At 67.3% G+C, this 46,127-nt stretch carries 37 protein-coding genes (1 of these 37 cut by a window edge); 22 read left to right on the top strand and 15 right to left on the bottom strand.

Annotated features, from left to right (window positions below):
• Window positions 1-60: 60 nt before the first annotated feature.
• Both JIM94_RS10625 and JIM94_RS11430 read right to left on the bottom strand, forming a co-directional pair.
• Window positions 61-1,878 (bottom strand): BCCT family transporter, encoded by a 1,818-nt coding sequence (locus tag JIM94_RS10625; RefSeq protein WP_200250410.1) that lies wholly within the window; start codon window positions 1,876-1,878, stop codon window positions 61-63.
• 168 nt (window positions 1,879-2,046) lie between these two features.
• Window positions 2,047-2,970, bottom strand: a complete 924-nt coding sequence (locus tag JIM94_RS11430) for an AEC family transporter (RefSeq protein ID WP_200250412.1) — start codon at window positions 2,968-2,970, stop codon at window positions 2,047-2,049.
• Between the two features lie 96 nt (window positions 2,971-3,066).
• On the opposite strand from JIM94_RS11430, the gene JIM94_RS10615 reads away from it, so the two are divergent.
• The 5 genes from JIM94_RS10615 to JIM94_RS10595 all read left to right on the top strand — a co-directional run bounded on the left by JIM94_RS10615 (window position 3,067) and on the right by JIM94_RS10595 (window position 12,332).
• Window positions 3,067-4,623, top strand: a complete 1,557-nt coding sequence (locus JIM94_RS10615; protein WP_200250414.1) for an ABC transporter substrate-binding protein — start codon at window positions 3,067-3,069, stop codon at window positions 4,621-4,623.
• Entirely contained in the window at window positions 4,623-5,564 is a 942-nt protein-coding gene (locus tag JIM94_RS10610; RefSeq protein ID WP_200250416.1) for an ABC transporter permease, read from the top strand. The genes JIM94_RS10615 and JIM94_RS10610 overlap by 1 nt, the downstream gene beginning before the upstream one ends.
• Before the next feature lie 5 nt (window positions 5,565-5,569).
• Window positions 5,570-6,409 carry an ABC transporter permease subunit gene (locus JIM94_RS10605; protein ID WP_200250418.1) on the top strand — a complete coding sequence of 280 codons (840 nt, stop codon included), beginning with the start codon at window positions 5,570-5,572 and terminating at the stop codon, window positions 6,407-6,409.
• A complete protein-coding gene (locus tag JIM94_RS10600; protein ID WP_200250420.1) occupies window positions 6,406-8,025 on the top strand; it encodes a dipeptide ABC transporter ATP-binding protein in 1,620 nt (539 codons plus the stop codon). Before JIM94_RS10605 ends, JIM94_RS10600 begins: the two co-directional genes overlap by 4 nt.
• Before the next feature lie 1,139 nt (window positions 8,026-9,164).
• Window positions 9,165-12,332 (top strand): tetratricopeptide repeat protein, encoded by a 3,168-nt coding sequence (locus tag JIM94_RS10595; RefSeq protein WP_200250422.1) that lies wholly within the window; start codon window positions 9,165-9,167, stop codon window positions 12,330-12,332.
• 577 nt (window positions 12,333-12,909) lie between these two features.
• On the opposite strand, the gene JIM94_RS10590 is transcribed toward JIM94_RS10595, so the two are convergent.
• Entirely contained in the window at window positions 12,910-14,076 is a 1,167-nt protein-coding gene (locus JIM94_RS10590; protein WP_200250425.1) for a glycoside hydrolase family 16 protein, read from the bottom strand.
• A 312-nt stretch (window positions 14,077-14,388) separates the two neighbouring features.
• Between JIM94_RS10590 and JIM94_RS10585 the strand changes: the two genes are divergently transcribed.
• The 4 genes from JIM94_RS10585 to JIM94_RS10570 all read left to right on the top strand — a co-directional run bounded on the left by JIM94_RS10585 (window position 14,389) and on the right by JIM94_RS10570 (window position 18,363).
• Window positions 14,389-15,099, top strand: coding sequence for a 6-carboxyhexanoate--CoA ligase (locus tag JIM94_RS10585; RefSeq protein WP_200250427.1), 711 nt, complete (start codon window positions 14,389-14,391; stop codon window positions 15,097-15,099).
• Window positions 15,100-16,257 (top strand): aminotransferase class I/II-fold pyridoxal phosphate-dependent enzyme, encoded by a 1,158-nt coding sequence (locus tag JIM94_RS10580; protein ID WP_200250430.1) that lies wholly within the window; start codon window positions 15,100-15,102, stop codon window positions 16,255-16,257.
• A 119-nt stretch (window positions 16,258-16,376) separates the two neighbouring features.
• Window positions 16,377-17,354: a sugar-binding transcriptional regulator gene (locus tag JIM94_RS10575; protein WP_410170858.1), complete on the top strand. Its 978-nt coding sequence runs from the start codon at window positions 16,377-16,379 to the stop codon at window positions 17,352-17,354.
• Between the two features lie 88 nt (window positions 17,355-17,442).
• A complete protein-coding gene (locus tag JIM94_RS10570) occupies window positions 17,443-18,363 on the top strand; it encodes a Rib/alpha-like domain-containing protein (RefSeq protein ID WP_200250452.1) in 921 nt (306 codons plus the stop codon).
• 60 nt (window positions 18,364-18,423) lie between these two features.
• On the opposite strand, the gene JIM94_RS10565 is transcribed toward JIM94_RS10570, so the two are convergent.
• The 3 genes from JIM94_RS10565 to JIM94_RS10555 form a co-directional block, all read right to left on the bottom strand.
• A complete protein-coding gene (locus JIM94_RS10565; protein ID WP_200250456.1) occupies window positions 18,424-20,205 on the bottom strand; it encodes an NAD(P)/FAD-dependent oxidoreductase in 1,782 nt (593 codons plus the stop codon).
• A gap of 225 nt (window positions 20,206-20,430) precedes the next feature.
• A complete protein-coding gene (locus JIM94_RS10560; protein WP_200250458.1) occupies window positions 20,431-21,633 on the bottom strand; it encodes a NupC/NupG family nucleoside CNT transporter in 1,203 nt (400 codons plus the stop codon).
• 54 nt (window positions 21,634-21,687) lie between these two features.
• A complete protein-coding gene (locus JIM94_RS10555) occupies window positions 21,688-22,104 on the bottom strand; it encodes a cytidine deaminase (RefSeq protein WP_200250460.1) in 417 nt (138 codons plus the stop codon).
• Window positions 22,105-22,280: 176 nt separating this feature from the next.
• Here JIM94_RS10555 and JIM94_RS10550 point away from each other — a divergent pair, with 176 nt between their 5' ends.
• The 10 genes from JIM94_RS10550 to JIM94_RS10505 all read left to right on the top strand — a co-directional run bounded on the left by JIM94_RS10550 (window position 22,281) and on the right by JIM94_RS10505 (window position 31,856).
• A complete protein-coding gene (locus JIM94_RS10550) occupies window positions 22,281-23,573 on the top strand; it encodes a thymidine phosphorylase (RefSeq protein WP_200250466.1) in 1,293 nt (430 codons plus the stop codon).
• 24 nt (window positions 23,574-23,597) lie between these two features.
• Window positions 23,598-24,260, top strand: a complete 663-nt coding sequence (gene deoC, locus JIM94_RS10545) for a deoxyribose-phosphate aldolase (protein WP_200250468.1) — start codon at window positions 23,598-23,600, stop codon at window positions 24,258-24,260.
• Between the two features lie 39 nt (window positions 24,261-24,299).
• Window positions 24,300-26,009 (top strand): phospho-sugar mutase, encoded by a 1,710-nt coding sequence (locus tag JIM94_RS10540; RefSeq protein ID WP_200250470.1) that lies wholly within the window; start codon window positions 24,300-24,302, stop codon window positions 26,007-26,009.
• A gap of 160 nt (window positions 26,010-26,169) precedes the next feature.
• On the top strand, window positions 26,170-26,880 hold the full coding sequence (locus tag JIM94_RS10535; RefSeq protein WP_200250472.1) for a hypothetical protein: 711 nt from the start codon (window positions 26,170-26,172) through the stop codon (window positions 26,878-26,880).
• Window positions 26,877-27,371, top strand: a complete 495-nt coding sequence (locus JIM94_RS10530; protein ID WP_200250474.1) for a hypothetical protein — start codon at window positions 26,877-26,879, stop codon at window positions 27,369-27,371. Before JIM94_RS10535 ends, JIM94_RS10530 begins: the two co-directional genes overlap by 4 nt.
• A gap of 710 nt (window positions 27,372-28,081) precedes the next feature.
• Window positions 28,082-28,933 carry a hypothetical protein gene (locus tag JIM94_RS10525; protein WP_200250486.1) on the top strand — a complete coding sequence of 284 codons (852 nt, stop codon included), beginning with the start codon at window positions 28,082-28,084 and terminating at the stop codon, window positions 28,931-28,933.
• A gap of 14 nt (window positions 28,934-28,947) precedes the next feature.
• The gene (locus tag JIM94_RS10520) at window positions 28,948-29,856 is read left to right on the top strand and encodes a fumarylacetoacetate hydrolase family protein (RefSeq protein WP_200250489.1); all 909 of its coding nucleotides are present in this window, start codon (window positions 28,948-28,950) and stop codon (window positions 29,854-29,856) included.
• 53 nt (window positions 29,857-29,909) lie between these two features.
• The gene (locus JIM94_RS10515; protein WP_200250492.1) at window positions 29,910-30,260 is read left to right on the top strand and encodes a DoxX family protein; all 351 of its coding nucleotides are present in this window, start codon (window positions 29,910-29,912) and stop codon (window positions 30,258-30,260) included.
• 25 nt (window positions 30,261-30,285) lie between these two features.
• Window positions 30,286-30,798 carry a hypothetical protein gene (locus tag JIM94_RS10510; RefSeq protein ID WP_200250495.1) on the top strand — a complete coding sequence of 171 codons (513 nt, stop codon included), beginning with the start codon at window positions 30,286-30,288 and terminating at the stop codon, window positions 30,796-30,798.
• Window positions 30,799-30,929: 131 nt separating this feature from the next.
• Entirely contained in the window at window positions 30,930-31,856 is a 927-nt protein-coding gene (locus JIM94_RS10505; RefSeq protein WP_200250505.1) for a ribokinase, read from the top strand.
• Here JIM94_RS10505 and JIM94_RS10500 read toward each other — a convergent pair.
• Together JIM94_RS10500 and JIM94_RS10495 are read right to left on the bottom strand one after the other, a co-directional pair.
• Window positions 31,847-32,002: a hypothetical protein gene (locus JIM94_RS10500; protein WP_200250507.1), complete on the bottom strand. Its 156-nt coding sequence runs from the start codon at window positions 32,000-32,002 to the stop codon at window positions 31,847-31,849. The genes JIM94_RS10505 and JIM94_RS10500 overlap by 10 nt on opposite strands.
• A 95-nt stretch (window positions 32,003-32,097) precedes the next feature.
• A complete protein-coding gene (locus JIM94_RS10495; protein WP_200250518.1) occupies window positions 32,098-33,390 on the bottom strand; it encodes an alpha/beta fold hydrolase in 1,293 nt (430 codons plus the stop codon).
• A 51-nt stretch (window positions 33,391-33,441) separates the two neighbouring features.
• On the opposite strand from JIM94_RS10495, the gene JIM94_RS10490 reads away from it, so the two are divergent.
• Together JIM94_RS10490 and JIM94_RS10485 are read left to right on the top strand one after the other, a co-directional pair.
• Window positions 33,442-34,227: an aldose epimerase family protein gene (locus JIM94_RS10490; protein WP_200250520.1), complete on the top strand. Its 786-nt coding sequence runs from the start codon at window positions 33,442-33,444 to the stop codon at window positions 34,225-34,227.
• Between the two features lie 73 nt (window positions 34,228-34,300).
• Entirely contained in the window at window positions 34,301-35,692 is a 1,392-nt protein-coding gene (locus tag JIM94_RS10485) for a DUF418 domain-containing protein (protein WP_200250522.1), read from the top strand.
• On the opposite strand, the gene JIM94_RS10480 is transcribed toward JIM94_RS10485, so the two are convergent.
• The 3 genes from JIM94_RS10480 to JIM94_RS10470 all read right to left on the bottom strand — a co-directional run bounded on the left by JIM94_RS10480 (window position 35,673) and on the right by JIM94_RS10470 (window position 41,389).
• The gene (locus JIM94_RS10480) at window positions 35,673-37,364 is read right to left on the bottom strand and encodes an ATP-binding cassette domain-containing protein (RefSeq protein WP_200250524.1); all 1,692 of its coding nucleotides are present in this window, start codon (window positions 37,362-37,364) and stop codon (window positions 35,673-35,675) included. The two genes, JIM94_RS10485 and JIM94_RS10480, sit on opposite strands and share 20 nt — an antisense overlap.
• A complete protein-coding gene (locus JIM94_RS10475) occupies window positions 37,361-39,853 on the bottom strand; it encodes an ABC transporter ATP-binding protein/permease (RefSeq protein ID WP_200250534.1) in 2,493 nt (830 codons plus the stop codon). Before JIM94_RS10475 ends, JIM94_RS10480 begins: the two co-directional genes overlap by 4 nt.
• Before the next feature lie 144 nt (window positions 39,854-39,997).
• Entirely contained in the window at window positions 39,998-41,389 is a 1,392-nt protein-coding gene (locus JIM94_RS10470; RefSeq protein ID WP_200250544.1) for a YeeE/YedE thiosulfate transporter family protein, read from the bottom strand.
• A gap of 226 nt (window positions 41,390-41,615) precedes the next feature.
• Between JIM94_RS10470 and JIM94_RS10465 the strand changes: the two genes are divergently transcribed.
• On the top strand, window positions 41,616-42,269 hold the full coding sequence (locus tag JIM94_RS10465; protein WP_200250548.1) for a neocarzinostatin apoprotein domain-containing protein: 654 nt from the start codon (window positions 41,616-41,618) through the stop codon (window positions 42,267-42,269).
• 74 nt (window positions 42,270-42,343) lie between these two features.
• Here the strand turns inward: JIM94_RS10465 and JIM94_RS10460 are convergent, their stop codons facing one another.
• The 4 genes in view from JIM94_RS10460 to hpaD are tightly spaced (at most 42 nt apart) and all read right to left on the bottom strand, a layout consistent with a single transcriptional unit that may run on beyond the window.
• Complete coding sequence (locus JIM94_RS10460) at window positions 42,344-43,822, bottom strand: NAD-dependent succinate-semialdehyde dehydrogenase (RefSeq protein WP_200250551.1); 1,479 nt, start codon at window positions 43,820-43,822, stop codon at window positions 42,344-42,346.
• Between the two features lie 3 nt (window positions 43,823-43,825).
• Entirely contained in the window at window positions 43,826-44,611 is a 786-nt protein-coding gene (locus JIM94_RS10455) for an HpcH/HpaI aldolase family protein (protein WP_200250552.1), read from the bottom strand.
• The gene (gene hpaH / locus JIM94_RS10450) at window positions 44,596-45,381 is read right to left on the bottom strand and encodes a 2-oxo-hept-4-ene-1,7-dioate hydratase (RefSeq protein ID WP_200250554.1); all 786 of its coding nucleotides are present in this window, start codon (window positions 45,379-45,381) and stop codon (window positions 44,596-44,598) included. Before hpaH ends, JIM94_RS10455 begins: the two co-directional genes overlap by 16 nt.
• Window positions 45,382-45,423: 42 nt before the next feature.
• On the bottom strand, window positions 45,424-46,127 hold the 3' portion of the coding sequence (hpaD, locus tag JIM94_RS10445; RefSeq protein WP_267173059.1) for a 3,4-dihydroxyphenylacetate 2,3-dioxygenase. 391 nt of this gene lie beyond the right edge of the window; 704 of the gene's 1,095 nt are visible here — the last part of the coding sequence; its start codon lies beyond the right edge, outside the window; it ends in the stop codon at window positions 45,424-45,426.

Raw genomic sequence — 46,127 nt, 5'->3', positions numbered from 1 at the left:
AAGACGTCCGGCCCCGATGATCGGGGCCGGACGTCTCACGGTTACCGCGGGGATGCCGGGTCAGTTCCCGGACCCGGGAGAGGTCTCCCCTCCCGTGACATCGAGTTCTCCGTCGACGACGACATTGCCGGAGATGACGATGTTGCCGTTCTCGTCGTACTCGTAGGCCAGCGGCGGCAGCGGATTTCCGTCGGCGTCGTAGCCGGGGGCGGGCCGGTTCTCCTGTTCCGCGAGCTTCTCCGGGGAGTCGGTCTGGTCCCACTGCCTGGTGAGCATCTTCGGTTTGGCTGCCGCGTCATCAACCATGCCCTTCATCAGGGAGTACATCATGACGAACTGCATGATGAAGAACGGCAGTGCGACGATGATGACGACCTGCTGAAGGGTTTCGATACCGGTGTCGGGGCTCATGATGAGCAGTGCGCCGGCGACGGCACCGATGGCGCAGGCCCACATGACGCGGTAGTAGACGGGAGAGGAGTCCTCTTCACCGGTGGCGAACATGTCGGTGACCATCGCGGACGAGTCGATCGAGGTGATGAAGAAGATCACCACGATGGCCAGCGCGAAGATGCTGACGACACCGGTCGCCGGGTAGTAGTCCAGGAAGGTGAACAGCGCCGCGGCCGTGTTGCCCTCCTCGACGACGGGGCCGACGAGGACACCGGGGTCGAGGGCCTCGATCTCGAATCCGGCGCGTCCGAAGATGGCGAACCAGATGACGGAGAAGATCGCGGGCAGGCAGATCACACCCGCGATGAACTCGCGCACGGTCCGACCCTTGGAGATACGGGCGACGAACATGCCGACGAACGGCGACCAGCAGATGGTCCACGCCCAGTAGAACACGGTCCAGGATCCCTGCCAGCCGGGGTTGTTGGCGAAGGCGTCGGTGTAGAACATGAGACCGGGCGCATTCTCCACGTAGATGCCGAAACCCTGGACGGTGGAGCGGAGCAGGGTGAGCGTGGGGCCGGTGATGAGCACGAAGATCATCAGGAGAACGGCCATGGCGATGTTGACGTTGGACAGCATCTTGATGCCGCGTTCCAGACCGCTGGCCACGGAAACCGAGGCAACCAGGGTGATGAACACGATGATGCCGAGTTCGACGGGCCCCATGACCGGGACGTCCCAGAGCATGTTCATGCCCGCGTTGATCTGGAGGGTACCCAGACCGACGGACACCGCGATGCCGAAGACCGTACCGACGATCGCGAGGACATCGATCAGTTTTCCGGGCCAGGAGTAGATGTGGGCCCCGAGAACGGGAGCGAACACGGAACTCAGGCGCGGAGGCAGTTTTCTCTTGTAGATGAAGTATCCCAGGGCGAGTCCGGGCAGGGCCATGATGACCCACATGTGGGCACCGAAATGGTAGAAGGTGAACGCCATCGCCTCGATGGCCGCCTCCTGGGAACCTGGTTCGGCATCGGCCTTCGGGGGGTTCGTCATGTGGTGCAGCGGTTCCGCGACGCCCCAGAACATCAGGACGGCGCCGACGCCACCGGCGAACAGCATGGCGAACCAGGCGAGCACCGAGTGCTCCGGTTCATCATCGTCGTCGCCCAGCCGCATACGGCCGAAGTGGGAGACGAAGACGCCGAGGAGGAACACGACGCAGATGGAGACACCACCGATGTAGAGCCATCCGAGATCGGTGAGGAGCCAGTTCGCGACCCCTTCGAGGGTTGCCCGGGCGTCCTCCCCGAAGATGACTGCGGCGGCGACGAACGCGACGATGATGCCGCCGGAGAGGAGGAAGATGAACGGGTCCGTCTTCAGCCACCCGAAGAAACCACTGTCTCCGGGTTCTTCTCCGGTGGACTGTCGGGGGCGGGTGGTCTGTTCTGGTCCGGATTGTCCGGGCGACTTCATGGATCACGCCTTCGTGGATGGCTGATAAGGAACGCGAACCAGATTAGAAATATCATTCGCCATTTGCCGAATCCCGGCGACAGTTACCCCCAGACGTGGTTGGTGCACGTCATCGCAGCGCACAGCGTTTTCGATGCTCCATTTCTGAAGTCGGGACTTGTATTACCACTAGGTGAGCAATGCGGAGGCGACCAGAATGACGGGTACCGATAACAGTGTGGAGACGACCGCTGAATCCCGTGCGAGAGCGGTGGAGACCCCGTACCGGTTGGCGTAGACGAAGACGTTCTGGGCGGTGGGCAGCGCCGCCAGTACCACCACAGTGAGGACGAGATGCCCGTCGAGACCGAGGACGGAGGCTGTCAGATAGGCGACGAGCGGGTGCCCGATGTTCTTTCCGAGCACAGCCGTCACGAGCGTCCGTCGGGACATGTCGGCGGGATCGAGGATCCGGTTCGTCGCGAGGGAGATGCCGAAGGCGACGAGGGCCACCGGAACGGCGGCACCGGCGAGAAGTGACAGTGTGGCGTCGACCATCCCCGCGGGTGGCCGCCCAACGGTGTTCCACACTCCCCCGGCGACGGCCGCGAGGACAACGGGATTCGCGACTGCACCACGAGCAAGTGTGCGGGGTGAGAAACCGCGTTTGCCTGTCATTGATTCGAGTACCGCCAGCGCCAGTGGTCCGTAGAAACCGATCTGGAAGAGCAGCAGGGGCACGACGGCGGTCGCGTCCCCGAGCATGTGGACGGCCAGCGGGAGTCCGAGGTTCGCTGCGTTGCAGTATGAGGAGGAGAGACCGGCTATGACGGCGTCCGGACCGGTCCCGCCGGCCGAGAGTCGGGTGGCCAGTCCGACGGAGGCGCCGACGATGAGCGCGGAGACGACGGTCACGGCCGAGGACGGCGCGATGACGGTACCCCAGTCGGCGACGGCCACCCGGCTGAAGACCAGTGCCGGGAGTGCGATGAAGAAGACGAAGCGGTTGAGGGTCCGTACGGAGTCCTCCCCCAGCACCCCGGCGCGCCCGATGAGTGCACCGACGGAGATGACACCGAACACGGTGCTGAATCCGGCGGCGACGTCATTCACCCGTCCATTGTGTCACCGGGGCAGCGTCGGACGCATACCTGTCCGACGACAGGGGTGATGTCGGTTGTGCGACCGGAAACGGTTACCCTGTTCGTCATGGATGTGACCCGTCTCAACGACCGGATTCGCCACGGGACCACGACGGCCCTGGTAGTCGCCGGGGCGACGCTCGTGCTCGCGGGTTGTTCGGCCGGATCGACGGCTACCCAGACGGCGGCGATCGCGGACAGCGGGGCCGTGGTGGTCGCGGTGTCCGGGACACCCGCCACCCTCGACTTCACCACGACGGGTGGGGCGGCGATCCCGCAGGCGATGATGTCGAACATCTACGAGACACTGGTACGCGTCGACGACGACGGCCACATCATCCCGTGGCTCGCCACCGACTGGGAGGTCTCCGGGGACCGCACCGTGTACACGTTCCACCTGCGTGATGACGTCACGTTCTCCAACGGCGCCGCGTTCACCGCCGAGACCGCGAAGTTCTCCATCGACCGGGTGCTCTCCGACGCATGGACCAACGGTCTGAAGAAGCTGATGTCCCCGGTCGCGGACACCCGGGTCGTCGACACGCACACCCTCGAGGTGACGCTCAGCGCGCCGTCGAACCAGTGGCTGTTCGCCATGGGCACCTTCGTCGGGGCGATGATGGCACCCGACGGGGTCGACGCACTGGCCACCGATCCCGTCGGCACGGGCCCGTACACGGTCACCGACTTCGCGCTCGGCCAGTCGATCACCTTCGCGGCCCGCGACGACTACTGGGGGGATGCACCGAGGAACGACGGCGCGGCGATCCGCTACTTCGCCGACGCGGTGGGCGCCACCAACGCCCTGCGCTCCGGTGACGTCGACGCCGTCTACTCCATGCAGTCCCCGGAGCTCCTCGACACGATCACCGCGCACGGCCACTACAACGTGGAGGTCGGCACCACCAACGGCGAGGTGCTGCTGTCGATGAACAACCGGCGCGCCCCGTTCGACGACGTCCGCGTCCGTCGCGCCGTCATGTACGCCATCGACCGCCAGGCGGTCATCGACACCGCGTGGGACGGCTTCGGCACCGACACCGGCGGGGCCCCGGTGCCGCCGACCGACCCGTGGTACGAGAAGTCCGAACGGTACCCCCACGACCCGGAGAAGGCGCGGCAGCTGCTCGCCGAGGCCGGGATCGACGGCACGAACAACCGCGTCGTCATCTCCGTCCCGTCGCGGCCCTACGCCACCGCGGTGTCGGAGATCATCGTGTCCCAGCTCCGGGACGTCGGTCTCGACGCCCGGATCGAGGCCACCGAGTTCCCGGCCGTGTGGCTGCAGAAGGTGTTCAGGCAGCACGACTACGACATGTCGATCATCCTGCACATCGAGGCCCGCGACATTCCGGCGTTGTTCGGCGACCCCGACTACTACCTCGGGTTCGATTCCCCGGCGGTGCGCGAGGACATCGCGCGGGCCGATGCCGGCAGCCCGGAGGAGTACGTGGCGGGGATGCGCGCCGCGGTGGACACCATCATGGATCAGGCTGCGGCCGACACCCTGTTCAACTACCCGAACATCGTCATCACCGCACCCGGTGTGACCGGTGTCAACGCCGACGCCGTCGACGACGCCCTGGAGCTCGCGACGATCAGCGTGGAAGAGGAGCGGAACTGATGCTCATCACCCTCGGCAGGCATGTCCTGCGCTACCTGGCGACGATCTTCGTCGCCTCCGTCGCGGTCTTCGCGCTGATGCGCGTCGTGCCCGGTGATCCGGCGGCCGTCGCACTCGGCGTGAGCGCCACCCCGGAGCTCATCGCCGCGAAGCGGGAGGCGCTCGGCCTGGACCAGCCGCTGATCGCCCAGTACCTCAGCTGGGTCGGCGGGATGCTGCGCGGCGATTTCGGGCTCTCCCTGACCAGCGGGCAGGATATCTCCCCTCTGGTGCTCGACCGGCTGCAGGTCAGCCTCATCCTCGTCGGGTCCGCCATGGCGCTGGCGCTCGCCGCCGCGATCCCGGTCGGCACCTGGGTGGCGATGCGGCACCGGAGGGCCGACGGCATCGCGATCACCGCACTGAGCCAGGTCGGCATCGCGATCCCCAGCTTCCTCGCCGGAATCCTGCTGGTCAGCGTGTTCGCGGTGCGCCTCGGGTGGGCACCGGCGAACGGCTGGGTGCCACCGGACCAGGGCGTGGGTGCCTTCCTCCAACGGCTCGTCATGCCCGTCTGCGCGCTCGCCGCGGTGCAGGGGGCCATCATGACGCGCTACGTCCGCTCCGCGGTCCTGGAGATCCTCTCCGAGGACTTCATCCGCACCGCCCGGGCCAAGGGTCTGTCCACCTGGCAGGCTCTCCTGCGCCACGGGCTGCGCAACGCAGCCCTCCCCGTCATCACCGTCACCGGTGTGCAGCTGGCGTCACTCGTGATCGGTGCGGTGGTCATCGAGCAGGTCTTCGTTCTCCCCGGACTCGGGTCCATGCTCCTCGACGCGGTGAGCACCCGCGACCTGACGACGGTGCAGACCATCGTCATGGTGCTCGTCCTGCTCACCCTCGCGGTGACGATGCTCGTCGATCTCGTCGCCCTCGCCCTCGATCCACGGACGGGACGGTGACCGACGTGAACCGACTCACCCGCACCCTGCGCAGACTCCCGGCATCGGGGACCATCGGTCTGGTCATCGTCACACTCGTCGTCGTGCTCGGCGTGATCTCCCTGGCCTGGACCCCCTACGACCCGATCCACGCGATCCCCTCCGACCGGCTCGAGGGCCCCTCGCCGCGGCACCTGATGGGCACCGACCGCTACGGGCGGGACGTGTTCTCCCGGATCATGGCCGGATCCCGCATCACCCTGCTCGTCGGGCTCGTCGCCGTCGGCATCGGGGTCCTCGTGGGTACGCCGCTCGGGATCCTGGCCGGCATGCGTCGCGGCTGGGCGGAGACGCTCGTGCTCCGTGGCGCGGATCTCCTGCTCGCCTTCCCCGCGCTGCTGCTCGCCATCGTCGCCGGCGCGATCTACGGCGCCTCAACGGTCTCGGCGATGGTCGCCATCGGCGTCGCCACCGTCCCCGGCTTCGCCCGCGTCACCCGCGCCGGAACGTTGCAGGTGATGTCCCGCGACTTCGTCGCAGCGGCCCGCACGGCCGGACGCTCCGGCCCGGCGATCGCCCGGCGGCACGTCCTGCCCAACATCACCGGAATGCTCATCGTCCAGGCGTCGGTGTCCTTCGCCCTGGCGATCCTCGCCGAGGCCGCACTGTCGTTCCTGGGGCTCGGCACCCCACCACCCGACCCGTCCTGGGGCCGGATGCTCCAGTCCGCGCAGGCGTCACTAGGGTCCGCCCCGATGCTCGCGTTCTGGCCCGGTCTCGCCATCGCCGGCACCGTCCTCGGGTTCAATCTGCTCGGCGACGGCCTCCGCGACGTGTTCGACCCGAAGACGAGGAAACGCCCATGACACTGCTCACCGTCACCGATCTCGGCGTCGACACGCGACGCGGGGAGCCCCTCATCGGACAGGTCTCCTTCACCGTCGACTCCGGCGAGCGCGTCGGGCTCATCGGCGAATCGGGCTCCGGGAAATCACTCACCGCGCTCTCCCTGATGGGGCTGCTGCCCGACAATCTCTCCGCGCACGGCGAGATGACGCTCGACGGGGAACCCGGGAACCTCATCGACTACCCGGACCGCCGGATGCGCGCACTCCGCGGCAGGCGAGTGTCCATGGTGTTCCAGGAACCCATGACCGCGCTGAACCCGCTGATGACCGTCGGCGCGCAGGTCGCCGAGGTGATGACCCACCACGGCACCGTCGACTCCGACGACGCCGCCCGTGACAGGACCCTCGAGCTGCTCGCCGACGTCCGTATCGCGGACCCCGAACGCGTCTACGGCGCCCATCCGCACCAGCTCTCCGGCGGGCAACGCCAACGCATCCTCATCGCGATGGCCCTCGCGAACGACCCGGACCTGCTGATCTGCGACGAGCCGACCACCGCCCTCGACGTCACCGTGCAACGGCAGATCGTCGAACTGATCCTCGAACTCGTCGAGCGACGCGGCACCGGCCTGCTGTTCATCACCCACGACCTCGCCCTGGTGTCCGGGGTGTGCGAACGGATCCTGGTCATGCGCGACGGCAACCTCGTCGAGAGCGGCACCACGGAACAGATCCTCACCGACCCGGTACACGACTACACGAGGGGGCTGCTCGCGGCCAGTGACCTCGACGCCCGCGACCGGGACGGCCACCTCTACACCGTCGAGACCGCCGCCACCGGCGACTACCGACCCGGCCACGTCCACAAGGTGCCCGCCGTGGCCCCCATCAGCGACGTCGTGCTGTCCGCCACCGGAGTGTCCCGGACCTACCTCGGCAAACGGCGCGGATTCCTCGGCCCCCGGCGCCGAACGGAGGCGCTCAAAGACGTGTCCCTGGAACTGCGGCGGGGACAGCGCCTCGGGGTCGTCGGTGGTTCCGGCTCCGGCAAGTCCACCCTCCTCCGGATCCTCGCGGGACTGGACTCCCCCACCACCGGCACCGTCAACCACGCCGAACGCGCACAGGTGGTGTTCCAGGACCCCATGGGTTCACTCGATCCCCGCATGCGCATCGGCGCGATCGTCGAGGAACCGCTCCTCGGACTCGGGCTCTCCGCCGGGGAGCGGCGGACCAGGGTCGCCGAGGTCCTCGGCGAGGTCGGCATCGGCGCCGACGCCGTCGACCGCTTCCCGCACGAGTTCTCCGGCGGGCAACGCCAGCGCATCTCCATCGCCCGCGCCCTGTCCGTGAAACCGGACGTGCTGTTCGCCGACGAGGCGGTCAGCGCCCTGGACGTCTCCGTCCGTGCCCAGGTGCTCAACCTGCTCAGCGACCTCGTCGCCGGCTACGGGCTGGCCCTGTTCTTCGTCTCCCACGACCTCTCCGTCGTCCGCCAGATGTGCTCCGACGTCCTGGTGCTCAACCACGGGGACGTCGTCGAGACGGGCCCGGTCGAGAGGATCTGGAGCGCCCCGGAGGCCGACTACACGCGGGAACTGCTCGCGGCCGTGCCGAGACTGGTGGGGCGGTGAGGTACTCCGCCCGGAGATAACGGCTGACGCTGGAGCGCCGTATCCCCGTGGAGATGGGCCCCCCGGTAACGTCTGGCCTGCTCCCTCATGTCCCCGTCGCCCTTGGACCTGAAAACACGTGCAGCGCCCGATCCGCTTTCTGGGATTGCCGGACGCGACATCCGATAAAGACATGCGGGAATACCGGACCACCACCGGATAACCGGTTTCACGAGGCACCCGACCCAGACTCCGCCTCAGCCCCCCCCCGGGCAGGGAACAAACCGTCGAGATCCTGTATCGGGTGTCCAAGCCCGACGGACCACCACAGCCGACGGAATTGAGTGTTCACCGTCTGCCGGGGCGCAAGATTCTCGGACTGCGAACGGCCTCGATGTCCCGTCGACAGCGAATGGAGGCGTCTTCTCGAACAAGGCCGTCGTCGACGACCGGAGCAAGGACAATTCTTCCACCCGATACCGGCAGGATCTGGAACACCGATTCGGATAGTTCTCCTCTTTCATGGATGACGCCCCCGGAAACTACCTCACGGAACACCCGAGAAACCCAATCCACCATTCATTCAGAGGGGGATATGGACCAGATCCCCCCATCCCCTATCGCAGTGATTTCAACACTGCTAACCTCAGAAAACGCATAAAGGCTGTATCGCCTCAAACCATCCGCCAGGATCGATATTCCCGTTTGTAAATTCCTGTATTCCCCTGCCACAGGAGTGAATTTTGAACGTCGCACGTAGGGTTTTCCCCGTCCTTTTTTCGATCGCGATTGCCTCCGCCCTGCTGTTTCCTTTCTTGGCGGGTTGGTCCGCGAATCAACTTCCCATTGAGCACAGTGCCGCAACACAAAAGCCAGGCACCGCGTCCACTGATGAGCGATGGGATACCGGTTTAGCCTCGCCAGGCCCCGACGGCGACCTGGATCAGATTCGATCACTACCGATCCTGAGTCCTGACGGAATCGTGTCGACGAGATTCCCCATGCCACGACCGGGTGACAACAATCGTGATCGTCAATGGGCCGTGATCGACGAAGCCCTGACAAATCTCGGACATCCCGAGCTACTTTCAACTCTGAAAGAGACCCTGCAATTACGTGGTTATGAGAATCTCGACCGTTCCGAAGACATAGACAGTGCCATGGATGAGATATACACCGATCTGGATCCTCTTTTCGAGGATCCAGATCGGGCGACCGCACAGGCCACGGAGTACGTCGATCTGGCAGGGGCTTTTCTTCTGCTATCGGCGAGTGTCCCCTTCGAGCAATCGGTGGATCACTGGAAGCCCATGGGATCAACCATTGAGAATCGCGCGAGTCTCGTTTCGTTCGTACTCCTCGAACGTACCGCGGACGTGGAGAATCTCTCGGGGGATCTGCACTGCGATATCGCCCTTGATCAGGCCGTCATGGTGGCCATTTCTCCATATACGTTGGACAACGGCGAGAATATCTGGCACGAAGCCGTGGAGAAGTGCCCCGGGGACCCCACCCCCAGCATATGGTCCGAGACATATGATCTACTCTGGGAGATGGCGTACGGCGATACCGGCAAGCCTGATCTCGAAGGCTTCTATCTGCTTCGTGAACAGTGGCCGGATTCCCCGTCGGTGGCCGGGGCCACCGGATACGCGGAACTCATGGCTGCGGACAACTCCCGGGGATTCACCCAGTTGAGTCTCTATCGACAGGCAGCGACGACTTTCGCCGATGCACGGGCGAAGGTGAACGCCCCGGAGCTCATCATCGGTCAGGCACGGGCGTATTCCGCACTCGGAAAAAGGGATGGAGCTCGACTCCTCCTGGAAAAGTTGGGGAACTTCACCTCCCTCTCGTCTGATCTGTGGGCCGCAGCCGGGGATATCCTCGCCGATCAGGGCGATCATGCACATGCGCTCGATATCTACCGTATGGCCGAAAAGGCTCAACCACCGCGACGCGTCCAGAATCTTCGACTGGATGGGCCTGCGTGCAGGAGCAGAACACCGTGGGACCGTCTGGAACCGCCGACACCTCTGGTCTTCAACACCCTGGGTTTTCCCGGTATGAGCGGCGGGACCTACAGCCATGTGTCGGCTCCGGTAGGGGGCAGTGGTGGATGTGGTGGAGGTGGACTCGTCCATGACACATCGTTGATACCCGAGTACATCAAGACAAACCTGACCGGCCCTTCGGCCATGGACATCAACTTCGCCCTCGCGAGAGAACTGGCCGTCATCGGTGGACAGAAGAACCTCGACGAGGCGAGGATGTTGCTGGACCGTTCCCGGAAGAATCCCTCGACATGGTCCGAGGTCCACAAGATCCACGACTACGGTTCCCTCAGCGATTTCGGCACATGCCAGCCAGATCTCGACGAGGTGATCTCGATTCTCGAATCTCCGGGAAGCTACTCCTCCGGCGACAAGGAACGTTCATGTCATCATCTGTTCGGAATGAGCGCGGACGATGCCGCCAGATTCCACACCCAGAATTTGCTTCGCTGGGCGGACAAACACGAGGAAGCGGAAAAACTGCTTATCCAGTCGAAGAATGTGAGCCCGTCTCCTCTCATTCCGGCGCTACTGGGACAGATCCGATTTCTCGACGGCGACTACGGTGCAGCCGTCGATTACCTCGATGAGGCGACACAGGATAAGCACGGTGAGTCTGTCGAAGGTGATGACGCACCGTATGAACGACTCATAGAACAGGCCCTGTTCCTCGCACAAAAGGGGCTGGCCAACCAGTATCTGGGGCGACCCGCCGAAGCCCGCGACGCCTATGAATCGGCTCTACAGATCCTACGGTACAACGACCGGGAACTGACGGATCTGGGCCTTCCTTTCGGCCCCACCTACCCGTACCGGGACAGGGCCCTGGCCATTCAGATCCAGTTTCAGACAGCGATGCTGTCTGCGGAATCGGGCGACGAAGAAGAAGCGTACCGGGAGTTCCGGAAAGCGTACGAACTCGGCGTTCACGAGGATGGGAACACCTCCTATGAGAACCCCGGCGGTGAAGACGCCTTCATCTCCGGGGCGGTACTGAACAATGTCGGCCTGTTGGCGATCAAGTTCCGGGATCTGGATCTCGCGAAGACAACGACCGATCACCTGCTGGAGACCACCGACCCGGATTCGCCGATCTACCTCGAGACGAAAGCATGGTTCGAGCAGGAGTCCGGAAATCTGGATTCCGCGCTCTCCTCCTACGGTGCGATCCTGGAAACCGACGCATCCTCTTTCACCGCACTGAACAACAAAGCGGTGATTCTGGGAACCAACGGCAGTGATGATGAGGCGATTGAGCTTCTGAGAAGAGCCGTCGGAGTCAAACCCGACTACGCTCTGGGCTGGGCCAATCTCTCCTATCTTCTCGCCCAGCGCTCCACCTTCTGGTCCACGGTTCAGTCCCAGGGAGCCTGGGCGCGGGCGGTCTCAGCCGATCCCGATCTGCGGGGAAGCGCACACAGACTCAGCACGGACAGGTCCATCCACATCACCGACATCGATGTATCGAAACCTGCTCCGGCGGACTGGTCTTTCGCCCGCGCGTACACCCCGCCCCGCCAGAGCATCAGCTGGACGGTGATCGCCCTGGGCTGTGTCTCACTCCTGTTCACCCTGCTCCGCGATGAACTCGGGGGGAAACTGGCTGAATCAATACTCAGCCCGGACATGCGGTCGAGGCTTCGTCGTCTGATGTCCGGTTTCTCCCGTTTCACGATGCCCCTCACCACAGGAGGCCGAACGACACCGGGTGAAGGTGGACACCGGAGAATCTGGACCCACATCGCCTTCTCTGTGGGGGCCAGCACACTGCTCCTGCTCCACTTCATCGGGGACGGCGGTCTGAGAAACATCTGGATCGTCTCCCTGCTCGTGTTCTGGTTGCTCGCACTCATCCTGATCATTCCGGTGTCCCGGCGACTGATGTCCCGTCATGTACCCGGGTTGGACACCGACCCGGGTACCATCCGGCACGTCACGTGGTGGCCCTTCATGGCGGTGGGGATCGGACTGTCAATCATGAATCTGGCTTTCGCCCCGGTGTCGGTACTCGAGGATCCGGAGGACAGGCATCAGCGCGTCCGCATAGCCGGAATCCTCGTTTTCTTCGGAACGACCCTCGTTTTCCTCGGTCTGTCGCTGACGAATGTCCCGACGATGCGGGGCCTTGCGACAGCGTGTCTGCTGATCCTGGGGTCACTGACGCTTCCGACGCAACCCATTGACGGCGCATTCATCAGGAACAGGGTTCTCTCCGCGATATTGGGCGGTTTCGTACTGCTCACCGGAATCCTGATTGAGGTCGGCGTCATCTAGATCACCGGGAGCACACGACGATCTCGGTGATCCGTCCCTCCACCCGGGGCAGGATCTTCGGGACCGGCACAGGGGGACAACCGGGGTGTCGTGAAGGCGGTGTACGCCTTCCTCGCCTGCACCGTACCGGAGAAGGGTGTCACCGCCGCTTCAAAGCCAGTGTGTGTAGGGGCCTGGGGCGAGGCCCCGTGCTTATCCCGGCGCTCCCGTTACCGCATGGGGACGACTTGTGAAACGCTCGCACCGGCCGCGCTTACCGGCCTACGCCCCCGTACCTCGGTGTTCCGTGAGGTTCCCACTCATGGAGCGTACCTGTACGAAATGCAGGAATCATCGTGCATTCTCCGGCAGGTGCGGCGGTGCAGAAAGCGGTGTCCCCCGTTCACCGCCTTCCGCTGCCCGGGGCCCGGCAGAACCGGTTACCTTGGCCCGCCATTGTTCTTGCACATGGTGGAGAAGATCTGGAGCTCCCCGCAGGCCGACTACACGCGGGAACTGCTCACGGCAGTGCCCGAGACCGATGGTGCGGTAGAGCGGTGACCGGCCGTGTGTCGGGGCCAGCTGAACCGTCTCGTACCTAGATCCCGGGGAACGTGGGCAGATCCGGGAGTCCCGGCAGTGCGGGGAGCTGCAAGTTCTGGGTGAGCCACCCGATCAGGGGGATCGCCAGCAGGCCGAGGACCCCGATCACGCCCAGGAGCTGCGCCACGACGGATGATCCGGACCGGTCTGCGGATGTGGAGGAATCGGTGGGTGCCGGAACAGCGGGCTGTTCGGTGTCATCCGTGTTCTGCGGGTAGGTGACCTGGACGGAGTCGATGATGAGACGGCGGACGGGGAACGGGTCCTCGTCACCGGCGGGCTGCGCCCAGGCCGCGCTCTCGACGTACTGGTTGAGGATGAGCCGCCAGGGTCGGTGCATGATGCGGTCCCAGAGTTCCTGGTCCATGTCCTCCCATTCGTCATGGGAGATGTCCGGGAGGGTCTCGTGCCGCCAGTTCTGGTTGATCGGTGCGCCGTCGAGGGAGAACGCGATCGTCCGCTTGCCGATGTCGGCACGCCAGGTGTGTTCGGCGTCGGTCAGTGCCGGGTAGACCCAGGTCCGACGTTGGCTGTGGCCGACAGTTTTACGGGTCTCCTGGTTGCAGCCGAGGTGCACGGTCGACGGGGACATCGGCAGATTTCCGCCGTGTGTGTAGTGCTCGACCATGTCGATCTCGCCGTAGTATCTGTTGAACCCGGACCCGGTGCAGTATTCGTTGTCGTTCTGCAGCCAGATCGCGCTGCGTGCCCCCCTGACGTCCGGGGTCCGGATTTCTCCGGTGACCTCCGTGGAGAACTCACCTCCCTCGAACCACGGTGTGTACACGCGCGCGGTGGTGTAGAAGGTTTTCTTCCCTTCCGGGCAGGGGTCCTCGGAGATGTTCTCGTCGGTGAGGGCGTCACCCTCGTTGTCCACACAGTGCCGGGCGGTCGTGATGATGAGCTTGCCGTCCTCGAAGGTCACGGCGTCGCCGGTGAGGAATACCTGCTTGTTGCGGTAGTCCCGGCGGTCGGGGACCGCCCAGCCGGGGAGGTCCTCGATGGAGTCGATGCCGTCGAAGGTGTGGCCCCATGCCTCCGGCGCCTGGTTGACCAGTGGCACCTCGATCGCGGGGGGTTCTTCTGCTCCTGCCGGGGACGCGGCGATCGTCGCGGCGAAAAGGGTTGCGGTGACAGCGGTGGCGAAGCTGGCGGGTTTCACGGTTCTCAACGTTTTCAGGCTTTCTCCAGGTGGCATTCCCGGAGAACCTAACACCGCGAGATACCTTTTGGGGCACTAATCCCCGAACGGGCTTAACTAGCGGATCTCAAGCTCCCTTTCAGGGGGTTGACCGCCCCTCCGCAACTTCGCCACCGACACTCCCCGGCCGCGAGGATGGCGGGCGACGCCCGGGAGCACCCCCGACGGGATCCGGCGGGGCTTCACACCAGAAGAGACGCCCCGGCCACGTCGACGGACCGGAGACGGAGGGAACCGCGCGGAACCACACCTGAACGCCGTACAATATCGCCCATGACCACCTATTCCGTGAAGATGCGTGCGAGTGCCGCCGGGCGGCACATCTCCGGTGCCGAACGGATCGTCACCGGTGGTGCGGTTCCGGACTGCGTCACCGCACTGACACGCCGCGCACTGGAGCACCCGAAGGGCGAACCGGATGAGGTGACGGTGACGGTGCGTGCGGTCGACGAATCCCGGATGGAGGTGCTCCCGGTCCTGGCCACCCGGAACGTCGATGCCGGCTCGCCCGCGGAGGCCCGTGCCTTCATCGTCGACGGGTTGAGGCGCCTGGGTGTCCGGAACCCGGCGCGGATCTGGGAACTGTTGACGACGGTCACCGGGTTGCGTGGGGCGATGCTCGTCGACGCCACCACCGGCGAGCGACTGGAACCCGACCCGGCCCGCGGGGTGCGGGTGAGCAACCTCGACCACGCGTCCGCGGACACCGGGTCCCCGGGGAAACTGCACTACCGGGAGGCGATAGCCCTGGCTACGAAGGTCACGGCGCACCCGCACATCATCGCCGAGGTCTGCATCTCCGATGACCCTGACTACACCACCGGTTATCTCGCCTGCGAGGGAACGTACACGCGGGTACCGGCGATGAAGGAGCCCGGCTCACCGGTGGGCACCAGGGTGTTCCTGTACTACGGTCCGGCGTCGGAGGTCGCGGCGTGCGTCGACTGGCTGGAGAACCGGGTCGTGCTGGTGGAGGGGCTGTAGGTGACGTCCCTCGATGATGTGGCCGATGCCCGGAACACCGCCTGGTCCGGGGCGGGGTTGTCCCGGAGTCTCCGGGAGTTCACGGGGCCGCAGGTCCCGGTCGCGCGCATCGACGGCCGCAGGCTCCTGCTCTTCTCCTCGTCCAACTACCTGGGGCTGGCCACGCATCCGGGGGTGACCGGGGCCGCGCGTGCCGCGCTCGGGGTCTACGGTGCCGGATCCGGTGGCTCGAGGCTCACCACGGGGACGACCGATCTGCACACGCGGCTCGAGCGTCGCCTGGCGGAGTTCTTCGGCGGCGACGGGCACGACGACGCGGTGTTCTTCGCCACGGGATACCAGGCGAATGTGGCGGTGCTTCAGACGGTCGCGGGACCGGATGTGACGGTGTACTCGGACTCCCTGAATCACGCGAGCATCATCGACGGCTGCAGGTTGGCGCGGGCGACGGTGCGGGTTTTCCCGCACGGGGATCTCGCCGCACTGGACCGCCTGCTCGGCGAGTGTGCGACCCCACACGCGCTCGTGGTCAGCGACGGTGTCTTCTCCATGGACGGGGATCTGGCGGATCTGCCGGGGCTCGTCACGGTCGCGGGGCGCCACGGGGCCTGGACGATGGTCGATGACGCCCACGGGGTGGGCACGCTGGGTGAGACGGGGCGCGGCAGCGCCGGGTACCACGGGGTGCGCCCCGACATCCTCGTCGGTACCGCGAGCAAGGCTCTGGGCGGCGAGGGCGGTTTCGTGGTGTGTTCTCCGGCGGTGGGCACGTTGCTGCGCAATCAGGCGCGCGGCTTCGTCTACTCCACGGCCCCCTCCGCACCGACGGTCGCGGCCGTGGCGGCTGCGGTCGATGTTCTCGACCGCTCCCCTGAACTGGTGTCCCGGCTCCACGCCAACGTCCGCGAATGCACCGGACGGCTGGGTGTTCGCGCTCACGTGAGCCCGATCATCCCGGTTCCGGTCGGGGACGAGGGTCGGGCGATGGCGCTGTCCCGGGATCTGCGGGAGCGCGGCTTCTTCGTCCCCGCGATACGGTGGCCGACGGTCGCACGTGGTGCGGCGATTCTGCGGGTCACGGTGACGGCGGAGCACACTCCGGAGCAGATCCGGGCACTGACGGGTGCGCTGCGGGAACTCACCACCCGTCATGGGTGAGGGTGCGTGTCCGCCCTCCGGTCGACTGTGCTCAACTGGACGTCGGGGACCACGTCACACCGGTTACGATGAACGGGCGGTACGATTCCCCGCCCCCGAACCGATCCCAGGAGTTTCCCGTGGACGCACGCGACGAACAGGCGCTGACAGCGGTCAAGTTGTATTTCGAGCGCGGTATGTCGCAGGCCGAGGTGGCGGCGGAGCTCGGGGTGTCCCGTCCCACCGCGGCGAAGCTGATCCAGCTGGGGAAGCAGCGTGGTTTCGTGACCATCGAGATCCACGATCCCCGCGAGGTCGACTCCGCCCTGGCGAAGCAGCTCACCTCCCGGTTCGGTCTCGCCGATGTCCGCCTGGCGCACCTCCCCCGGGACACCGACGCCGATCTGCTCCGCGAACTGGGGAAACTCGGCGCAGCGGCGCTGCAGGAGCTCGTCACCGACGGGATGAAGGTCGGGGTGTCCTGGGGCGACACGTTGTATTCGGTGTCGGCGCAGTTGGAGCACACCGATCGACGCGGGGTCGAGATCGTGCAGCTGAAGGGCGGCACCTCCCATTCCGAACGGTCGACGTTCGACATCGAGACGATCAACTCGTTCTGTCTCGCCTTCAACGCGACGGCACGTACGCTGCCGCTTCCGGTGATCTTCGATTCGGAGGAGACGAAGCGCATCGTGGAGCGGGACCGTCACATCGCGCGCATTCTCGCCGCGGGCCGGGAGACGGACCTGGTGACGTTCACGGTCGGCGACGTGCACCGTGGTTCGCTCCTGCTGAATCTCGGGTACCTCTCGGAAACCGAGATCGACACACTGCTCGACAGGGCCGCCGGGGACGTGTGTTCCCGGTTCTTCACCGCGGGTGGTGAGGTCGCCCTGCCGAGCATCGACGACCGTACGGTGGGGATCACCCTGACGGAGCTCGCCTCCCGTCCGATCCGCCTGCTCATCGCCGGTGGTGCGGCGAAGACCACGGCGATCGCCACGGCGCTCGACATGGGGCTGGCGACGCACCTGGTGATCGATCGCCCGACGGCGCTCCGGGTACTGGACGTCGCGGGGACGGAGGGGCCCGGCGGAGGAGACACGGGACGTGAATGAACATTCTTTCCATTAGACTTGTTGGAAATCTATTCCATTAGTAGGATTACCTCCGTCCCCTCCCCCGAGAAGAACGGAAGTAACACCCGTGACCATCTCCCGTGTCCGCAACCACCGCGCACTGTGCGCGGCCAGCCTCACCCTCGCCCTCCTCGCCCCGGTCACCGCCGCCCCGGCCGCCATGGCGGAAGAGGGTACGGAAACCACACTGACCGGCCGCTACGACCCTCTCTTCGGCGAAGCCCGGGCCAAGGTCGGCGAGGCCGCCACGAGTGCCGCGACGACCTTCGACGACACCACCACCGACCGGCTCGATGAAGCCCCCGCGCCGGAGAGGACCACCTTCACACTGGGCGACGGCGCCCCGGGGAACGCGGAGATCAACTCCGCCACCGGCGAGGTCACCTACACGGCCACCCATGATGACGCGGGGAAGGTCATCGAGATCCCGGTCGTCGTGACCTACTCCGACGGGTCCACGGATGAGGGCACCGTGTACTTCGTGGTGGCCGACCCCCATGGCGGCACCGCGAAGAAATACACGGTGAACTACACCGCCACCCACGCCCACACCGGTGAGAAGGCCGTGTCCGAGGCCCCGACGTTCGACGACACCACGACCGAGGAGGTCGAGACCCTCCCCGCCCCCGAGGGCGCCGTCTTCAAACTCAGCCGTGATGCACGGGACGCCGGGATCGACCCCTCGACGGGCGTCGTCACGTTCACCGCCCGGGAGTCCGACGCGGACACGACCGTCAACGTCCCCGTCGTGGTCTTCTACCCGGATGACAGCCACGCCCACGCCGACGCACCGTTCGAGGTGTTCCACCACGATCACGGGCATCACGGCGACGAGCCCGGCGATCCCGCCCCGACACCCGCCGGCAGCAGCGGGGGGACGGGGACCGCGCTCCTCGGGGCCGGTGCGCTGCTCGCACTGGTCGCGGGAATCGTGCACTTCCTCAGGACCCATCCGTTGACCGTCCCGGGACTCCCCCTCCCCCGGTAGAAACGGTCGTTCCGCACCCCGGGCACCCGGCACGGACGGTCGGTTCCCGGGGTGTCCGCGTCACCCGGGGTGATGAACCTCGGCGAGGGCGTACACCGGGGTGTCCATCTGCTCCATCCTGGCCTTGAGCTGCAACGCCAGATAGCGACTGTAGTGGCGGGACTGGTGCAGGTTTCCACCGTGGAACCAGAGGTTGGGCTGCCTGGTCGGCTTCCACATGTTGCGCAGCTCGCCCTCCCAGGGCCCCGGGTCCCGCGTCGTGTCCGAACCCAACCCCCAGCACCGCCCCACGGTCTCCGCGACCTCCGGGGAGATCAACTGCGCCGCCCAGCCGGTCATGGATCCGTAGCCGGTGGCGAGGACGATGACATCGGCGGGGAGTTCGGTGCCGTCGGTGAGCACGACCGAGTCACGCTTCACCTCGGCGATCGTCACACCCGAGTGAAGCTCGATGTCACCGTCGATGATGAGCTGGCTCGCACCCACGTCGATGTAGTAGCCGGAGGCGCGGCGGAGATACTTGAGGAACAGTCCGGACCCGTCCTCGCCGAAGTCGAGGAGGAATCCGGCGTCCTCGAGTTTCCGGTAGAACTCGGCGTCCTGTTCCCGGATCCGGCCGAAGATGGGCTTCTGGGCCTCCGCGAGATGCCGGTAGGGAACGGAGGCGAAGAGGAGGTCCGCGGTGTCCGTGTCGATTCCCGCCTCCAGCGCATCCTCCGAGTAGAGCGGGCCGAAAACCTCCCGCATCAGTGATTCCGAGCGGACGATGTGTGTCGAGGAGCGTTGGATCATCACCGGGTGAGCGCCGTTGGCGTGGAGATCCGCGCAGATGTCGTGGGCGGAGTTGTTCGCACCGAGGACGATCACGTTCTTTCCGGCGTCGGCGCCACCACCCGGATGCTGTGAGGAATGCCTGATCTCGCCCGCGAAGTTCTCCTGCCCGGGCAGTGTCGGCACGCTGGGGACACCGGACATACCGGTGGCCAGAACGAGATGCTCGGGAAGAAGGGTGAGGTTCTCCCCCTCCCGGTTCACCTCGACACGCCACCGTCCCTCTCCCTCATCGAAGTCGGCGGAGAGGCACGAGGTGTCCGACCAGTAGTCGAGGTCCATGATCCCCACGTAGTGTTCCAGCCAGTCCCCCATCCTGTCCTTGGGCGTGAACACCGGCCAGTGGTCCGGGAACGGGAGGTAGGGAAGGTGGTCGTACCACACCGGATCATGCAGGCAGAGCGAATGGTAGCGGCTGCGCCACTGGTCCCCGGGACGCGGGTGCCTGTCGATGATCAGTGCCGGGACACCGAGTCTCTTCAACCGCGCACCCAGGGCTATTCCCCCCTGACCTCCGCCGACGATGAGGACGAAGGGCTGTTCACTGATCCCGAGACTGGCCCGCCGGTCGTCCCGCCTGTCCGCCCAGTTCCTTCTGTCCGGCCCCGGACGCCCGTGGTCGGCACCCCGCTCGCGACGGCGCCCGGAGGGCTCCGGGTGTTCGATGAGTTCCTGTGCGGAGGTCGTGAGCATCGATGCCCTCCCGTCACGCAGACGCACCACTCCCCGGCAGTGGAAATCCGCGGTGTCGAAGGTAAGGAAGGACCAGTCGTCCTCCCCCGGTTCAACCATCCTCACGGTACGCATCGCGCAGCGCGGCCAGGTTTCCCGAATCATGTCGGTGATCGCGTCCAGACCTTCGGCGGTGTGTATGTTCCAGGTGAACGCGGCCAGGTCACGCCAGCACGCGTCCTCGGTGAACAGTGCGGCCAACTCCGTCGCGGCTTCTTCCGGGCTCAGCTGTTCCGCCCTGGCGGTGACGGCGGCGAGTGCCTCGACCCACGCCCGCACCCCACCGTCCGACGTGGTGTCCGGTGCGGCGTCCCTGGAACGGTCCGTCTCCTGTGGTGCTGTCGTACCCCTCGGCTGGGGTGCCGGGCGGATGATCCACCCGCCCGGACTGTGTTTGCCAACACAATAATCCCCCTTGGAGTGTCGTGCATCACATTCGGCACTTTTTATCCGCCCACGAACGGAAAAAGGGGGGCTCTGCCCCCCCTTCCCGATCCACCCGCGTCAGAACACGACGACACCGACGATGGCGGCGTTGAGCATGTTGACGGTGAATCCACCGAGCAGAGCCCAGGGCCCGAGCTTGGCGACCTCGCCGCGACGCTCGGGGACGAGACCACCGATCGCACCGATCTGGATGGCGATGGAGCTGAAGTTCGCGAAGCCGGCGAGCGCGAAGGTCGTGATCATCACGGTCTTCGGGGAGAAGGAGTCGACCTGCGGACCGAAGGATGAGAACCCGACGAACTCGTTGATCACGGTCTTCTGGCCGATGAAGTTGCCGACATCCAGCGCCTCCGACCAGGGCACACCGATCAGCCACGCGACGGGGGCGAAGAACACACCGAACACCGCCTCCAACGACCAGTTGTCCTGCCCGAACCAGCCACCGATGCCGCCGATCATCGCCGAGAGCATGGTGATCAGCGCGATGAACGCGATGAGCAGGCAACCGACCGCGATGGCGATCTTGCCGCCCGCCATCGCACCGGAACCGATGGCGTCGATGATGTTCTTCGATTCGGTGTCACGGACGTCCCGGATACTGGCGTCCAGGTCGGACTCCTCGGTCTCGGGCATGAATGCCTTGGCGACGATCAGGGAACCCGGCGCGTTCATCAGGGAGGCCGCGAGCAGATACTCCAACGGGGCCCCCAGGAGCGAATAGCCGATGAGCGTGGAGCCGGCGACGGAGGCGAAACCACCGGTCATGCAGGCGAAGAGCTCACTGCGGGTCAGCTTGGGCAGGTAGGGGGCGACAACGAGGGGCGCCTCGGACTGACCGAGGAATATCACGGTTGAGGCGAAGACACTCTCGACCTTGGAGGTCCCGAGCAGCCATTTCAGGGCCCCTCCGAGGATGTCGACGAAGTACTGGATCACGCGGAGATAGTAAAGGGCACCGATGATGGCCCCCAGGAAGATGATGACGGGAAGAACGTTCAGGGCGAAGATGAAGCCGTTGTCGCCACCGAACACGAACTGCGTGCCCTCGTTGGTGAAGTCGGTGAGTTTCTCCAGCCCGTGGGCGACGGACTTCAGTGCGTTGTATCCGACGTCCCACTTCAGGACGAGCAGCGCGAAGGCGATCTGGAGGAGCAGACCGACCCCCAGGGTGCGCCACTTGATGGCGGAACGGTGTCGGGAGAAGAGTATCGCCAGGCCGAAGATGAGGGCGATGCCCAGCAGTCCCTGGAAGCGGTCCATGGGGTCTCCTAATGGTCGGAGTGGTTTCGTGGGGTGATTCCCGGTGGGAGGGTTCTAGAGTGAGTCGGGGCCGAACGCATGGGGCAGCAGGTCCCGGAAATCGATGCTGACCGGATCCCCGGAGGGCCCCTCGACGATCACCCGTTCACAGCTGAACTCCCCCAGCACCTGACGGCAGGCACCACAGGGGTGACAGGGGGAGGCCTTCAACCCGACGACGGCGGCCGCCACGATGTGTGGACGACACCCGTCCCCGTCCACCCCCTCCCGCTCGGCGATCATCCGGCCCGCCGCGGTACGTTCGGCACAGACGGTCAGACCGTAGGACGCGTTCTCGACGTTGCACCCGGTCACCGTCCGCCCGTCATCAAGCAGGAGGGCCGCCCCCACCGGAAAACCGGAATAGGGGGCGTAGGCGTTGCCTGCGGCGGTGCGGGCCAGGTCGAGGAGTTCTGCGTCTGACACTGTCATGTCGGATCCTTCCGGGAGGGGACGGAAATCACATGAACAGTTGTCAATGTTTTCATTGACATTTGTTCACCACATTATGATAATCGGGCTGTGTACCACCACACAAGGGTTTTCCGGATTTAACCCCGGTCACAGTACCGCAGGCCGGCATCCGCAGGCAGCACGAGGAGCAGGACATGGCAACGACATTCGACACCGTGGACATCATCCGGACCAAGCGGGACGGGGGTGAACTCAGTACAGCGGAGATCGACTGGATCATCGACGCCTACACCGACGGGGGTGTCGGGGACGAACAGATGGCCGCCCTCGCGATGGCGATATTCCTCAACGGCATGACCGCCCGGGAGACCAGCCGGTGGACCCGGGCGATGATCGCCTCCGGCGAACGACTGGACTTCTCGGGGCTCGGCAAGCCGACGACGGACAAGCATTCCACGGGTGGGGTGGGTGACAAGATCACCTTGCCCCTCGCCCCTCTCGTCGCCTCCTTCGGGGTCGCCGTCCCGCAGCTTTCCGGGCGCGGACTCGGCCACACGGGCGGCACCCTCGACAAGTTGGAGGCGATCCCGGGATGGCGGGCGGACATCTCCACGGAACGCATGATGGAGATCCTCCGGGATCCGGGCTGCATCGTCTGCGCGGCCGGATCCGGGCTCGCCCCGGCGGACCGCAAGCTCTACGCACTGCGGGACATCACGGGAACCGTCGACTCGATACCGCTGATCGCCAGCTCCATCATGAGCAAGAAGATCGCGGAGGGAACCTCGGCCCTGGTCCTCGACGTCAAGGTCGGCGACGGCGCGTTCATGAAGGACCTGGACACCGCCCGCGAACTCGCCCGCACGATGGTCGAACTGGGCCGTGCCGCGGACGTCGACACCCGCGCCCTGCTGACCGACATGTCCACTCCCCTGGGCCGCACCGTGGGCAACGCCCTCGAGGTGCGGGAATCCCTCGAGGTTCTCGCCGGCGGCGGACCGGCGGACGTCGTCGAGCTCACCGTGGAACTCGCCCGGGAGATGCTCGACGCGGCCGGTGTCCGGGACGCGGACGTCGAGGAGGCCCTCGCGGACGGTCGTGCCATGGACACCTGGCGGAGGATGATCCGCGCCCAGGGCGGGGACCCGGATGCCGAGCTGCCGACGGCCGCCCACACGCACGTGGTCACGGCCGACCGGGACGGTGTCCTGGAGCGCCTCGACGCACTCCCCGTCGGTGTCGCCAGCTGGCGCCTCGGCGCCGGACGCGCCCGCAAGGAGGACAGCGTCCAGGCGGGGGCCGGTGTGGAGATCCACGCGGTCCCCGGAGACACCGTCACCGCCGGCCAGAAACTGTTCACACTGCACACCGACACCCCCGAGCGCTTCGGACGGGCCATCGACTCCCTCTCGGAGGGTTATTCTCTCGCACCGGGGGGCAGTGACGTCCCGGTCCGTGAGTCCGCCGTCCTCGACCGCATCAACTGACCATTCCAAGGAGATCTGAAAGACATGACCGCACACACCCGCGCAGAGATCGCCCGCATCATCGACCACACCCTGCTCAAGCCGGAGGCCACCGCCGACCAGGTCGCGGATCTCGTCACCGAGGCCGCGAAGCTGAACTGCTACTCCGTCTGCGTCTCCCCTTCCCAGCTGCCCGTCGAGGTACCCGAGGGACTGCACGTCGCCACCGTCGTCGGTTTCCCGTCCGGTGCGGTCAGGCCCGAGATCAAGGCCGCGGAGGCCGCCCGCGCCGTCAGCGACGGCGCCGACGAGGTCGACATGGTCATCAACATCGCCCTGGCGAAGGAGAAGTGCTCCGACGAGCTCGAGTCCGAGATCCGCGCCGTCCGCGGGGCCTGCCCCGCCCCGGTCGTGCTGAAGGTCATCATCGAGTCCGCCACGCTCGACGACGACGCGATCGTCGCGGCCTGCCGTGCCGCCGAGGCCGCCGGTGCCGACTTCGTCAAGACCTCCACCGGGTTCCATCCGGCCGGTGGCGCCAGCGTCCACGCGGTGAAGCTCATGGCCGACACCGTCGGCGGCCGGCTCGGGGTCAAGGCCTCCGGCGGCATCCGCAGCGCCGACGACGCCGTCGCGATGGTCGAGGCCGGGGCCACCCGACTCGGACTGTCCTCCTCCGCCGCCGTCCTCGACGGACTCGACGACTGACACGATCAACCCCCGTTCCGCCAGAAAGGCGTGATCCGCATGACCATCATCGACCGTGCCCGCGACTGGGCGTCCCACGACCCCGATCCCGCGACGCGGGAGGAACTCAACCGACTCATCGACTCGGCGGTGAGCTCCACCGCCGACGGTGCAGCCGCCACTGAACTGGAGCCCCGCTTCGCCGGCCCCCTGACGTTCGGCACCGCCGGACTCCGGGGCAGGGTCGGCGCCGGCGAGACCCGGATGAACCGTGCGGTGGTCACCCGCGCGACCCACGGACTGATGTCGTGGCTGAACGAACAGGTCGACGGCACCCCCACCGTGGTGATCGGCTGCGACGCCCGCCACGGTTCCGCCGACTTCCGGAAGGCCGCCGCGGGCGTGGTCGCCGCGGCGGGGGGACGCGCACTGGTGCTGCCCGCGCAGCTGCCCACCCCCGTCACCGCGTTCGCGGTCCGGCACCTGGGTGCCGATGCGGGAATCATGGTCACCGCGTCCCACAATCCCCCGGACGACAACGGCTACAAGGTGTACCTGGGTGGCCGGGTCGCTCCGGGGCCCGCGGAAGGTGTCCAGCTGATCGGTCCGGCGGACGCCGAGATCGCCGACGCCATCGCCGCGGCACCTCCCGCGGACGAGATCGCGCTCGCCTGGGAGAAGGCGGAGCACGTCGACGTCCTGGACGCCTACCTGGCCCGTGCCGGGGAGATCGGTCGGACGTTCCCGGCGGCGGATGGGGCCCGCCCGAACCTCCGGGTGGTGCTCACCCCGATGCACGGCGTCGGTGGATCCACCGCTGTCCGTGCCCTGGAAGCGGCCGGGTTCACGGACGTGCACCTCGTTCCCGGCCAGGCTGAGCCGGACCCCGACTTCCCCACCGTGGCGTTCCCCAACCCGGAGGAGCCCGGTGCGCTCGACCTGTCGATGGAGCTGGCCAGGGAGATCGACGCCGACATCATCATCGCCCTCGACCCGGACGCAGACCGCTGCTCCACGGCCGTCCCGGACGCGGACGCGCCCGGCGGATGGCGTCAGCTCACCGGTGATGAGATCGGGGCCCTGCTCGGTGAGTTCCTCGCTTCCCGTGGGGAGAACGGCGGCACCGCCGAGGCCCCGGTGCTGGCGAACTCCATCGTCTCCGGGCGTCTCCTCGGCAGGATCGCGGAGTTCCACGGTCTGCGGCATGAGACGACGTTGACGGGGTTCAAGTGGATCGCCCGGACCCCGGGCATGATCTTCGGGTACGAGGAGGCCATCGGGTACTGCTGCGATCCGGGGCACGTGCGGGACAAGGACGGGGTGACCGCTGCGGTGACGATGTGTTCACTGGCGGCCGATGTGAAGGGGCGCGGCAGGACGCTACGGGACGAACTGGACGATCTGGCGCGCACCCACGGTCTCCACGCCACAGCTCCGCTGACGTTCCGGGTGGCGGACACGTCCCTCATATCGGAGGGGATGCGCACCCTGCGTTCGACCCCTCCACGTGAGTTGGCCGGATCCCCCGTCGTGGAGTGCGTGGACCTCCTGGACGGTTACCGGGGACTGCCGCCGACGGACGGGATCCTGCTGATCACCCGTGACGATGACCGCGTCATCGTGCGCCCCTCCGGAACCGAACCGAAGCTCAAGTGCTATCTCGAGGTGGTACTGTCCGTGGAGGACGGCGGTCCGGTACCCCACGGGACCGCCGGGGCACGCCTGGAGCGGATCAGGTCGGACATGGCCGCAGCCACGGGGATGGGCTGACCCGCGCACCACACATCCAGGCTTTGACCAGCTCATTCACAGTTCAGCCCGGGTCGGGCGTGTCCCCGCCCGGGCTGAACTGTCTCCGGTTGCGCCTGGCCTATAGTGTCCCGTAGGCGGTCCAGGTGAAACCGCATGAGCGATGAAAGGAATCCACGCGATGACGACGCCCCGGGGCAGGCACGCCCGGAACGACGACGACACCGTCGTTTCGGTCACCGGCGTCCGGTTGAACACGGAGTCGTTCAGGGTCCCCACGGGAGCCGAGTTCATCGCCATCACCCACGGCGCCCCGACAACCTCGTCCTGGCCCCCGGCCACGGACTCACCGCGTGCCGGGGTGGAGCCGGAACCCGTCGACACCGACGTGTCACCGCAGCCCGCCGTGACACCCTCCGAGGTGTTCCGGCGGCGTGTCCTCTCACACCGGGCCGCAGCGCACCCCGCCACGGTCCCAGCGTCACCCGCCACGGCACCGGCGGCACGGGGAGCTGCGCCACGCGTCGCGGAGTCCCGGATGCCGAGCCCCCGGAGAACGGCACCGGTTCCGGCTCCGTCACCCGCCGGGAGGAGCTCCCACGGGCACCGGAGACGCGGAGACGCGGTCGGGTCATTCGTCAGCCTGTGGCGTCTCCCCTCGGGCACCGAACCCCATCTCCTCCGCCCGACGGCACAGCGTCAACTGACCTACTGGCTGTTCACCACCCTGGCCTGCTGTGTCGGCCTCGGGATCGGGTTGGCGTTGCTCATTCACGGACTCGTGGACGGGATGCCGTACGGCACGTACCTCGGCTGCCTGCTGTCGACCTCGGCACTCTGCCTCTTCTTCTGCGCCAACGCGTTCCTCCGCCCCGGGGACGTCGTGCGATGACCGCGTACATCACGGCCGGTGTCTTCGCGATGGGCCTCTCGTACATGCTGGTGACACTCGTCAGCCTTACCGGTGCACGATCCACCGCGAGGCGCGCCTGGTCGAAGGTCCGGCGGACCCGATCCCCCGGACCGGTGGCCGAGTTCGAGCTGCTCGGCGACTCCCGTTGTCCGGACCTGAGGGATCTTCCGGTTCTGGGCACCTACATCATGGGGCGCCCCGACGGGGCGGTACCGGACGCGGAACTCGGGATGATCCGTGCGGATCTCCGCCGCCGGGCCCACCTGTGGGGTACCGCGGCCAGGATCCTCTGGACCGCCGCGCTGGTTCTCCCTGCGGTGAACGTTCCCGCCCTCATCACCGGCACACCGACCCCGGCGTTCTTCGTCGTCTGCCTGTCCACCGTCACGCTCGTGGCCACCGCATCCTGGGCCACCGTCGCAGCCTCCGCCCTCCGCAGCCACGCGGTCAAGGTTCCGGTTCCTTTCTGAGGGTTTCCGGGCACCCGCCGGTGCCCGCGAGCCGACCGCACCGGCACCCGCGACACGGAAACCCGATTTGCCGGCATTTACACGTAAAGGTGTCGCCTCCCCAACCATTTCCCCACAACGACCAGAGTCGAAAACGGGAAAATGGACAGGCATCATTCACACAGCTTCCCCACAGTTGAGAACGGCTGAATCGACGACGTTCACGAAGAAACATAAATTGTGTGGTAAATCACATTCCACATTAAGGGATTATCTTTCGCCACCCCCGCAACAGCTGTTCAAGTTCGTCCACAAACGAAAAATCGCCCCCTCGACACAACCTCGACCACGGGCAAACACAGAGGAGGGAACAACCGGTAGACCTCCACAACCTCTCCCGAAAGTCGACCACGCAGCCGGCAATCGGGGGTACCTCACCTCCACAGTCAGCTCACAGATCATGTCAATGCCCCTGAGAGCGGACGGGAGAAAGGGGGCGAATGAAACATTTGCCGTCAAACACGGATCGGGGTGAATAACGCGCACCGTTCCGCGCATTCACCCGCTTCAGCACGGTCACACATTGCCCGGAAATCATCCGCATCTCTACGATTCACACAGCCCCCGAAAAGAATCCACACATCCCTGCCAGATCTCGGGTGATCCATCGACACCCGGCCAACCCCGTGGGCACGGTCACACATCGACGAAACACAGAAAGCGAGCTCCGGATGGCGGCACCGACCACACGACGTCTCACCGTCCCCCTCGTGACTCTCGTGGTGATCCTGCCCACCGTGGTGTCACCGGCATCCGCCACCACAGACCCCGGGTTCGACCACCATCCGTCGATCGTCACCGGCCGGGCGGTACCGGCCGAAACCTCCTCCCCACCGGACGCCGTCAACGTCGGTGCGGACATGCCGCCGGAATCCCCCGCCGGGGTGCCCTCCGGGCAGTCCTCCACCCCGGTGACGGGAGCCACGTCCGCCCTGCGCACGCTCGCCGCCGGACATTCCACGACCACGGACACCGTCACCCCCACCACCGTGTCCCCTCCGCCCACCGGCGAACCGGTGTCCTCTCCGGCCCCGGAGACCGGTGCACCCGGTGACGGGGAGGGCACCGGGCCGACAGCCCCACCGGTCCACGACGTCACCGCGACCACCGGAGGATCCGCCACGGGGCGGGCTACCGCCACGGCGACGCCGACCCCCTCATCCACCGTTCTCCCCTGGTGGGTCCTCCGGTTCCTCCCGCTCGGTGTTCTCGGAATCATCAGCGAGACCCGGCCCGACGCACAGTCCCGGAGCGGGATGACCGTCTCCGCCGCGTCCACCGGTCCGGTGGCGGGAACCACTCCGGCACCGGCACCGCCCGCGACGGGAACGCCCGGACGGACGGCGGGGCGACGTTCCGGCGCGGACACGGCGGACACCATCGTCGGGAGGCGTCTCGCGGACACCGGAGTGGCCGTCCGCCCCGCGCTTTTCACCGCGTTTATCCTGATGCTCGTCGGGGCGACGTTGCTGATCCGACGTCGGAACGGGGCTGTCCCGGACAGCTACCGCCCCGTCCGCTGATATACGATCCACGCATGCGACTACTGACTTTCCGAACACCCGACGGCCGGACCCTTCCGGGGCTCATCGCCGATCCGGAAGCTGCGGAAACCGCCCTCACCAAGGCGCTCCGCGCCGGTGACGGTCCCTCCGCCGTCCTCCGGGTGCATCCGATCTCCGCGGCCGGGGTACGGAACGTGGGGGATCTGCTCCAGCGGGAGAACTGGCGGGATCTCGTCTCGGGTCCGCACGTCGACACGGTGGACATCTCCGCCCGGGACCTCGCACCGGTCATCCCCCGTCCGGGAAAGATCCTGTGCACCGGACTCAACTACGCGGACCACATCACCGAGATGGGACATGAACTCCCCGACGTCCCCACCCTGTTCGCCAAGTTCCCCGATGCCCTCACAGGTCCTTTCGACGGGGTCGAGGTCCCGGCGGACAATTCCGGGGCGCTGGACTTCGAGGGGGAACTCGCCGTCGTCATCGGTCGGGATGTCCCGCTCGGCGGCGCACCGGATGAGGTCTCCGCGACAGAGGCGATCGCCGGGTACGCCGTGTTCGACGACTTCACCATGCGGGACCTGCAGTACCGCACCGCGCAGTGGCTCCAGGGAAAGAACCTGTGTTCCGCATCGGGGTTCGGGCCGTGGATGACCACGGGGGACGCGTTCGATCCCGGGTCCGCCACACTGGTCACACGGGTCAACGGCGTGGAGAAACAACGTGCGGACACCCGGGAGCTGGTGTTCAACCCGGCGGCGCTGGTGCGGTTCATCACCACCTTCATCAATCTCCGTCCGGGCGACGTCATCGCGACCGGCACGTCCGGCGGTGTCGGCTGGGCGAGGTCCCCCCGCGAGATGCTCACCGACGGTGACACCGTCACCGTCGAGATCACCGGGCTCGGCGGAATCTCGAACCGGATCACCGTCCGCTAGCGAGGCGGGTGCCGCCGCGGACCACGGTGCGTTCCCGGGTATGCTCTGACCCCATGAGAGGTTTCCTGATCGCACTGTTCAGTTCAGCGGGGATCATGCACTTCCTCCGTCCGGAGGGGTTCGACCGGCTCGTTCCCGGGAAACTTCCGGGGGACCGCCGGGCGTGGACCTACGGATCGGGTTACCTCGAGCTGGCGACGGCACTGCTCCTCGCCATTCCGGGGACACGCCGCATCGGTGGCCTGGTGACGGCACTGCTGATGGTGGGGGTGTGGCCGGGGAACATGAAGATGGCATGGGATTACCGGAACAAGGCACCGTGGTTGCGGGTTCTGTCCGTTCTCCGGATTCCGCTCCAGATCCCGCTGATCCGGGCGGGCCTGCGGATCTGGAGGGGGAGGTGAACGGGCCGACACCGCGGTTGACACGGTGAGCCGCTACTTCATCGTCGATGTCGAATCGACGTCCGCGACGCCCTTCTCCGGTGTCATGACGGAGTTCGCCGTCGTCCACTTCCGTGACGTCCCCGGGGTCGACCGGCAGAGGGACACGTTCCACGGTGTCCTGGTCGGGACCCTTCCCCCGGATGGCCCGGTGCCCGTCCCCGATCCGGACGCCCCACCGGTCGATCCGTTCCCCGTCGCACTCTCCCTCGAACTGTGGCTCGCTGAGCGGACGACGTCCACCCCGACCTTCGTCAGCGACAATCCCGCTTTTGATTTCATGTGGATCGCCTGGTTGTTCGACAGTCTGGGGAGGAGGAACCCGTTCGGTTTCTCCGCCCGCCGGATCGGGGATTTCCACGCCGGTCTGACCGGTGATTTCAATGATGCACACCGGTGGAAGGAACTGCGCCGTACCCCGCACACCCACCATCCGGTCGATGATGCCGTGGGCAACGCTGAGGCGCTGCACGCGCTGATCCACCGCCGGGAACGGTAGGAATCCGACGGGTTCCGGCGGTGTCCCCGCGTTTCGCCGTCACGGTCCCGGATGCTGGCACAATGGGGAGGCACACAGTCCGACCGGGCGGGACCCTGCGCCGCTCATCACCCGTTCCGCCGAGGAGAATCATGAAGGACCAGCATCTTCCCGTCACTGTCGTCGGTTCCATCAACGCCGATCTCACCGTCTCCGTCGCGCGTCGCCCGGGCCCCGGGGAAACCGTCATGGCGTCGGGCGGAGGAATCTCCCCGGGCGGCAAAGGCGCGAACCAGGCCGTCGCCGCCGCACTCCAGGGGGCGGAGGTCCGTTTCGTGGGGGCCGTCGGCGATGACGCACACGCCGCACCTGCGACGGCGGTGCTCCGTTCCGCCGGGGTGGATCTGGACGCGGTCGAGAGCGTTCCCGGGGCGACGGGGCTCGCGGTGATCACCGTCGACGGGTCCGGGGAGAACTCGATCATGGTCATCCCCGGGGCGAACGCCGCCGTGGACGCCGGGTTCGTCGGGAGATTCCGTGACACGGTGGCTGGTGCGGGGATCGTTCTCCTCCAGGGCGAGATCCCGGCATCCGGTTTCCGCGCCGCCGTGGAGGCGGCGACGGGACGTGTCGTCGTCAATCTCGCCCCCGTCGTGGAGGTCGACCGGGATGCACTGCTGCGGGCTGACCCGTTGATGGCGAATGAACACGAGGCCGGGCTGATCCTGACACAGTTGGGGCACGACGGTGAGGTGGCGGTGACCGCGGGCCCCGAGGCCTGTGCCCGCGCACTCGTCGACGCCGGATTCGCCTCGGTGATCCTGACGCTCGGTGCCGCCGGTGCGTTGGTCGCCACACCGGACGGGAGTGAGAGGGTGGACACCCCCTCCGTCACCCCGGTGGACACGACGGGTGCCGGTGACGCGTTCGCCGGCGCGTGCGTGGCACGCCTCGCGGTCGGCGATGACCTGGTGTCCGCCGCACGCCACGCGGTCCGGGTGGGGGCGTACGCGGTGACCGGACACGGTGCACAGGACTCCTACCCGGGGCCCGGCGCGGAACTTCCGGGTCAGGAGTAGGCCTGGGGCGGTACCTCGTCGGGATGGAGCAGATGCTCCTCATCGACGAGGAAACTGTCGAACAGACCCTCGAGTTCCGCCGGGATGTCGGCGCCGTGGCCGGTGCCGTCGAACGCTCCGGTGTCGAGATGGTCCTTGTCACTCACGTGGCGTGTCCTCCGTGACGGTGTCTGTCTTCTTCCGCGTCGCCTCGGGCGTGCGGTTGCCTCCACCCTAGCGCGCGGGCAACCGTGTCCCGCCCTCAGTGGTCCCGGACCAGTTCCATCAGACGTCCGAGGATGCCCGCACCGTCGTGATGGATGCCGTCGTGCTGGAACCGGTTCGTGATGTGGGGTCTGAGGTCACGGAACACCTCGGCCGTCTCCAGGGAGAACCGCATGGGGACGTAGACGTCGTCGACGTAGATCGCGGCGGCTGCGACGGCCGGTGACGAGGCGATCGTGTCGGCGTCGTAGAGACGTGACCAGTCGTCCTTCGCGGCGAGGTCCTCGGCGACCCTCCGGAACGGAACCAGTGCCGGGTCCTCCTCGAACTGCCACGGATAGACGTGTTCACCGGTGAGGTAAAAGGGCACGGAACGGTCGCGGGGATCGGACTCCTCGGCGAAGCCCTCCACCTCGTTCCGCATGCGGTGTGCGGACCAGTCGGTCGCACCGGGGACCGTGCCACCGTAGATCGATTCGTGGACCACCGCGTAGAGAGGGTGCCGCTCCAGGCTGACGCGGGCGCCGACGTCGTCGAGGAAGTCCCGGCGCAGCCGCTTCTCCCCCCGCACCTCGTGGAAGGGTTGTTCGAGGAGGTAGTACAGGGTGTCGAATCCTGCACCCCGGCCGAGCTCGGTGCCGATGAGCCGGAACCTGCGGGAACTCAGCCGTTCCCCGGTGGGCAGTCGTTCGTCGGAGTTGTCGAGGTGGTGGCAGACCTCGCGTATCCGGTCCTCGACCCAGCCGAAGCGCGTGTAGAAGTCCCGGTGCCTGCGGGCCAGTTGCGTGTAGGTCGCCCGGTAGACGTCGTCGATCCCCCGGCTGACGGTCGGCAGCCCTCCGGTGAGCAGGGCAGTGTCGACGCTGTCGGGGTACCGGGAGAGATAGGTGGTGATGCAGAAACCGCCGAAACTCTGCCCGTAGAGGGACACCCGCTTCTCCCCGAGGTGTTCCCGGAGCCGCTCACAGTCCTCGACGATGAGATCCGCACGCAGCAGTGCGAGACGTCGGGTGAGGTCGGTGTCACCGATGTGCGGGCAGGCTGCGTCGATCCGGCCCGACCGTCCGGTGCCGCGCTGATCCAGGAGGACGAGTCGGTGGGTCTTCAGGACCTCTCCGATCCAGCCGCTGATCCCGGTGGGCCGGGGCGAGGGGTTGCCGGGTCCGCCCTGGAGAAAAATCAGGACCGGGAGATTCTCCCCTCCGTCGGGAATGATCTCCCGGGCGTAGAGATCGAGGTCACCCAGACACGGGTCCGTCGGATCCCAGGGAACGGAGATGGTGTGGCTGCGGAACGTGTGCCCGAATCGTCGGCTGGTGGTGACGGTCATAGCGCCCCAGACTACCGCCCGGAGCTCACGCATGAGGACTAGGTTGGGGGCATGGACACTCAGGATCTCATCACCGCCCACGGCCTGGCCGCGCATCCGGCCGGGGCCCATCTGGTCTCCGCCGGAACCCCGGGAGGGGAACTGCTCTTCGTCAGTTCCGTCACCGGTTGCGGAGCCGGAACCCCGATCCGGGGCGGCGTACCGCTGATCGCACCGTGGTTCGGAACTCTGCTCGGTGAGGAGCCCGCGCACGGTTTCGCCCGCCGGGTGGACTGGGAGTGCAGGGTCACGGGCACCGGGCTGGCAGCTGTTCTGGACCGGGATGACTGGCATCTGACCTTCAGCGCGGATCCGACACCGAACGGGATCTTCGTGGAGTTGTCGGCACGGAACGACGCACCCGGGACCCGCCCCGTGCAGTTGGCGTTCCACCCGTACTTCGGCGTCGGCGACATCGATGACTGCACGGTGACGGGGCTCGACGGTGAGGCGGTCCTGGACCGGGTGACCGGCGCGGACGGCCGCGTCGGGGGTGCGATCACGTTCAACGGTCTGGTCGACCGGATCATCACCGCCCCCGCCGGCCGGACCGCGACACTGACCGACGGCACCCGGACGGTGGACGTGACGGGAAGGGGGACGGATTCGGTCATCGTCTGGAATCCCGGCGCGGAGAACGCTGCGGGCATGCGGGATCTCGGGGAGGGCGAGTGGCGGCGCTTCGTGTGCGTCGAGCCCGCCCTCCTGGGGCCTGATCTCGCGGGTGTCCCGGTGGTACCCGGGGAAACGGTGACCATCGGCATGACCGCGCAGCTCACGGTCCCGGAGCTGGGCTGAGGGCCCTCTCCCACGCTGGTAAGGTTCCACTTCGTCAGCCCGCCAGGCGGGGATGCCAGCGAAGGAGATGCCCGTGTCCCAGGCGAACACCGTCACACAACCACCACCGGCCCCCGTCGGGAACGGGTCGCGGGTCGCGGGCATCGACGTCGCGCGGGCCCTCGCCATCTTCGGGATGATGTTCGCGCACATCGGCGTACCCGGGGATTCCCCCGCCGGCGATGCGGCGCACCTGCTGGCGACGGGCCTGCCCTCCTCGCTGTTCGCGGTGCTCGCCGGTGTCTCACTGGGGTTCATGGGCAGCGCGGGTGCCGCGGCGGGGGGTGAAAACCTGGCTTCCTCGCGGAGCAGGCTCTACGTCCGGGGCATGCTCGTCGTCGCGATCGGGCTGGGTCTGACGTACGTGCAGTCCATGATCGCCGTCGTGCTCATGGCCATAGGGATCGAGATCATCCTGCTCGCGCCGGCGGTGCGCTGGCGGACCCGGACCCTCGTGATCTGGTGGGCGGTGCTGTTTCTCGCGGGCGCCGCGGTGACCACCCTGCTGCGGCTGGGGGACTTCTATCCGGTGCTGATAACCCTCGGTTATCCGCTCCCGGCCTGGCTGCTCTACGGGATCACCGGGATTCTGCTGCACCGACATCTCATCTACTCCGGGCCCCGGAGGTGGACGACCGCGGCGGTGATCGGGGCGGTGGTCGCCGGGCTGGGAACCTGGTGGTGGCGCCTCGACGTGCTCGACATCGGGCACGATTCACCGCCCTTCGACTTCCAGGACCCCAATCTCGCGGTCGCCGGGGATCTGTTCCTCTCCGCGGCTCCGCACAGCGGTGGGCTGGGGGATGTGGTGGTCAGCGTCGGGGCCTCCGTCGCGACAGTCGGGCTCTGCCTGCTGGCGTGCCACGCCCGTCGGGCCGGGGTTCTGCTCTATCCACTGCGTGCCACGGGTTCGATGGCGCTCACGGTCTATGTCGCGCACGTGCTCACCGCGACGATGCTCACGGGGTTCTCCCTCATGGCGTTGATCGGACCCGGGTCCCCCTCCTCGGGTACCGCTGGGCCGGATACCCTCAATGCGGATGCGACGTCCGCCCCGGCCGTGGACGTCCCGGAGGAACCTGCGTGGACGGACTATCAGCGGATCGTCGGTGAGTCGGACAACTGGATGGAGTTCCGGCCCCGCGAGGAGCGCCTGTGGGAGGAGTTCTCCGCCGAGCAGGAACGCCTCTTCGCCCGGTACATCGAGGAACAGGACGACGACGCCGACGCAGGCGCCCCGCTGCCCGCTGCGGAGAGCGGATTCGATCTGGACGGCTTCGCGGTGACGGCCCTCGCGGCGCTGCTGCTGTCCTCCCTGTGGCGGTGGCGGTTCCGCCGGGGCCCGCTCGAGGGTCTGCTGCGGTGGATCATCGGGAAGGCGACCCGCAGCGATCTTCCGCCACGGGTCACACCCGCCAGTCCCTGACCTCCCGCCACCGCCGCTCCATCCGGGCGAAGGCACCGCCTGCGGCGCTCAATTCCTCCCGGGTCCCCGATTCGACGATCCGGCCCTCCGCCATGACCACCACCCGGTCGGCGATCTCCAGCACGGCGGGCCGGTGGGTGACGACGATGGTGGTGCGCTTCCCCTTCACCCGGGCGAGGGACGAGACGATGGCGCGCTCGTTGTGGGCGTCGAGGTTCGCCGTCGCCTCATCGACGACGAGCAGGTCGCCGGGTGCGGCGAGTGCCCGGGCGATGCCGACGCGCTGACGCTCACCACCCGAGAGCCGGTTCCCCGATTCCCCGACCCTCATGTCCGGCTCGTCACCGGATGACCCGGGCACCGTGTCCAGCTGGGCGGCACTGATCACGGCGTCGAGTTCCGGGCCGGTGATCCGGAGGTTGTCCCGGATCGTCGTGTTTCCCAGCACGGTGTCCTGGAACACGGCCGTGGTCATGGACCGCAGATCGGCGGCACTGACCGGCAGCTCCCCCACCGACACGGTGCCGGTCGTCGGTTCGACGAGGCCCGCCAGCACGTCGAGAAGCGTGGATTTGCCGCACCCGGAGGGCCCGACGATGACGGTTGTCGTCCCTGGTTCGAGGTCCAGGTCCACCCCGGCCACCGCGACGGTGCCGTCCGGGTGGGTGACACCGATTCCGCGGGCGCGGAGTGTCCCGGGGGCCGGGCGTCGCCCGGGCACGGTCGTGGGACGCTCGACGAGTTCGCGGAGCTGGCGCAGCGTCGTACCGACGGTGTGGAGGGAACTGGCGAGCATGGACACCGCCGTGATCTGTTCGATGACGCGCATGAGGACGATGACCATCACGGCCGCCTCGACGCCGTCCAGTCGCCCGTCGTCGTACGCCAGCCAGGTCGCCGCGCCGAATCCGAGAAGGGTCAGCTGCAGGGCGGTGCTGGTGAGCATCTGCCCCGGGATCTGCCACAGCAGGAGCCGGCGCACCGCACGGACCCCGCCCGCGACGGCGTCGTCGACGTGGGTCGATCCGCGTTCCACCCTCCCAGCGGTGCGCAGCGCCGGTTGGGCGACGGCGAACTCGACGAGCCGCTCGTCGAGTTCGAGGGTGGCACCGGTGAAGACGTCGTCGGCGCCGCGCTCGATCCTCTCGGACAGCAGTACCGCGCCGAGGAGGAGCACCGCCCCCGCGACGGTGACCGGCGCGAGGCGCCAGTCGATGAACAGGAGCGCGACGGCGAGGAAGCAGGTGAAGGACACGGCGGTCAGGATGGGGGTGATGAGCAGGACGACCATGCTGGTCAGTTCGATGCCCCCGCCGCCGATGAGGGAGCGCAGCTCCGATTTCCGTGCCGGTGTGAGCTCCTCGAGCGGGGTGTCCCTGATCGCCCGGACCCCGTGCCGCCCCACGGCCCGCATGGCGTGCAGTCCGAGCTCGACGCCGGTTCCGGCCGCGCTGCGTTCGATCATCCAGATGGCGGCGGTGACCGCGACCAGCGCCGCGGTCCAGGGGCCCGCGCCTGCGGCGTCACGGTCGAAGAGGTGGTGCAGCAGGGGTATGAGCAGGACGACGGCGGCGACCTGCAGGCCGGAGGAGAGCACGGTCAGTGCGGTGAAGCGGCGGAACGCGGTGGTTCCCGCGGCACCGGTGATGCGGCGGATGTCGGTGACGATCATCGTGTGCTCCCTGCCTTCCAGAGATCGGCGTACGTTCCGTCGGCGGCGATGAGCTGGTCATGGGTCCCGGATTCCGTGATGCGTCCGTCCCTCATGACGATGATCCGATCGGCGCCGGTCACGGTGTGCAACCGGTGGGCGATCATGAGGACGGTCTTCCCCTCAAGCAGCCGGTCGAGGCCCCGGCGGATCGCCCATTCGCTCTCCGGGTCGGCGGAGGCCGTCGCCTCGTCGAGCACCACGATGTCGGTGTCTGCGAGCAGGGCCCGCGCCACACCGATCCGTTGCCGTTGCCCTCCGGACAGACGGTTGCCGTCGATGACGGTGTCGTAGCCGTCCGGGAGCGTGTCGATGAAATCGGCGATGCCGACCGCCTCGGCGGCGGCGACGATCCTGTCGCGGTCCGCACCCGGTGCCGCGAGCGCGATGTTCTCCGCCACACTGGTGTGCAGCAGCTGCACGTCCTGCAGCAGGACGCTCACCTTGCCGTAGAGCTCCTTCTGGCTGAGGTCGCGGATGTCGCGGCCGTCGATGCTGATGGACCCGCCGTCGACGTCCCACAGCCTGGCGAGCAGGGCGGCGACGGTGGATTTTCCGGCACCCGAATCACCGACGACGGCGGTGACCGTGCCGGGCTCGAGGGTCAGCGAAAAATCCGGGAGGACGGGCCGGCCTGGCCCGTAGCCGAAGCGGACGTGGTCGAAGACAACGTGGCCTGGGTGCCCCGGGCGGTCCGCGGGTTCCGCGAGGGTGGGCGTGGCGAGCAGGAGGTCGAGTCCGGCGACCGCGTTGAGGCCCTGCTGAAGGGCGCCGATGCTGTGGGAGAACGCGAGCAGCTGGCCCGCGAAGGAGGTCCCGAGGATGAGGAAGGGAATCAGGTCCGTCGGGTCGATCCAGCCGACGAGGAGGAACAGCCACGCCGCGGTGCAGAGCAGGGCGATGACAGTGGCCGGGCGGTTGAGCATGACCATCGTGACCTTCGCCGGGGCGGTGTCGTGCTGCCAGGTGCTGACGAAATCGTCGATCTCGCGCATGGTGCCGTCGACGTCGACGATCGCGTCGTCGCCGAAGATGCGGGATTCCCGTTGGGTCTCGAGGTGCGTCTGCACCACGGCGTTGGCCTCCGCGACGAGTCGTTGGGAGGTGTGGAACCGATCCCTGTCGCGGGCCATCATGCGCGACATGACCACGATGAAGAGCACGACGGGGATGAGCAGCACGAGGCCGAGTCGCCACTGCACGCTCATGAGGTAGACGAGGACGGCGACGGGCGTGACCGCTGCCGCGACGACCTCCGGGACGGCGTGGGTGACGAGGTGATGCAGCGCGGCGACGTCACCACCGATCAGTTTCCGTACGCCCGCCGATTCCCGCCGGTTGAACCAGCCGAGGGGCAACCGCGTGACCTTCTCCATGAGCCTGAGCCGCAGGGCCGCGGCGAAGTGTGCGTCGTAGAAGTGGAGGACCGTGGTCAGCGCAACGGCACCGAAGCCGCTGATCCCCATCACCACGAGGGCGGTGACCGCGGCCCGGAGGAAGTCCTGTTCCGGTGCGCCGTCCAGGAACATCTGCGCGATGTGGGCGAACAGGATCAGCGGGACGATCTGCAGCACCGACAGGCACCCCTGGGCGATCCCGGAGAGGATCAGGGCGGTCCTCGCACCGGCGAGCACGCCCCGCGTCGGTGTCGCCGGCGTCGTGGCTGCGTCGTGCGGTGATGCGTGCCGTTCCGGTGGGTCGGTGTCTCGGTAGGCGCCCATGGCCCGCCCACGGATCCAGTAGCCCTGCGCGTGGAGCAGCGCCTTCGTCACCCCGCATTCCCGCCGGAGATAGGTTCGGGCGTGCCTGACGGAGGTGGATTCCGCGGTGAGCCAGGTGAACCAGCCGGACCAGTCTCCGCCCCGTATCGCCTGCACGAGCGCCTGCCCGTCGGGGAGGGCGTCGACCCAGTTCGCGGTGATGTTGTCCCCCTCCGGAAGCGGGAGCCGTTCGTCAGGCTCGCTGTTCTTCTCCAGGTGGATGACGACGGGCACCGAGGGGTCGATCGCGGCGGCGATGTCGCAGATCGCGGGGTAGCCGGAAGCGTCACCGAGGAGAAGATAGCCGGGCGGCTGCGGATCGAGCTGGACGAAGGGTTCCTCCGACATCCGCATCGCGCTGATCTCCGCGCCGGCTTCCGCGTGCCTGGCCCAGTGGGAGGCGGGGCCGGCGGGTTCGTGGAGGACGAACTCGAGGGTGAACTCGCCGGTGGCAGGATCGGCGTCCCTGATGGTGTAGCCGCGCTGGAATTCCTTCGCTCCCCCGCCCGGATCCGGGAACCACGCCCGGATCCAGGCTCCCGGCTTCTCCCCCTCGGGGTGGAGCAGGGTGTCGGACCTGAGTCGGAGCCGGAGGTAGTTGTCGGTGACCCACTCTCTGCCAATGAGGCGGACCCTGTGGTCCTTCGCCCCCATCGCCTTCATGATCGAACCGGATACGCCTTTGCCCATGCATGGTCTCCCGTGTGTGCCGCGGAGCTGGATTCACCGCAGTTTCCTGCGTCGTGAGCGTGAGAATACACAAGAGGTGAGCCTATCCTCATCATTTGTGTCTGCGGGGGCACTCCCGCCGGACCGAATGGTGGGTGGGTGCGATCACCCCTTCCGCACCTTGATCCGCCAGCCGGCGTCCCCGGTGGCCCGGAACTCGGTCACCTCGTGCCCCGCTTCGGCCGCCCAGCGCGGAATCGCGTCGGTGGCCTGGGTGCAGTCGAAGTCGATGACCAGCGTCTGCCCCGAGCGCAGTTCATCCATCGCGGAGACGGCCTCGATCAGCGGGAACGGGCACACGGCTCCGAGGGTGTCCAGGGCATACTCCCCCGGGGCGACCTCGGCGGGTCCCGCCGGGGCGGACTGCTGCTCCCGGACCTTCAGCGCGACCGGCGCGACGGCGTACGCGGGGGCGGACACGGACGTGGTGGTGGCCTCCGGGTGGGCGGCGCGTCCGTCGACGCTCTCGTCTGTGCTGTAGGTTCCGGTCGCCGTCTTCCGCCCGGAGGGCTTCAGCCAGATCTTCGCGGCGACGCCGACGCCGACGGCGAAGAACGCGAGCGCCACCCAGCCCTGGTAGGTGAACAGGGAGGTCTGGACCATGCCGTTGCCGACGGTGCAACCACCCGCCCAGCTGGCACCGACGCCCATCCCGATGCCGCCGACCACGGCACGCGACGAGGTCCGGGCGTCGGGCACACGGACGCGGAACTCACCGGAGACTTTCGCCGCGACGAGTGCCCCGCCCAGGATTCCGAGGACGAGGAGCGCACCCCAGTCGAGGAAGGAGCCGTCCCCGGTGACGATGTAGTTGGCGACGTTCTTCGACGGTGTCGTGATGCCGAGGCCGTCGTTGCGGCCGGTCGCCGCGGACAGTGGCCAGGCGATGACTCCGATGATTCCGATGATCACCGCGGCGAGGTACACGTGCAGCGGCCTGCGGTGCAGCGGCTGCGCCAGGGCCACCGGGCGGGGACCGGTGAATTCCTCCTGGAGGAAGCGCGCCGCGAGGTAGGCGGTCAGTGCCCCGAGACCGGCGACGAACCACCAGGGGGAGAGCCCGAAAGTGGCGGGCACGGTGGTCTGGTTGACCGTGAACTGCCCGAGCCAGGCGTTGACCCCGCTCAGCGGGCCGGTCTTCATCGCGGCGGCGGACAGCGCGTATCCGACCAGGGCGAGCCAGGAACCGACGAGCCCCTCCCCCGCGCGGTACCACGTGCCCGAGGCGCAGCCGCCGGCGAGAACGATGCTGACACCGAAGATGAAGGCGCCGACGATGACGGCGGGTGCGAAGGGCGAGTATTCGGGTGTGATGACCCCGGCCGAGGTGAGCGCCGTGAGTCCGATGGCATGGACGGAGATGACGATGAGCAGTGCGGTGAACGGACGCCACGTGCCGCGGGTGAAGATGTCGCGGAGCATGCCCGTCACGCAGAACCTGCCGCGCTGCATGACCGCGCCGAGTACGGCGCCGAGTATGAGTCCGGTGATGGGCATGGGAACCTCCTGGGGGTCTTCTGGTGTGTCCGGTCCGTCGGTGTCCGGGAGTGACCGACGCCAGAACTATACCGTTCTGTCTATTTTTTGTGAACCTATTTGTTCACTCCCGGTCTGTGTCCACCACCTCATCTCCCCGACGGCACCGCCGCACACCGGAGCCACCGGGCAGGCGTTACAATTCGGCCGGAACCACACCGGGCACCATCCGGACCGTCCGTGGGCCATGTGGTGGATCACCGACATTCCGGTTCCCGCCACGCTGTCGCTGTACAACGAAAGGCACAAACTCATGCGCAGAATCCTCTCGAACCGCACCGTCGCGTTCACCGCGGCGTCCCTCATCGCCGCAGCCCCCCTCGCGGCCTGCTCGAACTCCGAGACGGAGTCGACCACCGACCCGACCAAGGTCGACGCCAGCATCTCCGAGATGAGTGAGTCCGCGTCCGAGGGGATCTCCGAGATCGAGTCGGAGCTGTCCCCGGAGCCCTCCTCGACCGCCGCCGCGGCGTCTGACGTGGAGGTCACCGTCGACAAGGCCGACGGGATCAAGACCGGCGACACCCTCACCGTGGAGGTCACCGGCCTGAACCCGGAGGCCGGCTACTACGCCGCCGTCTGCGCGGCGCAGACCCCGGGCGGCGCACCCGTTCCGGTCTGCACGGGCGAGATGGGCGACGTCGAGAGCCAGGCCTGGCTGCAGAACGAACGTGGCACCGCGACGATCTCCGGGGACGGCGCCTCATCCTTCAGCATCACGGCCAACTCCACCGGCGAAGGCGTCGACTGCCTCACCGATGACTGCGTGCTCAAGATCTTCGGCGACCACTCCGAGGGTTTCAAGGACGTCGCCGAGGTTCCGGTGACCTTCGCCTCCTGACCCCGGCCCGACACGGGAGAACAGGGGGAGGGCCACCCGGATGGGTGCCCCTCCCCCTGTTCCGTCGGGAGACCTCAGGCGTAGGGGTCCGCGACACCGATGTACTGGACACTGGTGTACTCGTCGAGCCCCTCCGCCCCGCCCTCCCGGCCGAGTCCGGACTGCTTGACCCCGCCGAAGGGTGCCGCCGCGTTCGAGATGACACCGGCGTTGAATCCCATCAGACCGAAGTCGAGACCGTCCGCCATCCGGTACATCCGTGACGCGTCGGCGGTGAACACGTAGGACGCGAGTCCGTACTCCGTGTCATTCGCCAGGGCCAGTGCCTCTGCCTCGTCGCGGAAGGTGGTGACCGGTGCGACGGGGCCGAAGATCTCCTCGGTGAGAACCCGCGCGCCTGCGGGAACATCGACCAGTACGGTCGGCGGGTAGAACCAGCCGGGCCCCGGAACGGGACGACCTCCGGTGAGCACCTTCGCTCCGCGTTCGACGGCGTCCCCGACCAGTCCCGCGACCCGGTCCCGGGTCTCCTCCGAGATCAACGGCCCGCAGGTGACACCGGGTTCCAGGCCGTTTCCGAGCCTGACGGTGTTCATCCGCTCAGCGAACAGGGCCGAGAAATGGTCGACCACCTTCTCGTGCACGAGGAACCTGTTCGCCGCCGTGCACGCCTCACCGATGTTGCGCATCTTCGCCGCCATCGCACCGGCGACCGCAGCCTCGACATCGGCGTCGTCGAAGACGATGAACGGGGCGTTTCCGCCCAGTTCCATCGAGGTACGCAGCACACCGTCCGCGGCCTGCCGCAGCAGCAGCTTCCCGACGCGGGTCGACCCGGTGAAGGACACCTTGCGCAGGCGGTCATCGGCGAGCAGCGGAGCCGACACCGCCGCGGGATCAGCTCCGGGCAGTACCGAGAGGACACCGGCGGGCAGGCCCGCGTCCATCAGGGTCTGCGCGAGGAACTGGCTGGTGAGAGGAGTCAGATCCGCCGGTTTGAGGATCATGGTGCACCCGGCGGCGACCGCCGGGGCGATCTTTCTCGTCGCCATGGCGAGCGGGAAGTTCCACGGGGTGATGAGCAGACACGGGCCCACGGGCTTGCGCCGGGTGAGCATCCGCAGTCCGCCCTCGGGGGCGGTGTCGAAACGTCCGTGGTCCCTGACCGTTTCCTCGGCGAACCAGCGCAGGTACTCGGCACCGTAGGCGACCTCGCCACGGGCCTCGGCGAGGGGTTTGCCCATCTCGAGCGTCATCAGGGTGGCGAACTGTTCCGTCCGTTCACGAACCAGATCGAAGGCACGACGGAGAATCTCCGACCGTTCCCTGGCCGGGGTCCGGGCCCAGTCGCCCTGGACCCGACAGGCCACGTCGAGGGCCGCGCGTGCATCGTTCTCCCCCGCCGAGGCGAGGGTCGCGAGGTGTTCCTCCGTCGCCGGATTGAACACGTCGAAGGTCGCCCCGTCGGCGGCGTCGGTGAAGCGGCCGTCGATCAGCAGTCCCGTGGGAACGCTCCGCACCAGGGCGGAGACACCGGTGGTGTCGATGTCCATCCCTCAGCCCTCCCCGGTGAACTCACCGAGCAGCGTGCGCGACGCGGTGGCCGCGAGTTGGACGTCGGCACCGATGTTGACGAAGTCGGCCCCCGCATCCAGGTACCGGCGCGCCTGGTCGGTGTCGAAGGCGTTGACGCCGACGAACGTGCCCGCCTCCTTCGCCGCCCGCATGGCGCGGGACACCGCGTCGAGGACGTCCGGGTGGGACTGCTGGCCGATGACGCCCATCGAGGCGGCGAGGTCGGACGGGCCGATGAACACGGCGTCGACCCCGTCCACGGACGCGATCCCGGCGGCGTTGTCCACCGCCTGCGGCGACTCGATCTGCACGATGCAGCTCACGGTGTCCGAGGCGGTCCCGAGGTAGTCCGGCACCGCGTTCCACCGGGAGGACCGGGCCAGTGCGCTGCCCACACCACGGACGCCCCGGGGCGGGTAGTGCATCGCGGCGACGGCCGCTTCCGCGTCCTCCCGCGTGTGCACCATCGGCACCATGATCGACTGCGCACCGAGGTCGAGGTACTGCTTGATCAGGGCTGTGTCGAGCACCGGCACCCGCACGACCGGGGCCACCGGGTAGGCGGCGACCGCACGGAGGAGACCTGCGATCGTCTCCAGTCCGATCGGGGAATGCTCGCCGTCGATGAGCAGCCAGTCCGCCCCGCTGCAGGCCATGATCTCGGCCATCGCGGGCGAACCGGAGCAGACCCACAGGCCGGTGAGCGGGCCGTCCGCCCGGTCGAGCCGGCGGCCGAAGGGTTCGGGGAGGTTCACTCGAAACGACATGTCACGCTCCCCAGCTCGCCGTAGTCGGCGTGAACGGTGTCCCCGGGTTCCACCCACATCGGGCGGGTGAAGGAGCCCGCGAGGATGAGCTCCCCGGGTTCCAGATGGTCCCCGTGTTCGGCGAGCTTGTTGGCCAGCCACGCGACGCCGGTTGCGGGATGCCCCAGCACGGCGGCGGCGACGCCGGTCTCCTCGATGGTCTCGTTGCGGTAGAGCAGTGCCGGGATCCAGCGCAGGTCCACCGCGTCGGGGGCGACGGGGCGACCGCCGTAGACCATCGCCCCCATGGCGGCGTTGTCACTGATGGTGTCGACGATGGTGCGCCCCTCCATCTCGATGCGCGACGACAGGATCTCCAGTGCCGGCACCACGTACTCGGTGGCACGCAGCACATCGAAGATCGTGCAGTCCGGTCCGCGCAGCGCCTCCTTCAGTTTGAAGGCCAGCTCGACCTCGATGCGGACATTGGAGAACTGTCCGTGTTCGATCACCGATCCGGACTCGTGGACCATGTCCGCGAAGATCGCCCCGTAGTCGGGTTCGGTGATGCCGGTGGCGACCTGCATCACCTTGCTGGTCAGCCCGATCTTGCGGCCGACCGGGCGGCGCCCTTCGGCGATGCCGCGACGGCGCCACTCGTTCTGCACGGCGTAGGAGTCCTCCACCGTCATGTCCTTGTGGCGCGCGGTGAGCAGCGGGATCATCGTGCGGTTGTTCTCGGCGTCACGGAGTTCGTCCGCGATCGCCTCAATGGTCTTCCTGTCGAGCATGGTGCCTCCTGCGTGGGCCGGGTGTTCGGGGAGTCGGTGGGTCTAGAGCTGGTGGCCCAGCTTGTACTCGCCCTTCTTCCAGTCCGGCATCTCGCCCTCCTCCTCGGAGCGGGTGTAGGAGAAGCCGTCGGCGCCGATGGTCTGTTCCATCTCGGAGGCGTCGGTGCGCTCCACGAGGGGGACGAGGTTGCCGTCGAGGTCGAGGACCCGGGAGGCGTCGGTGTACCAGCTCGGGACGACGGGGGTTCCCCACCAGTCACGGCGCTGGTTGTCGTGGACGTCCCAGGTCACGCGCGGGTTGTCGGGGTCACCGGTGTAGTAGTCCTGCGTGTAGATCTCGACGCGGTGGCCGTCCGGGTCGCGCAGGTAGAGGTAGAAGGCGTTGGACACACCGTGGCGTCCGGGGCCGCGCTCGATGCGGTCGGACAACCGCAGGGCACCCATCTTGTCGCAGATCGCCAGGATGTTGTGCTTCTCGTGGGTGGCGAAGGCGACGTGGTGCATGCGCGGACCGTCACCGCCGGTCATGGCGGTGTCGTGGACGGTGGGCTTGCGGCGCATCCATGCGGCGTAGACGGTTCCGTCGCCGTCCTGGATGTCCTCGGTCACACGGAAGCCGAGATCCTCCATGTACTTGACGGCCTTCGGTACGTCCGGGGTGACCTGGTTGAAGTGGTCGAGACGGACGAGCGCGCCGGGGGTGTAGAGGTCGTAGCGCCAGCAGAGCCGCTCGACGTGTTCGACGT

Source organism: Corynebacterium pygosceleis, assembly GCF_016595275.2.
GTDB lineage: Bacteria > Actinomycetota > Actinomycetes > Mycobacteriales > Mycobacteriaceae > Corynebacterium > Corynebacterium pygosceleis.
This window is presented reverse-complemented; position numbering and strand designations above follow the sequence as displayed.

Excerpts from the sequence above, each read along its gene's own strand:
- JIM94_RS10600 (WP_200250420.1), top strand. The coding sequence starts at position 6,406 with ATGACACTGCTCACCGTCACCGATCTCGGCGTCGACACGCGACGCGGG.
- JIM94_RS10610 (WP_200250416.1), top strand. The coding sequence starts at position 4,623 with ATGCTCATCACCCTCGGCAGGCATGTCCTGCGCTACCTGGCGACGATC.
- JIM94_RS10515 (WP_200250492.1), top strand. The coding sequence starts at position 29,910 with ATGAGAGGTTTCCTGATCGCACTGTTCAGTTCAGCGGGGATCATGCAC.
- JIM94_RS10525 (WP_200250486.1), top strand. The coding sequence starts at position 28,082 with ATGGCGGCACCGACCACACGACGTCTCACCGTCCCCCTCGTGACTCTC.
- JIM94_RS10585 (WP_200250427.1), top strand. The coding sequence starts at position 14,389 with ATGACCACCTATTCCGTGAAGATGCGTGCGAGTGCCGCCGGGCGGCAC.
- JIM94_RS10625 (WP_200250410.1), bottom strand. The coding sequence starts at position 1,878 with ATGAAGTCGCCCGGACAATCCGGACCAGAACAGACCACCCGCCCCCGA.
- JIM94_RS10465 (WP_200250548.1), top strand. The coding sequence starts at position 41,616 with ATGTGGTGGATCACCGACATTCCGGTTCCCGCCACGCTGTCGCTGTAC.
- JIM94_RS10455 (WP_200250552.1), bottom strand. The coding sequence starts at position 44,611 with ATGTCGTTTCGAGTGAACCTCCCCGAACCCTTCGGCCGCCGGCTCGAC.
- hpaH (WP_200250554.1), bottom strand. The coding sequence starts at position 45,381 with ATGCTCGACAGGAAGACCATTGAGGCGATCGCGGACGAACTCCGTGAC.
- JIM94_RS10555 (WP_200250460.1), bottom strand. The coding sequence starts at position 22,104 with ATGACAGTGTCAGACGCAGAACTCCTCGACCTGGCCCGCACCGCCGCA.
- JIM94_RS10520 (WP_200250489.1), top strand. The coding sequence starts at position 28,948 with ATGCGACTACTGACTTTCCGAACACCCGACGGCCGGACCCTTCCGGGG.
- JIM94_RS10495 (WP_200250518.1), bottom strand. The coding sequence starts at position 33,390 with ATGACCGTCACCACCAGCCGACGATTCGGGCACACGTTCCGCAGCCAC.
- JIM94_RS10530 (WP_200250474.1), top strand. The coding sequence starts at position 26,877 with ATGACCGCGTACATCACGGCCGGTGTCTTCGCGATGGGCCTCTCGTAC.
- JIM94_RS10595 (WP_200250422.1), top strand. The coding sequence starts at position 9,165 with ATGGATGAGATATACACCGATCTGGATCCTCTTTTCGAGGATCCAGAT.
- JIM94_RS10560 (WP_200250458.1), bottom strand. The coding sequence starts at position 21,633 with ATGGACCGCTTCCAGGGACTGCTGGGCATCGCCCTCATCTTCGGCCTG.
- JIM94_RS10460 (WP_200250551.1), bottom strand. The coding sequence starts at position 43,822 with ATGGACATCGACACCACCGGTGTCTCCGCCCTGGTGCGGAGCGTTCCC.
- JIM94_RS10535 (WP_200250472.1), top strand. The coding sequence starts at position 26,170 with ATGACGACGCCCCGGGGCAGGCACGCCCGGAACGACGACGACACCGTC.
- JIM94_RS10505 (WP_200250505.1), top strand. The coding sequence starts at position 30,930 with ATGAAGGACCAGCATCTTCCCGTCACTGTCGTCGGTTCCATCAACGCC.
- JIM94_RS10615 (WP_200250414.1), top strand. The coding sequence starts at position 3,067 with ATGGATGTGACCCGTCTCAACGACCGGATTCGCCACGGGACCACGACG.
- JIM94_RS10490 (WP_200250520.1), top strand. The coding sequence starts at position 33,442 with ATGGACACTCAGGATCTCATCACCGCCCACGGCCTGGCCGCGCATCCG.
- JIM94_RS10470 (WP_200250544.1), bottom strand. The coding sequence starts at position 41,389 with ATGCCCATCACCGGACTCATACTCGGCGCCGTACTCGGCGCGGTCATG.
- deoC (WP_200250468.1), top strand. The coding sequence starts at position 23,598 with ATGACCGCACACACCCGCGCAGAGATCGCCCGCATCATCGACCACACC.
- JIM94_RS10540 (WP_200250470.1), top strand. The coding sequence starts at position 24,300 with ATGACCATCATCGACCGTGCCCGCGACTGGGCGTCCCACGACCCCGAT.
- JIM94_RS10550 (WP_200250466.1), top strand. The coding sequence starts at position 22,281 with ATGGCAACGACATTCGACACCGTGGACATCATCCGGACCAAGCGGGAC.
- JIM94_RS10480 (WP_200250524.1), bottom strand. The coding sequence starts at position 37,364 with ATGATCGTCACCGACATCCGCCGCATCACCGGTGCCGCGGGAACCACC.
- JIM94_RS10475 (WP_200250534.1), bottom strand. The coding sequence starts at position 39,853 with ATGGGCAAAGGCGTATCCGGTTCGATCATGAAGGCGATGGGGGCGAAG.